General features: G+C 70.8%; 33 protein-coding genes. 16 read left to right on the top strand and 17 right to left on the bottom strand.

Annotated features, from left to right (window positions below; translation table 11 throughout):
* Positions 1-172: 172 nt before the first annotated feature.
* Both NBZ85_RS01605 and NBZ85_RS01600 read right to left on the bottom strand, forming a co-directional pair.
* Positions 173-946, bottom strand: coding sequence for an SDR family NAD(P)-dependent oxidoreductase (locus NBZ85_RS01605; RefSeq protein WP_261555279.1), 774 nt, complete (start codon positions 944-946; stop codon positions 173-175).
* A gap of 2 nt (positions 947-948) precedes the next feature.
* A complete protein-coding gene (locus NBZ85_RS01600; protein ID WP_261561401.1) occupies positions 949-3,078 on the bottom strand; it encodes a PKD domain-containing protein in 2,130 nt (709 codons plus the stop codon).
* A gap of 340 nt (positions 3,079-3,418) precedes the next feature.
* On the opposite strand from NBZ85_RS01600, the gene NBZ85_RS01595 reads away from it, so the two are divergent.
* The gene (locus NBZ85_RS01595; protein ID WP_261561400.1) at positions 3,419-5,215 is read left to right on the top strand and encodes a DUF2142 domain-containing protein; all 1,797 of its coding nucleotides are present in this window, start codon (positions 3,419-3,421) and stop codon (positions 5,213-5,215) included.
* Here NBZ85_RS01595 and NBZ85_RS01590 read toward each other — a convergent pair.
* The 5 genes from NBZ85_RS01590 to NBZ85_RS01570 form a co-directional block, all read right to left on the bottom strand.
* Positions 5,208-5,696 carry an SRPBCC family protein gene (locus NBZ85_RS01590; RefSeq protein WP_261555287.1) on the bottom strand — a complete coding sequence of 163 codons (489 nt, stop codon included), beginning with the start codon at positions 5,694-5,696 and terminating at the stop codon, positions 5,208-5,210. The genes NBZ85_RS01595 and NBZ85_RS01590 overlap by 8 nt on opposite strands.
* A gap of 233 nt (positions 5,697-5,929) precedes the next feature.
* On the bottom strand, positions 5,930-7,885 hold the full coding sequence (locus NBZ85_RS01585) for a M13 family metallopeptidase (protein ID WP_261555289.1): 1,956 nt from the start codon (positions 7,883-7,885) through the stop codon (positions 5,930-5,932).
* A 152-nt stretch (positions 7,886-8,037) separates the two neighbouring features.
* The gene (locus tag NBZ85_RS01580; RefSeq protein WP_261561399.1) at positions 8,038-8,595 is read right to left on the bottom strand and encodes a TetR/AcrR family transcriptional regulator; all 558 of its coding nucleotides are present in this window, start codon (positions 8,593-8,595) and stop codon (positions 8,038-8,040) included.
* A 39-nt stretch (positions 8,596-8,634) separates the two neighbouring features.
* Positions 8,635-10,161 (bottom strand): MFS transporter, encoded by a 1,527-nt coding sequence (locus NBZ85_RS01575; RefSeq protein ID WP_261561398.1) that lies wholly within the window; start codon positions 10,159-10,161, stop codon positions 8,635-8,637.
* A gap of 148 nt (positions 10,162-10,309) precedes the next feature.
* Positions 10,310-11,164 carry a glycosyltransferase gene (locus NBZ85_RS01570; RefSeq protein WP_261555295.1) on the bottom strand — a complete coding sequence of 285 codons (855 nt, stop codon included), beginning with the start codon at positions 11,162-11,164 and terminating at the stop codon, positions 10,310-10,312.
* Between the two features lie 198 nt (positions 11,165-11,362).
* Here NBZ85_RS01570 and NBZ85_RS01565 point away from each other — a divergent pair, with 198 nt between their 5' ends.
* The gene (locus NBZ85_RS01565) at positions 11,363-11,575 is read left to right on the top strand and encodes a hypothetical protein (RefSeq protein ID WP_372517690.1); all 213 of its coding nucleotides are present in this window, start codon (positions 11,363-11,365) and stop codon (positions 11,573-11,575) included.
* 109 nt (positions 11,576-11,684) lie between these two features.
* Here NBZ85_RS01565 and NBZ85_RS01560 read toward each other — a convergent pair whose 3' ends face one another.
* Positions 11,685-11,963, bottom strand: coding sequence for a hypothetical protein (locus NBZ85_RS01560; protein WP_261555296.1), 279 nt, complete (start codon positions 11,961-11,963; stop codon positions 11,685-11,687).
* 245 nt (positions 11,964-12,208) lie between these two features.
* The gene (locus NBZ85_RS01555) at positions 12,209-12,409 is read right to left on the bottom strand and encodes a hypothetical protein (RefSeq protein ID WP_261555297.1); all 201 of its coding nucleotides are present in this window, start codon (positions 12,407-12,409) and stop codon (positions 12,209-12,211) included.
* Between the two features lie 139 nt (positions 12,410-12,548).
* Here NBZ85_RS01555 and NBZ85_RS01550 point away from each other — a divergent pair, with 139 nt between their 5' ends.
* Both NBZ85_RS01550 and NBZ85_RS01545 read left to right on the top strand, forming a co-directional pair.
* Positions 12,549-12,737 carry a hypothetical protein gene (locus NBZ85_RS01550; RefSeq protein WP_261555298.1) on the top strand — a complete coding sequence of 63 codons (189 nt, stop codon included), beginning with the start codon at positions 12,549-12,551 and terminating at the stop codon, positions 12,735-12,737.
* A gap of 232 nt (positions 12,738-12,969) precedes the next feature.
* Positions 12,970-13,170 carry a hypothetical protein gene (locus tag NBZ85_RS01545; RefSeq protein WP_261555299.1) on the top strand — a complete coding sequence of 67 codons (201 nt, stop codon included), beginning with the start codon at positions 12,970-12,972 and terminating at the stop codon, positions 13,168-13,170.
* 98 nt (positions 13,171-13,268) lie between these two features.
* Here NBZ85_RS01545 and NBZ85_RS01540 read toward each other — a convergent pair whose 3' ends face one another.
* Positions 13,269-14,621: a phosphotransferase family protein gene (locus tag NBZ85_RS01540; RefSeq protein ID WP_261555300.1), complete on the bottom strand. Its 1,353-nt coding sequence runs from the start codon at positions 14,619-14,621 to the stop codon at positions 13,269-13,271.
* 241 nt (positions 14,622-14,862) lie between these two features.
* On the opposite strand from NBZ85_RS01540, the gene NBZ85_RS01535 reads away from it, so the two are divergent.
* Positions 14,863-17,337, top strand: a complete 2,475-nt coding sequence (locus tag NBZ85_RS01535; RefSeq protein WP_261561397.1) for a sensor domain-containing protein — start codon at positions 14,863-14,865, stop codon at positions 17,335-17,337.
* A 48-nt stretch (positions 17,338-17,385) separates the two neighbouring features.
* On the top strand, positions 17,386-19,632 hold the full coding sequence (recD2, locus tag NBZ85_RS01530) for an SF1B family DNA helicase RecD2 (RefSeq protein ID WP_261561396.1): 2,247 nt from the start codon (positions 17,386-17,388) through the stop codon (positions 19,630-19,632).
* Positions 19,633-19,644: 12 nt separating this feature from the next.
* Here the strand turns inward: recD2 and NBZ85_RS01525 are convergent, their stop codons facing one another.
* Positions 19,645-21,408, bottom strand: a complete 1,764-nt coding sequence (locus NBZ85_RS01525; RefSeq protein WP_261561395.1) for a protein kinase domain-containing protein — start codon at positions 21,406-21,408, stop codon at positions 19,645-19,647.
* A 458-nt stretch (positions 21,409-21,866) separates the two neighbouring features.
* Here NBZ85_RS01525 and NBZ85_RS01520 point away from each other — a divergent pair, with 458 nt between their 5' ends.
* The gene (locus tag NBZ85_RS01520) at positions 21,867-22,655 is read left to right on the top strand and encodes a TauD/TfdA dioxygenase family protein (RefSeq protein ID WP_261555311.1); all 789 of its coding nucleotides are present in this window, start codon (positions 21,867-21,869) and stop codon (positions 22,653-22,655) included.
* A 609-nt stretch (positions 22,656-23,264) separates the two neighbouring features.
* Here NBZ85_RS01520 and NBZ85_RS01515 read toward each other — a convergent pair.
* The gene (locus tag NBZ85_RS01515) at positions 23,265-23,924 is read right to left on the bottom strand and encodes a CGNR zinc finger domain-containing protein (RefSeq protein ID WP_261555313.1); all 660 of its coding nucleotides are present in this window, start codon (positions 23,922-23,924) and stop codon (positions 23,265-23,267) included.
* Positions 23,925-24,601: 677 nt separating this feature from the next.
* On the opposite strand from NBZ85_RS01515, the gene NBZ85_RS01510 reads away from it, so the two are divergent.
* From NBZ85_RS01510 to NBZ85_RS01475, 8 genes are all read left to right on the top strand, one after another.
* Positions 24,602-26,155 carry an ABC transporter substrate-binding protein gene (locus tag NBZ85_RS01510; RefSeq protein WP_261561394.1) on the top strand — a complete coding sequence of 518 codons (1,554 nt, stop codon included), beginning with the start codon at positions 24,602-24,604 and terminating at the stop codon, positions 26,153-26,155.
* A gap of 58 nt (positions 26,156-26,213) precedes the next feature.
* On the top strand, positions 26,214-27,236 hold the full coding sequence (locus tag NBZ85_RS01505; RefSeq protein WP_261561393.1) for an ABC transporter permease: 1,023 nt from the start codon (positions 26,214-26,216) through the stop codon (positions 27,234-27,236).
* A 2-nt stretch (positions 27,237-27,238) separates the two neighbouring features.
* Complete coding sequence (locus tag NBZ85_RS01500; RefSeq protein WP_261556351.1) at positions 27,239-28,129, top strand: ABC transporter permease; 891 nt, start codon at positions 27,239-27,241, stop codon at positions 28,127-28,129.
* Positions 28,126-29,895 carry a nickel ABC transporter ATP-binding protein NikE gene (gene nikE, locus NBZ85_RS01495; RefSeq protein ID WP_261561392.1) on the top strand — a complete coding sequence of 590 codons (1,770 nt, stop codon included), beginning with the start codon at positions 28,126-28,128 and terminating at the stop codon, positions 29,893-29,895. The genes NBZ85_RS01500 and nikE overlap by 4 nt, the downstream gene beginning before the upstream one ends.
* A 28-nt stretch (positions 29,896-29,923) precedes the next feature.
* Positions 29,924-31,294 (top strand): NtaA/DmoA family FMN-dependent monooxygenase, encoded by a 1,371-nt coding sequence (locus tag NBZ85_RS01490; protein ID WP_261556349.1) that lies wholly within the window; start codon positions 29,924-29,926, stop codon positions 31,292-31,294.
* A gap of 2 nt (positions 31,295-31,296) precedes the next feature.
* Positions 31,297-33,072: an FAD-dependent monooxygenase gene (locus NBZ85_RS01485; protein ID WP_261561391.1), complete on the top strand. Its 1,776-nt coding sequence runs from the start codon at positions 31,297-31,299 to the stop codon at positions 33,070-33,072.
* Positions 33,073-33,154: 82 nt separating this feature from the next.
* Positions 33,155-34,171 carry an LLM class flavin-dependent oxidoreductase gene (locus NBZ85_RS01480; protein WP_261556346.1) on the top strand — a complete coding sequence of 339 codons (1,017 nt, stop codon included), beginning with the start codon at positions 33,155-33,157 and terminating at the stop codon, positions 34,169-34,171.
* A 49-nt stretch (positions 34,172-34,220) separates the two neighbouring features.
* Positions 34,221-35,132: a DUF1684 domain-containing protein gene (locus tag NBZ85_RS01475; protein WP_261556345.1), complete on the top strand. Its 912-nt coding sequence runs from the start codon at positions 34,221-34,223 to the stop codon at positions 35,130-35,132.
* A gap of 69 nt (positions 35,133-35,201) precedes the next feature.
* Here the strand turns inward: NBZ85_RS01475 and NBZ85_RS01470 are convergent, their stop codons facing one another.
* The 5 genes from NBZ85_RS01470 to NBZ85_RS01450 all read right to left on the bottom strand — a co-directional run bounded on the left by NBZ85_RS01470 (position 35,202) and on the right by NBZ85_RS01450 (position 41,040).
* The gene (locus tag NBZ85_RS01470; RefSeq protein ID WP_261556344.1) at positions 35,202-36,428 is read right to left on the bottom strand and encodes a PP2C family protein-serine/threonine phosphatase; all 1,227 of its coding nucleotides are present in this window, start codon (positions 36,426-36,428) and stop codon (positions 35,202-35,204) included.
* Positions 36,428-37,207, bottom strand: coding sequence for an alpha/beta fold hydrolase (locus NBZ85_RS01465; protein WP_261561390.1), 780 nt, complete (start codon positions 37,205-37,207; stop codon positions 36,428-36,430). Before NBZ85_RS01465 ends, NBZ85_RS01470 begins: the two co-directional genes overlap by 1 nt.
* Before the next feature lie 123 nt (positions 37,208-37,330).
* On the bottom strand, positions 37,331-38,656 hold the full coding sequence (locus NBZ85_RS01460) for an NAD(P)/FAD-dependent oxidoreductase (RefSeq protein ID WP_261556342.1): 1,326 nt from the start codon (positions 38,654-38,656) through the stop codon (positions 37,331-37,333).
* A 693-nt stretch (positions 38,657-39,349) separates the two neighbouring features.
* Positions 39,350-40,621 (bottom strand): RNA polymerase sigma factor, encoded by a 1,272-nt coding sequence (locus NBZ85_RS01455; RefSeq protein WP_261561402.1) that lies wholly within the window; start codon positions 40,619-40,621, stop codon positions 39,350-39,352.
* Positions 40,621-41,040: a YciI family protein gene (locus tag NBZ85_RS01450; RefSeq protein ID WP_261556341.1), complete on the bottom strand. Its 420-nt coding sequence runs from the start codon at positions 41,038-41,040 to the stop codon at positions 40,621-40,623. The genes NBZ85_RS01455 and NBZ85_RS01450 overlap by 1 nt, the downstream gene beginning before the upstream one ends.
* A gap of 999 nt (positions 41,041-42,039) precedes the next feature.
* Between NBZ85_RS01450 and NBZ85_RS01445 the strand changes: the two genes are divergently transcribed.
* Positions 42,040-43,792: P-loop NTPase fold protein (locus tag NBZ85_RS01445; protein ID WP_261561389.1), on the top strand; the 1,753-nt coding region annotated here is incomplete at its 3' end.

The raw sequence follows: 43,792 nt of genomic DNA, 5'->3' as shown, positions 1-43,792 counted from the left end.
CTGGGACAACCGGGCGGCTGTGCATTACGCGGTTCGCAACTACGGGTCGACGCCGCGCCTGCTCGAGCGCATCCTCATCGCTGACGAGCCGCTCTACGCCGACCTGTAAACCGCTGCCCGGACCGGCGGCCGGACGGCCCTGTCCCCCGGAGGGCAAGGCAGGCCGCCGGTCTCAGCCGTGGTTGGTCAGGCCGCCGTCGACGAGCAGATCGGTACCGGTGATGAAGGAGGCGTCGTCGGAGGCGAGGAAGACCGCGGCCCGCGCGACCTCGTCGGGATCCCCGAGGCGGGGGACGAGTGAGAGGCTCAGCAGCGCTTCCCGGGCGCCGGGCAGGGCGAGCTGCTCGGCCGAGCCCGGGGTGTCCATTGCGCCCGGGCTGATGCTGACGGCGCGGATGCCGTACGGCGCCCCCTCGGCCGCGATGACGTGCGTCATCGCCAGGACGGCGGCCTTGGTCGCCGAATGCGCGATCCCGCCCGGACCACCACCGTGCCCGGCCACCGACGCCGTGTTGATCACTACCGGTTTCGCGTCCGTGCCGGCGCTCGCCTTCAGGTGCGGCCAGGCCGCCTTGGTCACGAGGAAGACGATGCTCAGCTCGTTGCGGATCGAGAAGTCCCACTGCTCGACCGTCATCGTGTCGAGGGTGGCGAACACGCACGCCGAGGCGTTGTTCCACAGCACGTCGATGCGTCCGTGGGCCCGCACGGCCTGGTCGATCCAGCTCTCGCACGCGGCGTAGTCGCCGAGGTCGACCGGCGCCGTGCCGAACATCCGACCACCGGCGGCCTTCACCAGGGCCTCGGTCTCGGCATTGCCCTCGGCGTTGAGGTCGCAGCCGACGACGGTGGCGCCGGCGGCGGCGAACCGCAGCGCCCCGGCCCGGCCCATGCCGCTCCCGGCACCCGTGATCAGGACGACCTTGCCGTCCAGCGAACCCGTCATCGTCAGATCCCCGCCCCGGCAGCGGCCCCGGAACTGGCGGCGGCCGCGGCGACGACGGTGCGGACCTGGGCGATCGTCTCGATCCGGCACAGTTCGGCCCGCACGTCGCCCGTGCGGTGGGAGGTCACGCGGGCGGTGGCGAAGTAGGTCCCCGGCCGGTCGTAGGTGTGCGTGGTCGCCACGGTCAGCTCGGCGGCGGTGCCGTCGATCTCGGCATGGCGCAGCGGGTAGGTGCCGGTGCCGTCGAAGTCCCACTCGATCGAGACGATCGTGCCGGTGCCCGGTGGGACGGCGGCGGTGACCGTCAGGGTGACCGGCTCGCCCACGCCGACGTCGGCCCGGGACCCGCCGTTCGCCGTGGCCGACGCGACCGGCTGGATGCCGCCCCGCTCGGCCGCGCTCGCCGGCAGGTGCACCCGGCCGTCGGCGAAGGTGTGGTGGGTGCCGCTCGGCTCGACACCGTTCTCCACCCAGTCGATCAGGTCGAGCATCGACTGCTCGGTGATGCCGCGAAAGTCGATGAGCCGGGTCGCGGCCACGCGGTTCGGCTCCGGCGGGACCATGCCGTACGGGCCGTGCTCGGCGTACTCGGTCCAGCGGATCCGGAAGTTCGCCCGCGCGCCCGCCTCGCCCTGGGCCTGGCGCACGGCCCGGTCGTACAGGGTGCCCCAGGCGGGCCAGACCGACGAGTCGTGGGTGTGGTGGAGCCAGAGCACCTTGCCCTCGTACTGGCCCGAGTAGCAGACCCCCATCAGCGAGGACATCCGCGGCACGGGGTGCTGCGGATGGATCGGCCGGCCGTCGACCAGCAGGTGCGCGAACGCGGGGTCGTCGGTGACGTGATGGCGGGCGAAGTAGCAGTAGGCGAGGAACCTGCGGTTGTCGACGAGCACCTCGTCGCCCGGCTCGACACCTTTGAACCGCAGGACGTTCGCGTCGCCCTGCCCGTCGCAGGCGAAGACGTCCCCGGCCGCGCCGGTGGCGTACAGTGACCGCCCGGCGGCCTTCCCGGTCAGGATCTTCACGCCGGTCCCGACGCGATAGCCGCCCTTGAGCCCCTCGATCTCGACGGCGTAGGGGAAGTCGTACGCCTCGCCGCCCGCGCCGACGATCGCCGCGAGGATCCGCATGGTCTGGAACTCGGGTCCGGCGAAGTCGGGCGACTCGTTCAGGTCGCGGGCCGACAGGGTGCGCACGACCCGTCCCGTCTGGTGGATGAGGTCGGCCTCGACCAGCTCGGGCGCGTCGTGCCCGACGTAGCCCGGCTTCGTCCAGAAGTTCGCGAAGTAGTCCGGGTCCTCGCGGTGCAGCTCGTCGGCCAGCGAGGTCCACAGCCACATCTGGCCCATCGGCTCACTGATCATGAACTCGTTGCCGCGGGGGAACCCCTGCCGGTACAGCGACGCCAGTTCCTCGCGCTCGTGCGTGCCGAGCCCCTCGAACGGGTTGCCGCTGCCGCCCGGCGCCATCCGGTCCGCCAGCGCGATGATCCGGTCGCGGCCCAGCAGCCGTTGGACGTTGAACATCTGGCCGAACGACATGATGCTGCCGGCCTTGACCCGCTCGGTGTTGCCGGGCTCGGCGATCTCGCCACCGCTGGTCGAGGGCATGCACCCGTCCCACACCCCGGGCGCGTTCTCCAGACAGAGCGGGGAGCGCCGCCCGCCGCCGCTGCCGCCCCAGACGTAGCTGTGATGGGGAGCGCTGCCATACACCTGGGCGGCGACGTACTTGGACAACCGCGCGGACTCGGCGCTGGCCCGGTGGCCGTAGAGTGTCGGGTCCTCCCCGGCCTTCGGGTCGTAGTCGTCGCCCTTGTGGCCCTGATTCGACTCGACCATGTAACCGCCCAGCCGGGCGCTCATGTCGATGCGTTGGAACATCTCGCCGAGAATGCCGCCGCCGAAGGTGACCGCGTGGCCGCCGTTGCCACCTTCCAACGGCTGGAACATGCGACCCGTGTAGTACTCGGCGGGCGGGAGGTAAAAGGCGAACTCGGTATCAGTACCCTCGAATCCGCCCTGCACAAAACGGTGCGGCGACGGACGCTCACGCTGCTCGTCCACCTCGATGAACGGCGTCCCGAAGAAGGAATCGGTGATCTCGTACCCGGATAGATCGATAGCGCTCATGAGACAGCTCCGTCTTCGTCGCCCTCGGTTCTCGCCGTGCTGTGAGAACTGCAGCGTCGCAGACCATCCGTCGACATGTCAACGCTGTTCACCCGTCCGGGTCCGACCGGGCAGGCGACCCGGTGCGGACAGGCCCACCGGCTGGCGATCTTCAGGTATGTCCCGTCGACGCACTGCACGTCCGATCCGCCGGATAGCGCCGGCGCGGCAGGCGCTACGGTAGCCGTCAGGCCGAGCGTGGCCGATGCTTCCTCGGTCGGCCGGCGTTGGGGTGTGATGGTTGAAGGGCGCAGACCGGGTCGGTTCCGGGTCGGATGATCGATCTGGGCGTCGATGGCTGGTGGTCGGAGTGGTCGCGGCCGGGATGGTCTTCTCGGCGCTCGGACTGCTGGTCGCCGTGGTCGTGCCGCCCTTTGCCAGCGCCGACGAGGCGCAGCACACCGCGTACGCGCTTGACGTGGCCGACGGATCGTTGCCCTCGCTGGACTCACCCGTGCGCTCCCGCATCCCGGGCATGCCGGGGCTGCCGGCCAGCTGTCGCGCATCGCCCCGGCAGGCCCGAGTCGCGGTGGACACGCACGCCGACCACCTGTGCGGGCGGCGGCTCCGCCGGCCGCTGACGAACTTCGATCTTGTCTACACCGCGAACCATCCGCCGTTGTTCTACGCGGTCGAGGCCGTCCCGCTGCGGTCGGGCATCGCGTTGGGTCACCCGCTGGCCGGCTTCCGTGCCGCCCGAGGGGTCAACATCGCGCTCGGGGTGACCGCCCTGATCGCGACAGCGGCCCTGGTCCGGGGGCTGCTGCCGAGACGGCCGGCCGTCGCGGTCGGGGCGGCGGCGATCACCGGGGTTGTCGGCCTGTTCGTGTTCCCGGCCGGGCAGGTCTACAACGACACGATGGCGGTGGCGACCATCACCGGTCTGCTCGCCGTGACCGTCGCGATCGCGCGCCGGGGACCGGGGCCGCGAACGCTGCTGGCGCTCGCGGTGCTCGGCCCGGCCGCCGCGGCCAGCCGGGCGAGCGGGGCGGTGGCGTTGATGCTCGTCGTTCCGGCCGTCGGTGTCACCGTCGCGGCGCGGACCGCCGGCCGCTTGGCTCGGCGAGCCGGCCGCGGCCTGGCCGTGGCCGGTGGGCTCGCCGCACTGACGTTCGCCGCGACAGGCTGGTTCTACCTGCGCAACGTGCACCGGTACGGTGACCCCACCGCCTTCGGCCGGATTGCCGCCATGCTCCCGATTCGGGGGCCGCGGCCGTCGGCGCGGCAGGTGGTGCGCGATCCCGATTTCTGGTGGAACGTCTACCGCGGTTTCTTTGGTCGTGTCTCCCTGCTGACCGGCTACGCCGAGAAGATGGCCGTCGGGTTCGCGGTCGTCACCGGTGCGGGTGTGCTCGCCGCGGTGGTACGGGTCCTGACGGCGCGGATCTCGGCGGCTCGGGCCCCGGGCTCCCCGGGCTCCCCGGGCTCCCCGGGCTCCCCGGGGCCGGAGCGGTGCCAGCCAGGTGCTCGGCTGGCCGGGAGCGTCGTGTGGATCCTGCTCGCCGCGCACTGCCTGCTCGTCGTCGCCACGCTGGTGGGCTACGCAGCCGCCGGCGGCGCGGCGTTCACCCGCTACCTGCTGCCGATGCTGCCGGTGCTCGCGTTCGTCGTCGCGGTCTCCTGCCGGGCGCTCCCGCTAGGACGGCGGGGGCTGCCGACGGTCGGGCTCGTCGCGGCACTCGCCATGCTCACCGTGGTGATGATCACCCGCGAACTGGCGTGGCGGAATCCCGCGCTCGCGCCCCTGGCGCCAGTGGACCGGCTGCGGGCCGCCTGGGCGGCCGAGGTGCCCGGGCCGACCGATCTCGCGCTGTCCGCTCTGGCGGGATTCGCCCTGCTCGGCGGTGTCCTGCTGGCCGTCGCCCTGTGGAAGCTCGGTGACCCGGCGGTAGCCGGCGGCGGTGAGGTCGGCGGCGGTGAGGTCGGCGGCGGTGAGGCCGGCGGCACGCCGCCACGTGAAGCCGTGCACGAGGGGCCGCCCGGCGGTGTCGCCGGGGTCGTACAGCAACGCCGGAATCGCCTCGACGTGACCGTCAGCGCCCGACGTCGCGGTAGGGCGGCTCAGGGATTCCGGCCGGCCCCGCGCGCTGTCAGGTGATCGTCGGACCGTCCGGCGCGTAACGGGCCTGGAGCCGGGTGAGGGTCGCCTCGATGCCAGCCGTGTTCGTCTTCGGGGCGCGGATGAGGTCGTAGTAGTGGATCGTGGCCTTGATCCGTCCCATTGTGCTGTAGTCGAAGGTCTCGGTGACGCGGGTGGATCCGGCTGACTCCGGGTCGAACTGCCAGCGCCACCGGTGCCCGACCGGATGCCGCCACTCGATGAGGCGGTTCTCCTCGAACGCCGTGACCCTGCTGGTGATGCGGTACGGCAGGCCGTAGGCCTTCATGTTCACCGAGAAGGCCGCGCCCTCGGTCAGCCGGGGTGGGCCGGAGACAGTGGCGCGGACGGTGCCGGAGCCGTCGAGCTCGCGGTGCCGGCGCGGGTCGGCCACGATGGCGAACAGTTCGCTCACCGGCGCGTTCACCAGGACCGACCGGCTGATCTGGTTCGGTCCGTTGTCGATGACGGACACGGTCATGGTTCTCGTCCTCGCCGCTCGTAGGGTCGTCGGTGGGGGTGCTTTCCGTTCCCACGGTGTCGCGGCATCCGGTGGCAGCCAAACCCGTACCCGCGAGGGTGTCTCACCCGAGTCTGGCAGGGAGGCGAACGGACCCGCCTGCCAGCAGGAGTGCCGCCGCCGCCGTCCTGGGCCACGTCGACGAAGTCGGTATGAGTGGTGTGATCGTGTCAGGCCCTCCCGGCCCCGGCCCCCTACCAGATGCGGACGCGGTCGGGCGGGTCCAGCCACAGCCCGTCGCCGGGGGTGGTGCCGAAGACCTCGTGGAACTCGTCGAGGTTGCGCACGATGTTGGCGCGCAGCTCCGGCGGGCTGTGGGGGTCGGTGGTGAGGTACTGCCGCTCGAGCTCGAGCCGCCGCTTGCTGCGCCACACGTAGGCCCAGTTCATGAACAGCCGCCGCCGGTCGTCGCGCGACGCCTCGCCGCCCTGGGAGATGACGTAGGCGTGGTGCGCGATGGTGAGGCCGCCGAGATCGCCGATGTTCTCGCCGACGGTGAGTGCGCCGTTCACCTTCTCGCCCGGCAGGTTGCGCGATTCGAACGCGTTGTACTGCTCCACGAGCGTTTTCGACTTCACCTCGAAGGCGGCCTTGTCGGCGGGGGTCCACCAGTCGTTGAGGTTGCCGGCGCCGTCGTACTGCGCGCCCTGGTCGTCGAAGCCGTGACCGACCTCGTGGCCGATGACCGCGCCGATGCCCCCGTAGTTCTCGGCCGGGTGGGCGTCGGGGCTGAAGAACGGCCTCTGCAGGATGCCGGCCGGGAAGCAGATCTCGTTGGTGCCGGGGTTGTAGTAGGCGTTGACGGTCTGCGGGAGCATGAACCACTCGTCGCGGTCGACCGGGGCGCCGATCTTGGCCAGGTCCCGGTCGGTCTCGAACGCGGCGGCGGCGCGGGCGTTGCCCATCAGGTCGTCATGGCGGACGCGCAGCTGGGAGTAGTCCCGGAACTGGTCGGGGTAGCCGATCTTCGGCCGGAACGTCGCCAGCTTGTCGTAGGCCCGGAGCTTGGTCTCCTCCGTCATCCAGTCCAGCCGGGAGATCGACTCGCGGTAGGCGGCGAGCAGGTTCGCGACGAGGTCGTCCATCTGTGCCTTGGCACGCGGCGGGAAATGGCGGGCGACGTACTCCTTGCCGACGGCCTCACCGATCGCGTCCTGGACGAACGCCACCGCGCGCTTCCACCGGGCCCGCAACTCCGGCGTGCCGCTGAGCGTGCGGCCGTAGAAGTCGAACTGGGCCTCGACGAACGCGTCGGGCAGGTACGGCGCCGCCGTTCGCAGCACGCGGCTGAGCACCCAGTCGCGCCACACCTCGATCGGCGTGTCGGTCAGCACGATCGAGAGGTGCTCGAAGTACGACGGCTGCCGCACGCACGCCTCCGCCAGCGTCGCCTGCGAGCCGGTCAGATGCCCGCCGAGAGCGGTGACGTAGGCGTCCCAGGCGAAGGACGGGCAGAGCGCCGTCAGCTCCTCGGCCGTGACCAGGTTGTAGGTCTTCTGGACGTCGCGGGTCTCGGCCCGCTCCCAGTGGCCCTTCGCGAGCAGGGTCTCCAGGGCGAGGATCCGCTGCGCGGCGCCCTCGGGGTCGGGGTGCTCTCCCAGCCCGAGTATGCGGGTCAGGTAGGCGACGTACTTCTCGCGCGTCGGGGCGAACTTGTCGTCGCGGTAGTACGACTCGTCCGGCAGGCCGAGCCCCCCCTGGCCCAGGTGGAAGAGGTAGCGGTCGGAGTTGCGGTCGTCGGTGTCGACGTAGGAGCCGAACAACCCCGGGCCGCCGGTCCGCTCAAGCTCGCCGAGGAACGCGGCGAGGTCGCGGACGTCGCCCAGGCCGGCCGCGGCGTCCAGCAGCGACCGCACCGGGCCCAGGCCGAGCGCCTGGATCGTCTCGACGTCGAGGAAGGAGTTGTAGAGGTCGGCGATCTTCCGGGCGTCCTCGCCCTGGGTGGCCGGGTCCTGCCCGGCGAGGTCGGTGATGATGTCGCGGACCTGCTGCTCGGCGGTATCGGCCAGTTGGACGAACGGGCCCCAGCTCGAGCGGTCGGATGGGATCTCCGTCTCGGTGAGCCACCGGCCGTTCACGTGGCCGAACAGGTCGTCCTGCGGTCGTACGTCGAGGTCCATGCCCGCGCGGGCGTCGTCGAGGATGCTCACAGAACGGAAGTCTCCAACCGATCGGGTGATCAGGGAAGGACCTTGCCGAGAACCCGTCGACCGACAGCACGATTCGCCGCGGTGGGATTCGCGGCGCCTGCCGGGTTCGTGGCCGGGTTCGTGGCACGCGGACGACTCCGCCGGTCCTGTGGTCAGCGCTGGTCGAGGGCCTGTTCGAGGAGCGCGATGACCGTGTCGGTGTCCGCGCCGGCGAGTGTTGCGAGGACACCGGTGTGGCGGGCGAGGACAACGCCGATGAGCGCGGCGGTGAGCAGTTCGGCCCGCAGGTGCGCGTCGGCGGCGTGCTCGCGGGCCAGCCGGGCGGTGAGGGGGGCGACGATGCGACGGTGGAGTTCGGCGGCGGCGGCCTGCTGCGCCGTCTGGTCGTCGTAGGGCTTGAGCGCGGCCTGGAAGATCGGCCCTGGACCGCTTCGGTCGGTGCGCCGGACCAGGGCTGCGAGCCGGTCGGGCTCGAGGAAGTCGGTGGGGGTCTCCCCGGCGTCCTCTGCCTGCAGCACGGCGATGTAGAGCTGGGCCTTCCCGCCGAAGTAGCGGGCGATCATGGTGGGGTCGATCCCGGCGAGCTGGCCGATGTCGCGGGCGGTGGTCTTGTCGAACCCGCGTTCGGCAAACAGGTGCGCGGCGGCGGCGAGCAGGCGTTCCTTACTGGCGGCCGCGTCGCGGCGTCGTGGCGCGGTCGTGTTCTTCACCGTGGATGTCTCATCCTTCACGGGAGGTCATGTTCCTCTTCATCGAGGTTGTCCGGGTCTGACGCCATCGGGCCGCGTGTCGGCGTCGCCGGGAACCACCGAGGCCAGGCTCTCGATATCCTGCTCCTCCTCTTCGATGATGGCCTCCGCCGTCGGGCTCAAGTCGGGCCGCCGGTCGCCGAAGCGGGGCAGAAGCACGCTGGCGGCCGCCGTCAGGACCCACATGAGACAGGCCGCGACGCCTACCGCGGTATATCCGCCGTCGGCGGGAAACGACGCGCCGGGCCGGGTGTGCGCCTGGAGCACCGCGGCGCTGGCACTGCTGCCGATGCCGTAGCCGACGTAGCGCAGCACCTGGTTGAAGCTCAGCGCACTGCCGGTCTCGTGAGCGGGCACCGACTGCACGATGAACCCGGGCATGACCGCGAAGATTGCTCCGATCCCGAGGCCGGCGATGGCCATCACCACCGCGATCTCCCAGAACGTGCCGTGGGCCAGGGCGAACATGACCATGCCGGCCAACAGCACGCTCGCGGCAAGCGGCAGCACCCGGCCCGGCGACATCCTGCGGATCAGCGCCCGGGTGAGGCTGCTGGCCGCGACCGTGCCGACCGAGAACGGCGTCAGCATCAACCCGGCGACGGCTACCGAGGCGCCCAGCCCGTAGCCCACGCTCGTGGGCGTCTGCACCAGGCGGGTCACCGTCGAGGTCAGCAGGTACATGCCGACACCGGTGAAGACGGCGCACACGTCGGCGGTCAGCACGACGACATGCCGCAACCGGCGCACATCGACCAGCGGATGATCACTGTGCAGCTCCAGCGCCACCCAGCCGGCCAGCATGACGATCGCCACCGCGACGGTTGCGAGCAGGCGCGCCGAGGCCCAGCCCCACTGCCCGCCCTCGCTGATCGCCAGCAGCAACCCGGCCAGGGCGATCCCGAGCGTGCTCGCTCCCGCAAGATCGAGCCGGGCGGCCGGCCGGTGGCGTGAGGAAGGTACGACCACCATCGCGGCCAGCGACGCCGCGACCGCGATGGCAACCCCGAACCAGAACGCCGCGCGCAGGCCGCAGGTCTCGGCGATCAGCGCGACCAGCGGGTATCCCAGGCCGATGCCCGCGACGGTCGTGATCGACAGGATCGCCAACGCCGGGCGGGCGCGCTCTGGTGGCAGCGCGTCGCGGGCCACCGCCAGGGTGAGTGGCGTGAGGCCGAGCCCCACGCCCTGCGCCGCCCGGCCGACCAGCAGCGTCGCGAAACCGAGCGGCAGGGCGGCCAGCAGGCCGCCGACCGCCACGATGGCCAGGCCGACCAGCAGCACCGGTTTGCGGTATCGGCCGTCGCCCAGGCGCCCGATCGTCGGGGTGGCGACCGCGCTGACCAGGAAGGTGATCGTCAGCGACCACTGCGCGTCATCGACTGAGACGTGGTTGACGGCGGCGACCAGTGGCACCAGCGGCGCACCCAGGCTGCCGACCACGGCGACAACCATGCCGATGAACACCAGTCCGGGCACCAACAGCCTGTGCGCGGGCGATCCGGGCCCCGTGTCGTCGCGATCCATGCAATGTCCACCTCATTCAGTGATGGACAAAGTCTACGCCTGATGTCTACAGGCGATGGCAAGACTGTCGCGCCCAGCCGTCGCGCCGGGTCGGATGGATCAGGGGTTGCCGTTCGGTGTCGAGGCCGGTGCCGCGGCGACGGCGACCTCAGCGCTTGGCGAGCAGGTGCGCAGGCGGAGGGCCGAAGCGTCCGCGGAGGAAGTCGAGGAGCCCTCGCACGCGTCCTTCGGGGTCCCAGTAGGGGCCGCGCCGGGCCGGTGCGACTGCGCCCGAGGCGAGATGCCACAGCGCGATGCAGAACCGGATGAACGCGTGGTAGCGGCCGGAGTGGTCCCGCACGAGCAGCAGGGTGTTGCGAAGTTGTAGGTAGTCGATGGCTGCGGAGGTCGAGCCGATGTGCGGGTTTTTGACCATCGCGCCGCGCACGAGCCCGGATTCCCAACCGACGGCCCTGGCCCGCAGCGCGAGGTCCGCCTCCTCGCAGTACGCGAAGTAGCGCTCGTCGAAGATGCCGACCTCGTCGAGGCACGCGCGCCGGGCGAACATCAGCGTGCCGTGCGGGTGGCCGGCGGGCTCCCACCCTTCCCCGACGCTCGCGGGCGCGAGGATCCCGCCGAAGTAGGGGTCGAGGACCGGTGTCGCCGCGTCGCCGACGTCGGCACACGCCAGCCCCGCGCGAGGCTGCTCGGCCAGGACGCTGAGCATGTGACTCAGGCACGTGGGTTCGGGCAGCGCGTCGTGCGGCGCGAGCACCACCCACTCGCCCGCGTCCGCGTCGGCGAGGAACGCTCGGTAGCCGACGTTGGCAGCCGGTCCGAACCCCAGGTTGCTTCCGGCCAGCACGACCGCGACGTCGGCGGCCTCGACCGGTGGCACGAACGCCGACCCGTTGTCGATGATCGTGATCATGACGGGAACGTCCTGCGCGCGGAACGCGTCGATCGTGTCAAGGAGTCGCTGCGGCTGGTCACGGTGCACGATGACGACCGAGAGAGGATGCACGATTCCAGTGCTACCTCAGTGCCACCGATCAGGCGGCTTCATCCGCGAAGTGGGCGGTATGGCGGCGAGCCGCGCCATGGCAGAACAACACCATCGGCGCTGGGACCGATACGGACGGTGACTCTCGCGATAGATCATCACTTGCCGTGCCCGAACGGGCCCCGGAGTTAACGCGGAGGAAGCCTGACGTAATTTCAGGTGAATCAGCGTGTGCGACTCTGTGGTATGCAGCCAGGTAGTGATCCCAAGGCCGCTATCGTCCAGATAGTCGCATCGATCGATGATGTCCCTACCCTCGAGGAAACCGACGCGATGCTGGAAGAGCTACGCAAGCTTCCTCGTACTGCAGACACGATCAAGCTGATCGACGACCTGCTGGGGATTCGCTCGCTGCTCGACGCGACGTTCTGAGAACGCGCGCCGAGTAGCGAACCCAAGCCGGGTGGCGCACCGGCTTGTCTACGGTGCGCCGAGGTCTGGCCAAACTGACCTCGGAAGGTTACTGCTGGGCATCGAACGGCTAGCCCTGCTGGCCGCCACCGAAGCGTTCGCCGGCCGATCCGATTCGGCCAGTGCCGACGCCCGCCAGCTGCCGCAGGCGATTCTCGACGTACTGCTCACTGTGGTGCGTCCTGTCCGCAATCCGCGCGACGAGGTCCTCGATGTCGGTCGCGGCATCGAGATCCGCCGAGCTGACCTGATTGAACTGGTCAAGGACCCGGTAGCGAAGCTGCTGCCAGTTCTGGCGCAGCTGCTGTTCCACCTGCTGGCGCTGCTCCTGCTGCCCCTGCTGGGCCATTTTGTAATCCCTTCTGGCCATTCCTCGAACGCGTTGTAGGTGCGAGAGGGACGGTACCCCAGCCGGTTCGGGAAGCGCCAAACCAACATCGGTTTTGAATGTATACATCCAGCTCGGGGTATCTGGCACCCGGTAACCCGCAGCGTCCCGGACGTGCATGTCTCGAGCGGTCGGCCGGGATCTCCGTCCCGGCGGGCCACCGGCCGTTCACGTGGCCGAACAGGTCGTCCTGCTTGTCGTCCTGCTTATGGTCCCGTCTCACCGAGTTCGGCGGTCCCGGTGGAAGGCGGCGGGGGCGGCGAAGACACCTTGGCGTCGATTCCCAGGCCGTCCAGCATGGCGTGGATGCCGTCGGTGTAAAGGTTTTTCCGGGTGACGTCGTCGACGTCGGTGTTCGGGTCGTCGGCGGCACCTGGTGACGGGTGGGTGAGCTGGACTCCGATCATGCCGTGCATCGCGGACCACAGGAGCTCGGCGGTCTGTTCCGGGGGGCGTCGGCGGGCGGCGGTGGCGCATCGGGTGACGGCCCTGCCTCGCCATCGGCGGCGGCGACCCGCAGGTCACCCCCGACTTTGTGACCCCCTGATGTCCTGGGTCGAGGCGGGTCAGGCGCCGGCGTCGTTGACCATGCCGACCGCCCCCGGGGTCACCCCACACCGCACGATCACCGTCGCACCGACCAACCCGCTCATCTCCCGGACAGCGACACCCCCGGGAGCCAACAACAACTACCACTGGATCGGCCGCTACCCCGTCAAACCCGCCACGTCATAACCGACGTCGCTACGACCATTTGACCCCGCCCTTTCGCGCGCCACACCGGCATGATCAAAATGGATGTCGTCTACCGGACATCTGTCGACGCTCGCGCGGCGGTCGATCACATGACTGTGGGCGGGCCGGCTCGTCCAGACCGTGCAACGGTCCGCTTCCCCTGCTCGGTTCCGTGGCCATTAGCTACTGCCCGACGCGCCGGCCGCCAGGTCCGGCGGCTCGGGTCGCCACTGTGTGTTTCGTCCTGATCGTGATCGAGCGCTACTGGCTGTGGAACATCGACCGGTTGATCAACCGCACTCTCGCCTACGGCACCCTCACCGCGCTCGCCGCCGCGACCTACGCCGGCTGCGCGGCCGGCCCCGGCGGTGCGACCCTCGACTCCGGCCGGGCTGCGGGGGCTGGCCGACCGCGTCGCCGAGGCCGCACCTGACACAGCGTCTTCACCAAGCTCGGGCTGCCCCCACCCCCGACGAACACCGCCGCGCCCGAGCCGTCGTCCCCTACCTCAACCCTCAACGGGGAGCGTCCCTAAACGCCCGTGCCGGGCTGCGGGACGTCACGGTGCTGGGTGATCCACGAGCCCGCCGGGCCGTTGAGCATGCGGGCCCGGTGGAGGCGACGATGGAACAGCACGACGAGCTCGGCGTCGTGACGGCCGTCGTCGGCGAGGACGAAGTCCTCCAGCTCCCGCTCACCGTCCGCCCACGACCGCGGGCGCCGGCCCACCAGGGCGGCCGTGTCGGCGAGGTCCGCGGCGACGACCGCCGCCCCGATCTCGTCGATGCGCTGCAGGTGCCGGGAGAGCCGCACGGACATGCGGTTGTGGTACCGCTGCGCGCCGGCGCCGAGGTCCTGGCGCTCGAGGGAACGGGTCAGGTGCTGATGCGCCGGCCCGTAGGCCGACACGACCGGCTCGGGTTCTGCCACCTCCGCCAGCTCGACCCCGACGACGGTGGCAATTCCTTCGAGCGCCATCAGGTTCGTCTCGATGCACCAGTGCAGGTTGAGCATGTAGTCCGTACCGGGCACCGGATCGGCGAGCACGGAATGGAATTCAAGCTGGTTCGACAGGGCCCACAGAATGTAGTGGTAATGGACGGCCTGGAGGTCCACCGGGGTGCCGCTGCGTTCCTCGTAGCGGCGCATGAGGGGGGCGAGGTCGCCCAGGGAGACGAACGGGCTGCGTACCCACATTCCCCCGAGATCCTGCATGGGGTCGCCGACGTGCCCGAACTCCAGGTCCAGCAGCGCGGTGATACGCCCGTCGGAGTGCAGGAGCTGGCCGGCATCCCAGACGATCGCCGACTCGCGGCCGCGCGAGTCGGGACGGTGACGTGACAGCCAACCCAGCACGAACTCCTGGAAGGGGTCGGGACGTTTCTTCAACTTTCGGTAGGCGGACTCCTCGAAGTGCCGCAGGCCCACCGAGCCGGGATCCTCGCCGGCATCGGCGCGCACGATGCCCGCCTCCACGAACGGCGCCACGTCGAGGGCGTGCAGCCGAACGAGAATGTCGATGTAGTCCTCCATCGCCCGGCGACGTTCGTCGTCCGGCACACCGCCGAAGGAGTCCCGTCCCTCGACGCGCGCCATGACATACGCCCGCGGCTCCTCCGACCAGCCGTAGACGGCCGGCACCGGAATGCCGTGCTCCTGCAGAACCGACTGGAAACGCATCTCGTGCGCAAGCGGGAACGCCGACGGCGAGTCGACCCGCTCGCCACGCACATATAAGGGCAGGAGCACGCCGTCGCGTTCGACATCGACCCACCAGGCCGGGCGCCACCGCGCCTGTCGCTCGATGCGCACGACCTTCCCGCCCACATCGCGTTCCAACCAGCCGGTGATCCACTCGACGTGCCCATCACTGTGGTCAGGCAACCTGGTCTCCCAACGTCATCGCGGCAGGTACGGAGGTCATCATGGGCGTCGCGGCATGAGATGTCACGATCCCACCGGACCTGTGGCCGTATCCGGGGATCTTCGCCCGCCGTCACCACCCGCCACCACCCGCCACCGTCGAGCTCGGAGATGTTAGATACAGATTGTATTCAGTTGCTTACCAGGAGTACCTTCGGGTGTATGGCCACCGGTGTGAGGCCGGCTGAGTGGGTGAGCAGATGTGACGCAGGGAGAACGTCCAGACCCCTTCGAGGTTCTGGACATCGCCGTCATCGAGACGGGCGCCCGGGATCATCGCGTCCGGCGCGCGAACCCGGCGGCCTGCGCCCTGCTCGGCCGCTCGGAGGCCGAGGTCATCGGCCTGACCTGGGACGATGTCGCCGTCGGGGACGACGGGGAACGCTGGAAGGCTCAGGCCCGGCTGCGCGTCGCGGCGGGCCAGTCCCGGACACGGATGATCATTCGCCTGCTGCGCCCGGACGGCACCATCGTGCACGCCCTCGCCACCATCGCCCTGCTGACCGATCCGGACGGTGAGCAGTACTTTCTCTCCCACTTCCAGGACGTGTCCGAGGAGATCGCGGCGCAGGACCGGCTGCGGCTGGTAGTGGAGAACACCCCGGTGTCGATGTTCCTGGTGGACCGGACCGGACGGGTGCTGGTGAGCGAGGGGACAGCGAACCCGCAGGCCGCCGCGGGGCTGGGGGAGGCTCGGGAGTCATCCGTCTTCGAGACCTTCGCCGATCTGCCCCAGGCGGTCTCGATCATGCGACGGGCCGTGGCCGGGGAGCGGATTCACGAGATCATGGAAGCGTTCGGTCGCTGTCTCGACGTGCATCTCGTGCCGATCCCGGGCAACGGCAGCAACGTGGGTTCCGTCGCTGCGGTGGCCACCGACATCACCGAACGACAGCAGGCGCTGGCGAGCCTGCAGGCCCGGTCGGCCGAGCAGGCGGTGGTGGCCGACCTCGGCCAGCGGGCGTTGGAGGCCCGGGACCCGGCTCCGTTGTGGGACCGGGCGGTGACGGCCCTGGCCGACCGTCTCCGGGCCGACCTCGTGCAGGCACACGAGCTGGACGAAAGCGGGGACCGGTGCCGTCTGCTCGCCCGCGCGGATCGACGCGCGGCACCGGCGACGCCTCCCCTCGGCCCGCCGGTCGAGACGGTGCCGGTCGAGACGGTGCCGGTCGAGACGGTGCCGGTCGAGACGCCCCGGCCTGTCGACCGTCTGACGGTGAATGCCGGGCGACCTGATCGGCCGCTGGCGGTCATCGAAATCCAGCGGGCAACGGACCCGTTCACCGACCAGGACTCCCGCTTCGTCCAGTCCGTCGCCGCTGTGCTCGGCTCGGCGGGCCTGCGTCTGCAGATGGAAAGCGACATCCGCCGCCAGTCCCGGCACGACGGGCTCACCGGCCTGCCGAATCGGACCGCGCTGCTGGAGCGCCTCGAACGGGCCCTGCGCCGGGCCTACCGGGACGGCCGGCGGATCGGGGTGCTCTTCCTCGACCTCGACGGGTTCAAGGCGATCAACGACACCCTGGGTCATCAGGCCGGCGACGACCTGCTCCGCGCGACCGCGACCCGGCTCGCCCGGGCCGTGCGGCCCGGTGACGTGGTGGGACGGCTCGCCGGTGACGAGTTCGCCGTCCTGTGCGAGGCCGTCGACGGCCCGGCGGATCTCGAGGCCATCGCCGAACGGATCCTCGCCACCCTGGAGACGCCGAGCCGGCTCCTCGGCCACTGTGTCGTGGTGACCGGCAGCGTCGGCCTGGCGCTGTCCGGCCCGGACCTGCAGGACAGCGAGAATCTGCTCAATGCCGCCGACATCGCCATGTACGCCGCGAAACGCGACGGGCCTGGGCGACACCGGATCTTCCAGGAGTCGATGCGCACCCGACTCATGGACCAGCTGACCCGCGCCGATGACCTGCGCCGCGCCCAGGACGCCCACGAACTGACCCTGCGCTACCAACCGATCCGGACCCCGGACGGCGCGCTGGCGGGCGCCGAAGCAATACCGCACTGGCAGCAGCCGTCGAACGGACTGCTTCGGCTCGACGAGATCCTTCCCCGGTTGCGGCAGGCCGACCTTCGGGTTTCGATCATCCGCTGGGCGCTGGACACCGCCGGCCGAGCCGCCAGCAGTGAGCCGGGCTGGCCCGACCGCCCACCGGGCGGGCCGCCCCTGCTCATGGTCGCCGCCTGGGGTCCCTGCATCACCGACGAACGGTTCGTGCCGGAGCTTGCCACCCTGCTGCACGACACCGGCGGCGGCACCCGCTATCGCCTGTGCGTCGAACTCGACGAGGACGAACTTGGGACGGGCCGCCCGGCCGTCACCGCAGCGCTCGCCGACATCAGGAGACTCGGCGTACTCGTGGGCGTCGGCGACCCCAGGGTGAGCCCCGCCCCCCGCGGCCTCCTCGGTCTCCCCTTCGACGGCCTACGCATCGCCGACGGCTACGTCCGCGGCGTCGAACGGGACCGGACGAAGCACGCCGCCGTCGCAAGCGTCATTCACTTCGCCCACCTGCTGGGCGCGCAGGTGATCGCCGGAGACGTCGAGGACCCCGCCCAGCTGCGCGTCCTCCAGGAGCTGGACTGTGATCTGGTGGAAGGCCCTCTGCTCGACCCGGACGGCCCGCAGCCGTCCCTCCCACGCGGCGGCCGACCCGGCAGACCACCGATCTGATCCGGTGCGCCGAACCCGGAGCCCTGGGGTTTCGCATAATAGGTGCCCGTGACCACTGCCCGTTCGTCTGCTGATGCCGCGCGACACGCGGTGGTGGAGGGGGTGTTGGAGCGGATCACCTTCGTCAGCGAGGAGACCGGCTACACCATCGCCCGGCTGGCCACCGAGCGGTCCGGCCCGGACCTGCTGACGGTGGTCGGTGCGCTGCTGGGCGCGCAGATCGGGGAGAGTCTGCGGCTGACCGGGCAGTGGGGCAGCCACCCCAGGTACGGCAGGCAGTTCCAGGTGCACTCCTACACCACGGTGCTGCCCGCGACGATCCAGGGCATTCGCCGTTACCTCGGCTCGGGGTTGATCAAGGGGATCGGGCCGGCGATGGCCGAGCGGATGGTCGCGCATTTCGACACCGACATCCTGCGGATCATCGAGGAGGAGCCGGCGCGGCTGATCGAGGTGCACGGGTTGGGACCCAAACGCACCAGGAAGATCGCCGATGCGTGGGAGGAACAGAAGACGATCAAGGAGGTGATGGTGTTCCTGCAGGGGGTGGGGGTGTCCACCTCCCTGGCGGTGAAGATCTACAAGAAGTACGGGGACGGGTCCATCGGGGTGGTCCGCACGCAGCCCTACCGGCTTGCCGCCGATGTGTGGGGGATCGGGTTCAAGACCGCCGACACCATCGCCCAGGCGGTCGGCATCCCCCATGACAGTCCCGAACGGATCAAGGCCGGGTTGCAGTACACCCTGTCGCAGGCCGCCGATGACGGGCACTGCTTCCTGCCCGCACCGAACCTGATCACCGACGCGGCGAAAATCCTCGAGGTCGAGCGGGAGCTGATCGGCCCGTGCCTGGACGCCCTCGCCGCCGACGAGGGCGTGATCCGTGAAGGTGTCCCGGTCGGGGGCGCCGCTGTCCCGGCGGTCTATCTGGTGCCGTTCCACCGCGCGGAGACCTCCCTCGCCGGCGGGCTGTTGCGCCTGCTCACCTGCGACGAGGAGCGGTTGGCGCCGTTCGCGGAGGTGGACTGGGGCAGGGCGCGCAGCTGGCTACGGGGCCGGACCGGTCAGGACCTGGCCGACGAACAGGCGGAAGCGGTCACGCTCGCGCTGACCCGCAAGGTGGCTGTACTCACCGGCGGCCCTGGCTGCGGCAAGAGCTTCACCGTCCGATCGGTGGTGGAGCTTGCCCGGGCCCGCAAGGCTCGGGTGGTGCTGGTCGCGCCGACCGGGCGGGCCGCCAAACGGCTCGCCGAACTCACCGGGCACGAGGCCTCCACCGTCCACCGGCTGCTGGAACTGCAACCCGGCGGCGAAGCCAGGTATGACCGTGACAACCCGCTGGACGCCGATCTGGTGGTGGTGGACGAGTCCTCGATGATGGACGTCATCCTGGCCAACAAGCTGGTGAAGGCGGTCGCGCCGGGGGCGCATCTGCTGCTGGTCGGTGACGTCGACCAGCTTCCCTCCGTCGGCGCCGGCGAAGTACTGCGCGACCTGCTCGCCGCCGACGCCATCCCCAGGGTCCGGCTGACCAGGATCTTCCGGCAGGCGCAGCAGTCCGGCATCGTGGTCAACGCCCATCGCATCAACGCCGGAACACCACCGCAGCTGAACGGTTTCGCCGATTTCTTCTGGTTCACCTGCGATCCGGCCGAGGACTCCGGTCTGCATCCGGCGGAGGAGACCGCCAGAATGGTGGTCGACATCGTCGCCCACCGCATCCCGAAACGCTTCGGGCTTGATCCCCGCCGCGACGTTCAGGTACTGGCGCCGATGCACCGCGGACCGGCCGGGGCCGGTAACCTCAACACTCTGCTGCAGGAAACCCTCACCCCCGCCCGGGAAAACGTTCCCGAGCGCCGCTACGGGGGGCGGGTGTTCCGGGTCGGTGACAAGGTCACCCAGCTTCGTAACAACTACGAGAAGGGTAAGGCCGGGGTGTTCAACGGCACCGTCGGCGTCGTCACCGGCATCAACGGCGAGGACCAGTCTCTGACCGTGCTCTCCGACGAGGACGAAAGCCTGGTCTACGATTTCTCCGAACTCGACGAACTCGCCCATGCCTACGCCGTCACCATCCACCGTTCCCAGGGCAGCGAATACCCTGCCGTCGTGCTTCCACTCACCACCTCGTCGTGGATGATGCTGCAACGCAACCTCCTTTACACCGGGGTCACCCGCGCCAAGAAACTTGTCGTCCTGGTCGGCTCCCGCAAGGCGCTGGCGGCCGCGGTCCGGACCCCGGGAGCCGGCCGTCGCCACACCGCCCTCACCCACCGCATCGCCCTTCCCTGACAGTCGAACGGCCTATGCCGAACGGCCGTGCCACCGGCGGCTCAGTGGGGCGGTCTGCCCGGCGGACGGGAGCGTGCCGTCGTTGGTGACGGCGGGTGGATTGCCCGTCAGGGTGAAGGTCACATCGGTGGATTTTCCGCTGGGGCAGCAGAACGAGTCGCCCGGGGCATACAGCGCGTACCGGAGGACTACTTGTTTGTTGACGTCGTTCGCGGCACGTACCAAGGTCACGTCACTACTCGGTTCGGTGGCGTCGTAACCGATGAAGCACTCGCCCACGAAGAAGAAGGCGCGCACGATGTTGGTCCCCGCCGGTTCCTGGAGCATACCGAGCACGACGTTGAGGCTACGCCCCTGATCGTAGCCCCTGAATTCACTGACCTGCATTCCTTCGCCCTGGACGAATGTCTCCGCATCCCACATGCTCCTGATGCCACACGTCGACCGTGCCGTTCCCGTGGCGGTCACCTGTCCTGCACCGCCCCGCTCATGGCCGGTCACCGCCGTCGTGCCCCCCTGGCCCGGCGAGGTGGCCACGCCCGCGCCCGCCGGCCCGCCCGGCCCGCCGGTCGGGGAGACATCGACCGCGCCTGTGCTCGAACCGGCTGGCGTGGTGGCCGGCGGGCCGACCGAGCCGGTGGTCGAACCGGCCGGCGCCCTGGCCGTCACTCCGGCCTGGGCCCGGGCTCCCGTGAGACCCGGCCGGCCGGTCGGGAGCACCGCCCAGGCCACCGCTGCGAGCAGCAGAAGCAGGCACGCAGCACCCACCGCCACGACCGGTACGGCCCGCCGACGGCCTCGCGGGACGGCCGAACCCGGCTGACGGCCCGCACCGCCACCGCCCGTGCCGGCGCCACCGCCCGTGCCGACATCGCCGCCTGTGTAACCATCAACCACGCTGGCACCGCCACCGTTGCCACCGCGGTCCCCGGGTGCGGGCACAGAGGTGGCCACGTCGTCCGCGCCGCCCGACGTGATGCCGCTCTCGGCGAGCCAGAAGGCGATATCCGTCGCCGTCGGACGTGCCGCCGGATCCTTCTCGAGCGCCCGTCCGACGATCTGCGCGAGATGTTCCGGGACGCCGACGAGGTCCGGCTCCGTCCGCAGAATCCGCACGGCTACCGCCTCGATGCTTTCGCTGTCGAACGGCGGCCGTCCACTCGCCGCGAAGACCACGCAGGTTCCCCAGGCGAACACGTCCGTGGCCGATCCGGCTCGTTCGCCGCGGATCTGCTCGGGTGCCATCCACAGGCCGCTGCCGAGCACCGCGCCGGTGCGGGTGTGGTTCGTGGTGTCGACGGACCGCGCGATCCCGAAGTCGATGACCTTGGGGCCGTCCCACGCGAGGATGATGTTGGCTGGCTTGATGTCGCGGTGAACGACGCCGCCGGCGTGAATGGCCACCAGCGCCTCGGCCAGCCCGGATGCCAGCGAGTCGAGCATCCGGCCCGCCAGCGGTCCATGGGTGGCGACCGCCGAGGCGAGGCTGGCACCCTCGACGTATTCGGCGGCGTACCAGGGCTGCTCGGCGTCCACGTCGGCGTCCACCACGGCGGCCACGAACCGTCCGCGCACCCGGCTCGCGGCCTCGACCTCGACGCGGAAGCGGACGCGGAAGCCGTCCTTCTGGAGCATGCGCGGCACCTTGAGGGCGACCGGCTGGCCGTCGGGACCGAACGCCAGGTAGACGATTCCCATGCCACCGGAACCGATGCGTTGGCGGACCTGATATGGACCGATCTGCCGCGGGTCCGCTGCCTGCAAAGGCGTCAACATGACCTCTCCCCGCGGCTCAGCGAGTTCCCGGTACCAGGATCCCGACACACAGTTGACGCCTACCCTCCCGCGCACGTTGCCACCCAGCCAGGATCGGTCGTGTCCGATCCGCGACAGTCCCTGTCGATGATCTTCGGTCGCTCGGACCTGCCGTGCCCCACCCGAGGGTGATGCATGGCGCGGGCAGTGGTCGTCTGAAGAAACAGTCCGGCAGTAATCACGTAGTGAATTGACCGGACGGTTGACGGTGCTTCCGTCGTGGTGCGACGCTTGTCAGGTTCCGGTGTTCGGCATACCGGCCGCGTTCGTGTGACGAAGGCCCTTCAGCGCCCACGCCGCGCGCATTCTTCCACCTGCTGGATAGCGGGTGCCGAGCTCTGTCGCCACCTCTTCCGAGGGGGCGCTGCGCTACTTCGTCTCCGATCGAGTTTTCCATCTCTCACCCAGAGGGGGTCGCGGTGACCGCCACCCGAACCGCACCTTACGAAACCCGTCCGGCCAGCCCCGTCCTCGGCGCCGAGATCGTCGGCGTCGATCTGACGGGCGCCGTCGACGACGCCACCGCAGAAGCCCTGCGCGAGGACTTCTGGAAGCACAAGGTCCTGGTCTTCCGTGGCCAGCACCTCGCACCGGACGCGCACGTGAAGGCCGTGCAGATCTTCGACAAGCCGTTCGACCACCCCCGGTGGCTGCACCGCTACGAGGGCAACCGGCTGGTGTACGTCTTCAACCTCGAAAAGGGGGGCGCAGCCGCGCAGTGGCATGTCGGCGGCACCTGGCGGAACCCGCCTTTCAACATCGAGTCACTGACCTATCAGGTGGTGCCGGAGGTCGGCGGTCGTACGCTGTGGGCCGATCTGCAGGCGGCGTACGACGGCCTGTCCGAGCCGTTCAAGCGGCTACTGGAGTCGGTCAACGCCGTGTACAGCGATTATCCGGGGGACGGGACCTACAATCGGCCGCCGGTGACCGGTACCGTCGAGCACCCGGTGGTGCGCACCCACCGTCACACGGGCCGCAAGGGGCTCTTCATCAGCTCGTCGGCAATCCGCCTGACCGGCATCAACGCGGCTGAGGGGGAGGCCCTCCTGCCGTTGCTGTTGGCGCACGCCTCCTCGCCCAACTACACCGTGAGCTTCGGCTGGAAGCCCGGGGATTTCGTGATCTGGGACAATCAAGCCACCTGGCACTATGCGGTGAACGACTACGACGGCCCACGCGAGTACCGCAAGGTCATCGGCGGCTGACCCGGCTGATCACCGCCCTTGTTTCGCCACCCTGGGTGGTCGCCAGCTGACCCTGCTAGCCACCCATCTCGGCGCGGTCCCGGCCTGTTGCCGCCCGCGTCCCCGCCAACCCGATTGCCGGCCAGATCGCGGCCAGATCGCGGCCAGATCATGCCGAGGTGCAGACACGGTCCTGGGTCGAAAAACCGTGCCTGAACCTCGGCATGACTCCGTGCGCAACTGGTCACAGAAGATGCGAGAGACGCGGCGGCCGATGGGTGCGCGGGACCCCGGGCGGCCCAGACTCCGCGGGGTATCGCCGGCCGAGCCGGGCATCACGGTGCCGCCCTCGCGTAGAGACCGAGCGGGCCGGTGACAGCGAGGCTACCGGCGAAGATCGCCAGCTCATCGAGTCCTGTCGACGACTCTCCCGAGAGCCACCTCGGCCTGTCTCCCGAGAGCCACCTCGGCCTGGGGCATCACAGACTGCCAGGCTGAGGCTCGGCCCGGGTCGCCCGGCGGATCCTGGCGCCGGCCGCGGCGATCTGGCGCAACCGGAACGCCGCGCCCATCACCCATCAGATCGCCTACGACCAGTGAACACATGGGGTCCACTCGGCCAGGCCACGGCTAGGTCGCTGTCGTCGGTTCGGCGTGGCGTCTGCGGTAGTTGGCGGAGGCTGAGCGCTCGCCGCAGCGCCTCATCGAGCACCATCGCCTGGCCCCGGAGGGCGAGCGGTCGTAGAAGGCGAGCCCGCAGCCCTCGCAGGAGCGTAGGCGGCTCGGCTCGCTGGTGGTCAACAGGTGCACTGCGTCCCGCGCGAGGACGGACAGCACGCCGGCCAGGTCGGGCTGCGGGACCTCGATCCGCGCCCAGGCATCCCCGCGGAGGAAGAACGTCGGCGTCGGCGCCGCGGCGCAGACGTTGAGGTGCCCGACGTCCTCGGGATCGGGGCCGGCGCCGGCGAGCCGGGCCCGGACGAGGCGGTCCACGGCGGCGCGCAGTACCTGGATCCGGCCCACGTCACGCGAGGTGAGCCCGGCCGCCGGGGTCGGCAGGTTGAGGGTGCCGAGCCACGCCGCCATGCCGTCTGTGGTGGCAAGCAGGTCCGGGCTGTCCGGGCTGTCCGGGCTGTCCGGGCTGTCCGGGCTGTCCGGGTCGTGCGGGCTGTTCGGGCCGTTCGGGGTGCGGGTGGCGACGAGGTCGAGACAAAGGCTGCCGGTGTCGACCCGTCTGGTGCGGGTGGTCGTGCGCATCGGGGCGGACTCGACCGCAACGGATGGGGTCACGTGACTCCTCGGACGGCTCGAACCGGATGCTCGTCAAGGGATGATGCCATGAGTCGCAGGGGCGATGTGGCTGGTTAAGCGCTAGTTACCTCGGGTGACTCGCCGGAAATCATTACAACATGGGTTGACATCGTCCCTCCGGACGGCTTTGATCAGTCGCGTGACGATCGAGGAACCGAGGGCAGGCGTGCCGGGGCTTCGCACGCTCATGCCGCTCGTCACCTGCCGTGAGGTCGACCTCATGCGCACCGGTAGCGCCATCTGTCGGTGAGTGACGGGGGCCCAGGCGGCGCCCCCGAGCGTGAATGCTCCAGTCACGAGTCACGAGTCACGCGACATCCTCGCGGGGCCGATCCGCGGTCGTCCGCGACCCGGTCCCTGACGAGCCTGAGCAGTAACCCCACAGTCCACCCGCGCTCCAGAGCCGTGGCGCCGGGTTCGAACACGTCCCCCTGATGCGCCGTCGCCGGGCACCGTGACCCGGCCGGCCGGCCGGCCGGGGCGAGGACGAGAACCCCGACCCCGACAACGACCCCGACCCCGACCCCGACCCCCACAACGACCTCGCCAACGGCGACGGGACATCGCTCCCGTCGCCCGGACCATCGCGCCTGTCATGCGACGACCGCCGGTGCAGCCGTTGCGGCGCGCGAACGATCCCATCCGATCGGAGAGAAATGATCAGAACGACGAAGAGGCGCCTCGGCGTGCTCACCGCGCTGGTGACGGCCGGTGCTCTCCTCGCCGGATGCTCGGGCGGCTCGGCCGCCAGCGGGGGGAGTGGCACGGACACGGTCCACTGGGGGACCAAGCAGATTCCCACCGCCTGGGACCCGGTCGTCACCGGATCGACCGGGGCGACGAACTACCTCACGCCCATCTACGAGTCGTTGTTCACGCTGGACGAGAAGCGTGACGTGAAACCGGCCCTCGCCGAGGGCTACGAGTACAACCCGGCTGGCGACAAGATCACCATCCGGCTCCGTCCCAAGCTGACCTTCCAGGACGGGTCGCCGGTCAACGCCGAGGCCGTCAAGTTCAACATCGACCGGATCAAGACGCAGCAGAACTCGGCGCTGAAGGGGTCGTACAACAACGTCAAGTCGGCGACCGTGATCGACGACCTCACGGTGCGGCTCGACCTCGGCCAGCAGGACTACCAGATCCCCCGCCTGCTCGCCGTGCGCGGCGGCATGCTGCCCAGCAAGGTGGCCGCGGCGGCGGACCCGGTCAAGCTCAGCCAGACGCTCCCGGTCGGCGCCGGCCCGTTCAAGGTCGTGGATCTCGTCCCGGAATCGAAGATCGTCCTGGAGAAGTGGGACGGCTACTGGGACGCGGCGAACATCCACGTCAAGCGGATCGAGATCGACTTCGGCATCGACGCGAGCACGCTCGTGCCGGGCCTGCAGTCCGGCGTGTACAACTTCGCCCAGATCGACGGGGCACAGATCCAGCAGGCGCGCAGCGCGGGCTTCGACATCCTGGCGGGGGTCGACCGCCAGTGGGGGTCGCAGTTCCTGAGCCTCAACCGCAACAAGGCGCCGTTCACCGACCCGAAGGTCATCGAGGCGATCCGCTACGCCGTCAACCCCGCCGAGTTCGCCAGCAAGCTCGGATTCGGCGAGGGCGAGCCGACCCACCAGCCCTTCCCCAAGGGGCACCCGGCCTACGTCGACGCGCTGGAAGCCGAGCACCCCTACAACCCCGCCCGCGCCCGGGAGATTCTCGCCAAGGCCGGCTACGCGGACGGTGCGATCTCCTTCGAGCTCGCCGGTATCGCCAACAACGTCGACCAGATCGCGGAAGTCCTCCAGGGACAGCTCAAGGCGGTCGGCATCAAGACGACGATCAAGCTGACCGACTTCGCCAACTGGGGCAAGGGCTACTACGGCAAGACCCTCGCCGCGTCGCTGTTCGGTTACGTCGGCCGTGACTCCCACGTCCAGGCGCTCACCGAGCACTACGACACCGGGGGCGTGCTCAACCTGAGCTCTCCCTACACGTCCGCGCCCTTCCAGGCGGCGCTCAAGGCGGTCCGGGCCACGCCCCTCGACTCGCCGGACTACGAGCCCCGACTCCAGGCCGCCGCCAAGGCCGGGTACGAGAACGGCACTACGGTGTCGCTGTTCACCGCCGCCACTGCCATCGCCAAGAAGAAGTCGCTCTCCGACCTGCCCGCGATCGACGGCTTCCTGAGCTGGAAGGGCGTCACGTTCACGCACGGCGACTGAGCTGACCCATCCGACCGGCGAGTAGCCCGCACGACGAAGATCAACGGGAGTAGATCCAGTGTCCGCACCACCGTCTGCGCTCACCGCGCCGCCTGCCGCCCGTCGTGGCGTGGTCGCTCACCGGATCGGCCGGGCGGTCGCCTCGACCGCCCGGCTGCTCGCGATCTTCGTCCCGGTGTTCCTGCTCGGCACCTTCCTCACCTACCTGCTCGGGCATCTCAGCGGGCGCAGCCCCGCCTACCTGCAGCTCGGCGACGCGGCCTCCCCGCAGGCCGTGGCGGCCATCGAGCACAAGTGGGGCCTGGACCGACCCTTCCTCGTGCAGTACGGGGACTGGCTCGGCTCGGTCCTGCACGGCGATCTGGGAACAAGCTGGTACAACGGGCTGAGCGTGGCGCACGCGCTCGGCCAGCGGGCCGCCATCACGCTCTCGGCCGCCGGGGTCGCGCTCGTCCTCGGCATCGTGTTCGGCTTTCTGCTCGGCGCGCTCGCCGCCCACTTCCACACCCGTTGGCCCGACCGGGCGATCACGACCTTCACCACGGTCATCTCCGTGCTGCCGCCGTTCATCGTGGGAATCGGGCTGGCGGCGGTGTTCGCGGTCGGCCTGCAGATCCTGCCGGCCGCCGGCTACGTGCCGATCCAGGCCGGGCTGGGCCCGTGGCTGAGCCACCTGATCCTCCCCGCGATCGCGCTCAGCTTCGACACGGCCGCCGACGTCGCCCGGCAGCTGCGCAACGGCCTGGTGTCGGCCTACCGCGGGAACTACGTCACCGGCGCGATCGTGCGCGGCCTCGGCCCGCGCCGGATCTTCTTCGTGCACGTGCTGCGCAACGGCATCGCGCCGGCGTTGGCGGTCCTCGGCCTGAAGTTCCCCAACCTGCTGGGCGGCGCGGTGATCATCGAGGCGATCTTCGGGCTCTCCGGGTACGGCGTGTACGCCAGCCAGGCCGCGGTCCGTGGCGACGTGCCGGCCGTGCAGGGTGTGCTCGTCGTCTCGGTCGTCCTTGTCGTGGTGTTCAACCTGCTCGTCAACATCGTGCTCAACCGCGTCACCCCCGACGCCGACCGGGGGGTCTGACCATGATCAGAACGCTGTTGCGGCTCACGAGCGCGCGGGTCGCCCTCGTGCTGCTCGCGATCATCGCCGTCGTGGCCGTGCTGGGCCCCGTCCTGGCACCCTACGACCCGCTCAAGGGGGGTGCCCAGACGCTCGCCGGGCCCTCGGCCAAGCACTGGCTGGGCACCGACTACATCGGCAGGGACGTGCTCAGCCGCATCCTCGCCGGTGCGCCGCTGAGCATCGTGAGCACGCTGGAGGTCGCCGGGATCGCGCTGGCGCTCGGCACGATCCCCGGCATCCTCTCGGTGTATCTCGGCTCGGTGTTCGAGTGGCTGAGCCTGCGGGTCGTCGACACGTTCATCGCCCTGCCGTTCCTCGTCTTCGCGGTCGCCATGACGGCGCTGCTCGGCAACGGGATCACCCAGGCCATGATCGTCGTCGGCATGCTCCTCGCACCGGTGTTCTACCGGGTGAGCCGGGCGGCGACGATGTCCGTCGCCCGGTCGCAGTATGTGGAGGCGGCCGCCATCGCCGGGGCGTCGACGACCTGGATCGTCCGCAGCCACGTCTGGTCCAAGGTGCTGCCGTCGATCGCCGTCACGCTGGCCAACACCCTCGGCATCGGGCTGGTGGTGATCTCGAGCCTGACCTTCCTCGGGATCGGGATCCAGCCACCCACCCCGACCTGGGGCGGGATCCTCGCCTCCGACCTGGGCTACCTCGCCCAGAAACCGTACGCACCGGTCTTCCCGACCCTGCTCATCCTCGCCGCCGTCCTGGCCTGCAACCTCCTCGCGGATGCCATCCGCGACGCCGCGGGCGAGACCGGCCGCGCCCTGACCGGCGCGAAGACCGCCCGGTCCAACAGGACCCGGCGGCTCGCCGCCTCGGCCGACCCGTCCCGGTCATGAGCAAGGAGCAGCAGGTGATGCCGAGTGCGCAGATCCCCGCCGATCGTGACGCGGTGCTCACGCTGACCGACGTGCGGATCCACAACGACGCCGCCGACGAGGAGCTGGTGCACGGGGTCAGCCTGCGGCTCAGGCGCGGCGGGGTCGTCGGCATCGTCGGGGAGTCCGGCAGCGGCAAGTCGCTGACCTGCAAGGCCGTGCTCGGCGTCCTACCGGAGCACGTCGAGGTCTCAGGCGGCTCGATCGAACTGCTCGGCCGCGACGTCGGGGGCCTGTCCCGGCAGGAGTGGACCGCCCTGCGCGGCACCTCGATCAGCGCCGTCTTCCAGGACCCGGCGTCGTACCTCAACCCGTCCATCCGGGTCGGCAAGCAGGTCCAGGAGGTGCTGCGGATCAAGCAGGGGCTCAGCCGGGCCGCGGCGAAGCAGCGGGCCATCGAGCTGCTCGAGGCCGTCCACCTGCGCGATCCCGAGTACGTCTACGAGCAGTACGTGCACGAACTCTCCGGCGGCATGCTGCAACGCGTCCTCATCGCCATCGCGATCTCCCTCGAACCCGAGGTGCTCATCGCGGACGAGGCGACGACCGCGCTCGACACCACGGTGCAGGCCGGCATCCTCGACCTGCTCGTCGAGCTGAAGGACCGGATCGGGCTGTCGCTCGTCGTCGTGTCGCACGATCTCGCCGTCGTCGCGCAGCTGTGCGACGAGGTGCTCGTCATGCGGGAGGGGCACGTCGTCGAGCAGGGCCCCACGTCCGCGATTCTGCACACCCCGCAGCACGAGTACACGCGGCTGCTCGTCGCCGAGCACGAGCAGTACGGCCTGAACGCTTCCGCCACCGGTCCGCGCCCGCCGGTGCCGACGGCGGCGTCGACAGCGGTGCCGGTGCCGGTGTTGGTGCCGGAGCCCAGAAGTTCGACCATGCCCGCGTCGACGGAGCCGGTCCTGCAGGTCGACGGGCTGGGTGTCCATTTCGGCCGTGGGCGCGGCCGCAAACAGGCGCTCGAGGGCGCCTCGCTGGTGATCCGCCCGGGAGAGACCGTCGGCGTCATCGGCGAATCCGGGGCGGGCAAGTCCACCCTCGCGCGCGCGGTGCTCGGCCTGGCGCCTGTCTCGGCCGGTTCCGTGCAGGTCGCCGGGCGGGACATCACCCACCTGTCGGGGCGTGAGCGGCGGGCGTTCGGCCGCGACGGCGTCGTCCAGTACGTGTTCCAGGATCCGCTGCGCAGCCTCGATCCGGAGCACACCGTCGCCGTGTCCGTCGCGGAACCGCTGCGCATCCGGGGCGGACTCGACCGGGCGGCGATCGACGAGGCCGTCCGGCGGCAGGTGCGCGCCGTCCGGCTCGACGAGTCGCTGCTGGACCGGTTCCCCGGCGAGCTCTCCGGCGGGCAGCGCCAGCGGGTGGCGATCGCCCGCGCGCTCATCAGCTCACCGCGCCTGCTGATTCTCGACGAGCCGGTGAGCGCGCTGGACTCGGCCAACCGCGTCGCGATCCTCGAGCTGCTGCGCGAGCTGCGCTCCACCGTCGGCGTCGCGATGCTGTTCATCTCCCACGATCTCGGGTCGGTCGCGGGGATCTCGGACCGGACGATCGTGCTCTACCGCAGCCGGATCGTCGAGGCCGGCGACACCGCGCACATCGTCAACGCTCCCGAGCACCCCTACACCCGGCTGCTCGTGGGGTCGGCGCCGACCCTCACCTCCGGACCGACCGACCGCGTGCAGCGCGAACGGTTGCGGGCCGGACTCTTCGTCTCCTGATGCCGCGACAACCACAAGGAAGGCACCCGTGACACGACAGGTGCGACTCTGCCTGAACCTGCAGGCGACCGGCCGCCACGATGCGGCCTGGAAGACCCTGCCGCCGACGTCGGACTGGATCGCCGGCATCGACTACTACACGGAGATCGCGCGGCTCGCCGAACGGGCCCGCTTCGACGCGATCTTCATCGCGGACCGCCTCGGCTCGCTCGACGCCGCCTCGTACCGCAGGCCCTGGCGGGGGACGGATCCGACCGTCCTGCTTGCCGCGCTGGCACGCGAGACCGAGCACATCGGACTCGTGTCGACCAACCCGGCGATCCACGGCAACCCGTTCCTGCTCGCCCGCTCGATCGCGACCCTCGACCACATCAGCAAGGGACGTGCCGGCTGGAACATCATCACCAGCCAGGAGGACGTCACCCGCGCCGCCCTCGGCGTCGACGAGGTCCTCGAGCCGCAGACGCGCTACCGCAAGGCCGAGGAGTTCATCTCCGCCGTCGACGCGCTGTGGGCCTCGCTTCCCGAGGAGGCGGTGGTCGCCGACGCGGCGGCCGACCTCTACATCGACGCGCGGCGCACCCGGCCGGCGGACTTCACGGGCGAGTTCTACCGGACGTCCGGGGTGCTCCCGCTGCCCGGTGGCTACCGGGGCCGCCGCCCGGTGCTCTTCCAGGCCGGGGCGTCGAAGCAGAGCAAGGAACTGGGCGCCCGCTGGGCGGACGCGCTGTTCACCTCCCAACGGCTCCCGGAGCTGTCGCGGGAGTTCTCGGCCGAGGTCAAGGGGCTCGCGGCGGCAAACGGGCGCAATCCCGACGATCTCCTCGTCCTGCCGGGCCTGTTCACCGTCCTCGGGGCGACCGAGGCCGCGGCCCGCGAGCGCAAGCGGGAGCTCGACGAGCTGCTCGCCGTGGGGCCGCTGATCGAGCTCCTCACCGCGCAGCTGGAGTTCGACGTTTCCGGGCTCGACCTCGACGCGCAGCTCCCCTACGCCGAACTGGCGACGCGTGCCGCCGCGCCGGCGGTGACCGCGCGTCGCGACCAGCTCGTCGCCGAGGCGCGCCGCCGCGGGCTCACCGTCCGCCAGCTGCTGTTCCACAACCTCACCGGCGGCCAGCGGATGATCGTGGGCACCCCGGAGCAGGTCGCCGACGACATCGTGGAATGGGTCGACACCCGGGCGTCGGACGGCTTCGTCATCAACATCGATGTCCAGCCTGCGGGGTTCGTCGAGTTCATCGACGGTGTGGTGACGGAGCTGCAGGACCGCGGCCGGTTCCGGCGCGAGTACGCCCACGACACCCTGCGGGACAACCTCGGGGTCGCCGGCGCACCACCCGGCGGCGCGACCGCGTCGGGGGAGTCCAGCGGTTCGGTCCGCGACGGGGGGCGGCGGTAACCATGCCCGCACGCAACGAGATCAGTCGGGGGAAGCGGCAGGTCGACGCCTTCGCGTTCCCGCGGACCGAGCCCGCCGAGCAGGTCGACGTCCTCGTGGTCGGTGCCGGACCCAACGGCCTCGGCGCCGCCCTCGAGCTTCACCGGCACGGGGTGCAGGCCGCGGTGGTGGATGCCGCGTCTGGCGCGACGCTGGTCCGGGCCGGCGCCGCGGGGTACACCTCCCGTGCGCTCGAGGTCATCCGCGGGTGGGGGCTGCTGCAGCGGATCCAGCACGAGTGGACCTTCCCGCCGGAGTGGAGCACCGGCAACCTCCTGCTCACCTCGCTCGCCGGGCACCAGCTCGCGGGGACCACCCTGCGGTCGTTCGGGTTCGGTGCGGCCAGCCGGTACTCGACCGAGACGATGCTGCGCCGGCCACAGACGGTGCTGCAGCGCGTCTTCCTCGACCGGCTCGCGGAGATCGGAACCACGGTCTCCGGCGGCTGGCGGGTCGAGGGGCTGGCGAGCTACCCCGACGGTGTGACGACGACGGTGGTCGAGGTCGAGACCGGCCGGCGGCGCACGATCCGTTCCCGGTACGTCGTCGGCGCCGACGGCGGGAAGAGCACGGTCCGCACGCTGGCGGGGATCGGGCGCTCGGGCAGCTACGCCGACGAGCGGTACTTCCGGTTCGTCGTGCGGACCACCTCGGACACCTCGTCGGTGCTCGGGGCGTTCCCGCCCGCCACCGCCGTGATCTACAACGACCGCTACTCCGGGTTCCTCGCGGCCCTCAACGAGACGGACTGGCGGGCCTACGCCGGGCCGTACCCGCTTGACCGTGACCCGACCACGGACGAGCTGATCGCGCAGGCCCGGGCGGCGTTCGGCTTCGACGTCGAGCTCGAGGTCGTGTCGCTCACCCCGTTCTTCAAGAGCACGCGCATCGCCGACACCTTCTACCGCGACCGGATCGCGCTGGTCGGCGACGCGGCGCATGTCCGCACGCCGGGGGGCAACCTGTGCGAGGGCTTCGGCGACGTGGTCAACCTCGGCTGGAAGCTCGCGGCGGTGCTGCGCGGCCAGGCCGGCCCGAGCCTGCTCGACTCCTACGACGAGGAGCGACGCCCGCACAACTGGCGGATCGCCGACTACGCCCTGGCGGAGGACCGCCGGCACACGGCCGCGTACGAGCGCGTCCGCGCCCTCGGGGTCCCGGCCGACGCCGACACCAGTCCGGACGCGGCCCGCCGGCGCGCCGAGATCGGCGCGATCCTCGGGGCGGGCCGCAGCCTGCCACTCGGGGTGGTCTTCGACGAGCGCTACGACACCTCGTCGGTCATCCGGTACGAGGACGGGCAGGCCGAGGCCGAGGCCGCGGCGCCCTGGGACGCCTTCGCCTATGACGACGACGCGCGGCCCGGGCACCGGGCGCCGAACGGCAACCTCGACCCCTTCGGGTTCACCCTCTACGACCGGATCGGCTCCCACATCGCGCTGCTCGTCCTCGCCGCCGACAACCCGGGCACCGTCGCCGCCTTCGAGGCGGCGGCCGACGCCCGAGGCCTCGAACTCGAGGTCATCCACCTGCCGGATCCGGCGGCGCGCGAACTGTACGGCGCGCCGTACGCACTCGTCCGACCGGACCATCACGTCGCCTGGCGCGGCGACGGCAGCGACCTCGACGCCGGCACGGTGCTGGACCTGGTCTACGGCCGCGGCCAGGCCGCGGCCCAGCCCCCGGCCCAGACCCGGAGCGCCGGCTCCCGGCAGCTCGTCGACCTGGCCGAACGTTGACGGCCCGCTGCTCGCGGTCCGTTCCCCGGGCGCCGGCCGGCGGCCCGTTCCTGACCACACTCCTAGATCGGAGGTCCCGACGGTGACGGCGGACCTGACGTCAAATCCGCAGCGCGGCCTGTCGCTGTTCCTGACGATTCCCGCGGACGGCGAGCCCGTACGCACGTACAACCAGTCGCTCGAGACCGTCCGCCTCGTGGAGGAGATCGGCTACGAGACGGTGTGGGCCGCGGAGGCGCACTTCACCCTGATCGGCCTGCCGTCCGCGCTCACCTTCCTCGCGGCGGCGTCGCAGACCACGACGACGATCAGACTGGGAACCGCGGTCGTCCCGCTCACCTTCGACAACCCGATCCGGTTGGCCGAGACGGCGGCGCTGGTCGACGCGCTCAGCGACGGGCGGCTGGAGTTCGGTGTCGGCAAGGGCAACGGCGGGGGTTTCTCCACCGTCGCCTTCGAGGCCTTCAACCTGTCCGAGGACGACCGCGAGTCGCTGTACGCCCACGCGCTCGACGATCTGCGCCGGGCCCTCGGTGGCACCGTCGCCGCCGGCGACAAGGAGGTGACCCTGTACCCGCCGCCGGCCGGGCTCCTGCCGCGGCTGTGGCAGGCGACCGGAAACCCGCGGACGGCGGCCGAGATCGGGCGTGCTGGCGACGGTCTGCTGCTGCACCGCCTGGTCCCGTCCGGGGACGCCGGCCAGATCCAGTCGGGTCTCATCGACGACTACCTCGGCGCCCACACCGGCGAGCGCAGCCCGCGGATCGGCATCTCCCGCGTCGTGCTCCCGGCGTCGTCCAAGCGCGACGCGGTCGCCCTGCTCGATTCCGAGCTGCGCCGCAACCCCGGCCAGTACGTCACCCCGGGCGGGCCGCCGGGCACGGCCGAGGAGTTCCTGACCAGGTCGAACGTCAAGTACGGCGATCCGGACGACGTCGTGGAGCAGCTCCTGCAGGACGCGGCGTTCACGCGGTCGACCGACTACCTGTTCAGCGTCCCGCTGCCGCAGTCCTCGCCCCAGTTCCGCGACGGGCTGCGGCTGATCGCGCAGGAGATCTTCCCGCGCCTCCCGGCGCACGACCGCGCACCGACGGCGTGACCGTCCAGCGAGCCACTGCCGATGGACCATCGAGAGTGAGGAACCGACCATGACCTCCGCCATCGAGACCGCGCCAGCCACCGAGTCCGCGCCAGCCACCGAGTCCGCGACCGTCGTAGCGGCCGCGCGAGCCGAGTGGGACGCGTGGCGTGAGGAGTCCGAGCACCAGCGGCGCGAGCCGTACGGGTTCCTCGCCTACAGCGCACTGCACTTCCTCGACGGCGAACCTCGCCGCGTCGAGGGTTTCCCGGGGCGGTGGGCCACGGGCGAGCAGGGGCCGGTCGTCGACCTCGACGCCGGGGAGTCCCTCACCATCGACGGCGAGACCGCGACCGGGCGCCACGTCTTCGGCCCCGTCCGCGAGCGGGAGTTCCGGCGGGCGGCGTCGTTCGGCGACGTCGTCGTCGAGCTGTCCCGCCGCGGCGGGAACGACCTGCTCCGCTCGCTCGACCCCCGGCACCAGCTGCGCGAGACCTACGTCCGGACGCCGGCGTTCGACTACAACCCCGCCTGGGTGATCAAGGCCGAGTTCGCGCCGTATCCCGCCCCGCGCCCGGTCCAGGTCGCCGCGGCGGTCGACGGCATCGTGCACACCCACGAGGCCATCGGTGAAGCCGTTGTCGCGCTCGACGGCACCGAGTGGCGGCTGCTCCTCATCCGCGCCGAGCACCTCGCGGGGGTCGGTCTCGTCCTGTTCACCGATGCGACGAGCGGACTCACGACCTACGCGGCCAGCCGCCGGCTGATCGTCTCCCTGCCCGTCCCGGGCAGCACCCAGATCGTGCTCGACTTCAACCGCGCGGGGAACCTGCAGTGCGCCTACACCCCGTACGCTCCCTGCCCGCTCGCCCCGGAGCAGAACCGCCTCACGATCCCGATCGAGGCAGGCGAGCAGATCCCGTCCTTCCGGCCCAAGCCCGAGCCTGACGACGACGGTGCCGAGGAGCGCTCCGCGCCCTGACCGCCGGGGCCGCGCGGGCGCCGCACGGCCACTGGCCTCGGCATCCTTCTGCACATATCTGATGGGGACTCAACTGTCTGCGCTGATGGCCAGGACCGCGGTGTCGTCGTCCAGTCCGTCGCCGAAGCTGTTCAACAGGCCGATCAGGGCGTCGACGGCTGCCGCCGCGGTGGTGGGGGCCAGGCCGGCGGCGAGGTCGAACAGCGCGTCGTCGCCGTAACGGCGGTGACCGGCGCCGGCGGTGCGGGCCTCGGTCAGCCCATCGGTGTAGAGCAGCAGGGTGTCGCCGGGTGCGAGGCGCCCACGGGTGGTGGAGATCCGGGCGTCGGGCAGGACGCCGATGAGCTGCCCGCCGGGGGTGGGCAGGCAGGTGACCGTGCCGTCGGCCCGCAGCAGCAGCGCCGGGGGATGGCCGCCGCTGGCCAACGCGAGGGTGAAGCCGCCGGCGTCCGCGTCCGGGACGAGCAGTCCGAAGATCACCGTGCAGAAGCGCGGCTCGTAGTCGCGGTACTCGGTGCACAGGACGGTGTTGAGGTTGGCCAGCACCGCGGCCGGGTCCGGGTCGTACACGGCGGCGGCCCGCAGCGTGTACCGGACGAGGGAGGTCACGGCCGCGGCGGCGGCACCCTTGCCGCGCACGTCACCGAGAAACAGCCCCCAGGCACCGGCGGCGAGGGGGAACAGGTCGTAGAAGTCTCCGCCGACCTCGTCGGGCGAGGCGATGTGGTAGTGCGCGGCCACCTCCAGGCCGGGCACCGGCGGCAGGACCGGGGGCAGCAGGGTTCGCTGCAGAGCGGTGGTCAGGCGCTGGAGGCGTTCGCGTTCGCGCTCGGACTCCTGCCGGGCGCGCAGCAGCTCCGTCTCGTACGCGCGCCGGTCCCTGGCGTCGAAGATCGTGGTGCGGATCAGCAGCGGCTGCCCGTCGCTGCCGGACCGCACCGTCGAGGTCACCAGGACCGGCAACCGGGTGCCGTCGGCGGCCTTGAGTTCCAGGGCGATGCCGCTGACCTCGCCCTGCATGCGCAGCAGCGGGGCGAAGTGGGTCTCGTGGTAGATCCGCCCCCCGACGGTGAGCAGGTCGGCGAAGCGGCGCCGCCCGACCAGGTCCTCAGGGCGGTAGCCCAGCCAGCCGAGCAGAGTGGCGTTGATCTTTGCGATCTGCCCGTCCAGGAGGGTGGAGAGGTAGCCGCAGGGCGCGTTCTCGTACAGATCCTCGAGGCTGTCCTCCAGCAGCGCGGCGAACGGAAACTGATCATCGGAGTCCGCGCACACCGCGTCGCCTCCGCTCTCGCCCATCAACGTCCAGTGCCCGCGAACGCGACGATCGCCGCCGCCGTGGCCTCCGGCGCGCTCAGCTGCGGGCAGTGGCCGGTCGCCGTCAACGTCACCAGCTCACTGCCCGGGATACTCGCCTGGACAAACGTCCCCACGCCCGTCGGCGCGATCGCGTCGTTCGAGCACTCCACCACCAGGGTGGGCACCCGGACCCGGGCGAGATCGGCCCGGTTGTCCGACAGGAAGGTCGCCCGGGCGAAGGACCGGGCGATGTCCGGGTCGGTGCGGCAGAAGCTGTTCGTCAGCTCCTCGCCGAGCTCGGGTCGGTCCGGATTGCCCATGATGACCGGCGCCATCGTGGCCGACCAGCCCAGGTAGTTGCTCTCCAGCGACGCCAGCAGCTCGTCGATGTCCGCGGCGCTGAAGCCGCCGTGATAGTCGCCGTCCTCGAGGTAGCAGGGGGAGGGGGTGAGCAGGACCAGCCGGTCGAACAGCTCCGGCCGCCGGGCGGCGGCCAGAACCCCGATCATGGAACTCACCGAGTGACCCACGAATGTCACCGGCCCGACGGCCAGCTCCACGCAGATCTCCACGACATCCTCGGCATAGCCGTCCAGGGTGGCGTAGCGCCGCGGGTTCCAGGCCGACAGATCGGACCGGCCGGCGCCGACATGGTCGAAGAGCACGACGGTGAACTCGCGGGCCAGCGCGGGGACCACCAGACGCCACATGTTCTGGTCGCAGCCGAACCCGTGCGCCAGCATCACGACCGGGGCACCCTCCCGGCCGGTGACCACCACGTGGTTTCTGCTCCGCACGTCCATAGCCGCACATTCTTCACCCGAAACGCCGGCGGCGGCTCGGCGAGGAGCATCCGCGTCCCGGCGGAACGGATCCGCGACGGGTGGAGCTGCGCGGGGGGTTCACCCGAGGATGCGGGCGGTGCCGAAGCCGGCGGTCAGCGAATCGCCGGCGGTGAACCGGCTGGGGCTGAACGCGGCCAGGCCGGGGGCGGGCTGTTCCCCGGCGAGCAGGCCGGCGACATGGTCGCCGAGGACCGGGGCGAGCTTGAAGCCGTGCCCGCTGGTGCCGGCATCGACCCACACCCGGTCGGTGATCTGCCCGATCACCGGCTGCCAGTCCGGGCTGACGTCGTAGAACGCGGACCACCCACCGACCCGGGTCCGGGACTGCACCCGGGGCTGGGGCTGCGCCTCGGTTGACCGTCCCGGGCGCCGGCGCAGGGCGGCTTCGGCGAGCTGGGCGAACTCGGCGTCGCGTACCGGAGCGGGCGCGGTGTCCGGGTCGACCGGTGGGGTGCTGTCGAGGCCGCCGAGCATCCAGCCGCCGTCGGGCTGCGGCGCCGTGTAGTACCCGCCCGCCACATCGATGATCACCCCGGGGTCGGCGTCGGCGTCGGCGCCGGCAGCGGGGGAGGCGGGGCCGAGGACGGCGACGACGTGGCGTTCGGCGTGCAGCGGCAGTGTGACGCCGAGCTGGGCGGCCAGGGGTGCCGTCCAGGGCCCGGCGGCGAGCAGCAGGCGCCGGGCCCGGTGCGTCGTGCCGTCGGCGGTGGTGAGCTCGACCTGCCCGGGTGTCTCGGTGATCCGGACGACGCGGGCGTTGCTGTGGACCAGCGCGCCGTGCGCCCGGGCCGCGGTGACGAAGCCCCAGGTCGTACGGTAAGGATCGGCGTAGCCGGCCTGCTCCTCCCGCACGGCGATCGCGACCTGTCCGTCTCTGCCAGCGGCACCAGGGCCGAAACCCGCGCCGTCGCCGTCACCGTCGGGGCCAGGGCCAGGGCCAGGGCCAGGGCCGATGCCCGCGCCGTCGCCGACATCGATTCCGGGAAATCGGCGTGCCACCTCGTCCGCGTCGAGGGTCTCGACGGTGATGTCCAGGCCGACCAGGGTGGCCGCGGTGCGGCGGGCGTCGGCGACGTCGGCCGGGCCGTGCAGGTACAGGCCGCCGGTGCGGACGAAGCCGGCATCGCCCCCGTCGGTGTGCTCGGCGAACTCCGCGAGGAACGCGATGCTGTCATGTGCGACCCGGGCCAGGAATGGCTGGGTGTAGTAGGCCCGGCAGATGCCGCTGGATCGCCCGGTCGGCCCGCCCGCCGGTCGTCCCCGCTCGAACACGACCACGTCGAGCCCGCGGCGAGCGAGGTGGAACGCGGCGCTCGCGCCATGCACCCCCGCCCCGATGACGGCGACCTCGGCGACCACCCCGCGGGATTGCGCGTGTGACATCGTCCGTCCTCTCGGCAGCCCCGGTCTCGGGTCTCGGAGTGAGACAAGCGTAGTGGCGGCTACTCAGGAATCCATTCACATTCAAGATAATCAACGCTGTTGACGAACTGGCGGCAGCCATGATGATCATTAGGAGACCTGGTCGGGTGGCGGGGGGCCGCGGGGTTCGACGCGTCCCACCGGACACCGCATTCTTCGTATCTTTCTATGATCAGTCGTGTGTGGAATCGTGCCGAGGCTTAGTTGCGGTTTTCGGCCGCAGAACCGTACATAAGCCTCGGCACGATCTGACCGCAATCTGGCCGGAAGCCAGGCAGGTGGGCAGGCGGTCGTCCCTGCTCGAACCCGACGACCAGGTCGAGCTCGCGGCGAGCGAGGCGGAACGCCAACTGGCGCCGTGAAACTGCTGGGAGTCGCCGGGCAGGTTCTCCCATCGCTGACAAATGAGACGTCGCGAGCAGGGTCGCCCCAAGGGCGAGGCCGCTCGCCGGCCTGGCGGCCTGGCGGCCTGGCGGCCTGGCGGTTCCGCGGCGGCGGTCGAGAATGACGCAGGTAGCTCCACCCGGCGGCGGGTTGGCCCGGGTCCGGCGCGTACAGCAGAGTCTCCGCGGCCGGTGCGTCGATTGTCAGGCAGCCGCTTACCTGGTCGTTCGCGGCGTGGACACGGTTGCGAGCTCCGGTTCACGGCCACGGTCACGCCAGCGCGGCCGCCTTGCGCAGCAGCACCGCTCGTTCGCGGGCGTTGCGGCACAGACGGGCGGCGAGTTCCAGCTCGGCTCGGGCCTCCGCCGTCCGGCCGAGCTGGCCGAGCAGTTCGCCGCGCACGCCCGGGAGCAGGTGCGACCCGGCCAGGCGGTCGGTGGCGACGAGGTCGTCGACGATGGCCAGCGCCTGCTGCGGTCCCTGCGCCATCGCGACGGCGACGGCCCGGTTCAGCTCGACGACGGGGGACGGGGCCACCCGGCCGAGCGTCTCGTAGAGGAGCACGATCTGTTCCCAGTCGGTCTCCGGGACCGACGGCGCCGCCGCGTGGCAGCCGGCGATCGCCGCCTGCAGGCCGTACGGTCCGAGGCCGGCGGCCCCGAGCGCCGCGGCCCGGTCGAGGGCGGCCAGGCCGCGGCGGATCGCCGAGCGGTCCCACCGGCGCCGGTCCTGGTCCGCCAGGAGGACGGCCTCGCCGTCGGGACCGGTGCGGGCGGGGAAGCGGGCGGCGGTGAGTTCGCACAGGGCGAGCAGCCCGTGTGCCTCCGGCTCGTCGGGCATCAGGGCGGCCAGCGTCCGGGCCAGCCGGATCGCCTCGTAGGCGAGGTCGGGGCGCAGCAGGCTGTCACCGGTTGTCGCCGTCGAGCCCTCCGTGAAGATCACGTACAGCACGCTCAGGACACCACCGAGGCGGCCGCGCCGTTCCTCGGCCGGCGGCAGGGCGAACGGTACCCTGGCCGCGCCGAGGGTCTTCTTCGCCCGGGTGATCCGCGCCTGGACCGTCGCCACGGGTACCAGGAACGCCCGGGCGATCTCCTCGCTCGTCAGCCCGCCGACCGCGCGCAGCGTCAGAGCCACGCGGGCCTCGGGGGAGAGCACCGGGTGGCAGGCGACGAACATCAGCGCGAGGACGTCGTCGTCGATCCGGTCGGGATCCCACGGCAGGTCGTCCGACGGGTCGGCCGAGGGCACCGCGAGCAGGGCGTAGCGCTCGTCGAGTGCCGACCGGCGGCGGAAGCCGTCGATGGCGCGCCGCCGGGCGGTCGTGAGCAGCCAGCCCACCGGGTTCGCCGGCACGCCGTCGCGCGACCAGGTGACGAGCGCCTGGGCCACCGCCTCCTGCGCGACCTCCTCGGCGAGGTCGACGTCGCCCGTGTACCGGGCCAGCGCGCCGACGATCCGGGCGGAGGACATCCGCCAGACGGCCTCGACGACCCGCCGCGCCGACTCGTCACGCGGCGGGCCATCGACGGCCGCGGGCATCAGAGCTGGCCGGTCCGCTCGCGCCACGCCCGCTCCCTGATGATCCACTCGTTGTCCTGCGGGAACTCGTCGATGGTCGGCACCCGGCGGATCTCGCACTTCGCGCCGGCACTCGCCGGCATCCGCCGAGCCCACTGCACCGCCTCCTCCTCCGAGGCGACATCGATCAGGTAGAAGCCGCCGAACAGTTCCTTCGTCTCGCCGTACGGGCCGTCGGTGACGACCGGAGTCTCGCCGCCGAAGTCGACCACCACACCCTGGGCCGGGTCCTCGAGGCCCTCGGCGGCGACGAGCACGCCGGCCCGGATCAGCTCCTCGTTGAAACGACCCACGGTCTCGAGCATCTCCTCGAAGGGTGTCGACATCATCTTCGCCAGGGACTCGTCCGTGGCCCGCATGATCAGCATGTACTTCGCCATCGTTGTGTCTCCTCGATCATGGGTCGCGTCCCGACCCTCTCACTCCCAGGTCGAACGGCACAGCCGCCGATCGACACGGCCCCCGGACGAAAATCCGACGCCTCCTCTGCGGCCGTCATCGCGTCTGCGGCCGGCACGATCCGGCCACCAGGGCCTACTGCGCCGCTGAGGTCTTCACCGGCGTCGTCGACGCCGTCGCACCCTTCCCCGTCAAGATCGATCTCACTCGTCTGTAGCGGCGTCCGACGACCGGCCGGGCCGTGAGGTGGATGCGCCGGTGCCCGCGGACTGCTCCACGACAGGCGCAGCGAGCGCGGGCGTCCCGAGTACGTCATGGTTGGCCGACATTCCGAAGAGCCGTATGGATTAAATGCGTTTCACGATTGGGGAGATGGGCTGGCACGGTCGTAGCGGTGGGAATAACCGACAGGTTGTGGGCAGCGCTCCCGGACCGCGTGGAAGCCGTGCGCCGGGCGCTGGAGCGAGCTGACCGCGTGCTGGCGATCAGCACCGCCGCCTACTTCGCCGGCAGCTACAGTACACGCGCGACTATGAACCCACCCGCGCAAGACCCCGGGCAGCCACCAAAGAATCCGGGAAAGCTCGTCGGGCCGGGTTACTTGGCAGGGGTCGCCTTCGTCTGGCGGATCCCGCCTCGCGCCGGTGTCGATCTTTGTTGTTCCCGTATTGACCTGAGTGCACAACTACTCGGACCCGCCCTGCACGTGATGGAGCAGGAGATCATACTGGGACCGGGGTGGTGCACACGGGTCGAACATCGTCGAGTGTGACGGGTGCGTGGTGTGCGGGCTCCGACCGGTTTCCGGGGCGCGGTGAGCGGTGTCCGGGAAACCATATCCGCGATCTTGAAAATGCGCATCACTTTCCTTACGGGGGCGGAATGAGCTGTCACGTGGTCGGTGGGCTCGCCAGGCGGGCTGCCGGTTGGCCGCGGGAACGGCCCGACCGCGGCACTTCGACAGCACACGGACACGCGAGGTGAACACGTCCCCACTCGGGTGGTCACCTGACGGCCCGTTCGCTGGTCACCCCGCCCCCGCTCACGACGGCGGGGTGCTGGCGGTGGCGGTGACCCCGGACGGCCAGCAGATCATCACCGGCAGCGGCGACGGTACGGCCCGGGTGTGGAACCTTGCCGACGGCACGCCAAGGCGGCGACTGGTTGGTCATACCGCGGCGGTGCATGGTGTGGCTGTCACCCCGGATGGTGCCGAAGTTGTCAGCGTCGGTGCTGACGGCACGATCCGGGTGTGGAATCTGGGTAGCGGCCGGCAGGTGCGGGGAACAGGCAGCGCCCGGGTCGGGGCGCCGTTGCCGCTGTCGGGACTGCGCAGCGACGCTCCGACCGATGAGGACCTGCTCCAGATCGACGGCGACGTCGACCGGCTGGCGGCGCTGGCCGCAGCGGTGAGCACCGCGCCGCCGGTGTCGGTGGCGCTGCTCGGGAACTGGGGGTCGGGCAAGTCCAGCTTCATGCTGCAGATGCAGACCCGTGTTGCCCAGTTGGCCGAACTCTCCCGCAACAACCTCGGTCGCAGTGCGTTCGCGGCCTCGGTACGGCAGGTGCGGTTCAACGCCTGGCACTACAGCGACGACCAGGTCTGGACGGGGCTGATCGAGGAGCTGCTGCGGGTCCTGGCCCAGCCCGACGACCCGGATCCGGCCGACCGCCCCGATCCGCGCATCGAGCAGGCCGACCCCGCTGCCCGGCTACGCCAGGTGCAGGAGACGATCGATGCCGGTCGGCAGGACGAGCAGCGGTTGACCCGGCAGCTGAACAGGCTCGCCGCGGCCCGGGGCGGTACCGGCTGGTTGGCCGGTCTCGGCGCCCCCGTCCGCATCCTGATGGCTCCGGTCATGGCGCTGCGGCAGCTGGCCAAGGACCTGCGGGCAAGCTGGCGAGTCGTGCTGATCTGGCTCGCCGTCGGCGCCGCTGCCGAGTTCGTCGTCTGGCGGTGGGGCGATGCATTGAAGGACCTGATGGTCATCCTCGTCGGAATCGCCAGCCCCATCGGGGCGGTTGTGACCCCCCTGGTGCTGGCACACCGGCGGGTGGGCAGCCTGAGCGGGCGGCTCGAACAGCAGTTGTCCCGCCGACGCGACCAGGTCGTCGGTGAACTCGCCGACCTCCGGGCCGAACGCATCCGCCTGGACGCCGCTGCCCGCCTCGCCGACACGCTGAGCACGCTCGCCGCGCCGGACCGCTACGAGCGGTACCGCGGACTGGTGGGCCAGGTCCACGGCGACCTCGTTCGGTTCCAGACCGATCTGCTAGACGCTCGGGCCCTATGGGACCAGCAGGCCCGCGCCGGCCTCACCACCACGGCCCCACCCCTGGAACGGATCATCCTCTACATCGACGATCTTGACCGCTGCCCGCCACGGCGTGTCATGAACGTCCTCGCCGCGGTCAACCTGCTGCTTGCCCTGCCCTTGTTCGTCGTCGTGGTGGCGGTCGACGCCCGCCGGCTCCTGCGCTCCCTGGCCCACCAGCGGCACACCATGTTCGATACCGGCAGCGACGGAGAGGCTGCGGCCGCGGCCACGGACAGTTTCGACGGGACGGTCCTCGTCGACCAGGCCGCCAGCTCCGTCGATTATCTTGACAAGATCTTCCAGGTCCCGTTCGCGTTGCGACCCCTCGGCGAGCGCGCCGCCCCCTACCTCGACGCACTGGTCCCCCCTGCTCCGACGGACATCCGGCCGCGGACCACGCCTTCCCCACCCGAAC

It is taken from the genome of Frankia tisae (assembly GCF_025403405.1).
In the GTDB taxonomy this organism is placed as follows: Bacteria; Actinomycetota; Actinomycetes; order Frankiales; family Frankiaceae; genus Frankia; species Frankia tisai.
This window is presented reverse-complemented; position numbering and strand designations above follow the sequence as displayed.

Bases quoted from the DNA above. Each gene is read 5' to 3' on its own strand.
- NBZ85_RS01605 (WP_261555279.1), bottom strand. From the start codon at position 946: ATGACGGGTTCGCTGGACGGCAAGGTCGTCCTGATCACGGGTGCCGGG.
- NBZ85_RS01600 (WP_261561401.1), bottom strand. From the start codon at position 3,078: ATGAGCGCTATCGATCTATCCGGGTACGAGATCACCGATTCCTTCTTC.
- NBZ85_RS01590 (WP_261555287.1), bottom strand. From the start codon at position 5,696: ATGACCGTGTCCGTCATCGACAACGGACCGAACCAGATCAGCCGGTCG.
- NBZ85_RS01575 (WP_261561398.1), bottom strand. From the start codon at position 10,161: ATGGATCGCGACGACACGGGGCCCGGATCGCCCGCGCACAGGCTGTTG.
- NBZ85_RS01560 (WP_261555296.1), bottom strand. From the start codon at position 11,963: ATGGCCCAGCAGGGGCAGCAGGAGCAGCGCCAGCAGGTGGAACAGCAG.
- NBZ85_RS01555 (WP_261555297.1), bottom strand. From the start codon at position 12,409: ATGATCGGAGTCCAGCTCACCCACCCGTCACCAGGTGCCGCCGACGAC.
- NBZ85_RS01550 (WP_261555298.1), top strand. From the start codon at position 12,549: ATGTCCTGGGTCGAGGCGGGTCAGGCGCCGGCGTCGTTGACCATGCCG.
- NBZ85_RS01525 (WP_261561395.1), bottom strand. From the start codon at position 21,408: ATGTTGACGCCTTTGCAGGCAGCGGACCCGCGGCAGATCGGTCCATAT.
- NBZ85_RS01510 (WP_261561394.1), top strand. From the start codon at position 24,602: ATGATCAGAACGACGAAGAGGCGCCTCGGCGTGCTCACCGCGCTGGTG.
- NBZ85_RS01500 (WP_261556351.1), top strand. From the start codon at position 27,239: ATGATCAGAACGCTGTTGCGGCTCACGAGCGCGCGGGTCGCCCTCGTG.
- nikE (WP_261561392.1), top strand. From the start codon at position 28,126: ATGAGCAAGGAGCAGCAGGTGATGCCGAGTGCGCAGATCCCCGCCGAT.
- NBZ85_RS01485 (WP_261561391.1), top strand. From the start codon at position 31,297: ATGCCCGCACGCAACGAGATCAGTCGGGGGAAGCGGCAGGTCGACGCC.
- NBZ85_RS01475 (WP_261556345.1), top strand. From the start codon at position 34,221: ATGACCTCCGCCATCGAGACCGCGCCAGCCACCGAGTCCGCGCCAGCC.
- NBZ85_RS01470 (WP_261556344.1), bottom strand. From the start codon at position 36,428: ATGGGCGAGAGCGGAGGCGACGCGGTGTGCGCGGACTCCGATGATCAG.
- NBZ85_RS01460 (WP_261556342.1), bottom strand. From the start codon at position 38,656: ATGTCACACGCGCAATCCCGCGGGGTGGTCGCCGAGGTCGCCGTCATC.
- NBZ85_RS01455 (WP_261561402.1), bottom strand. From the start codon at position 40,621: ATGCCCGCGGCCGTCGATGGCCCGCCGCGTGACGAGTCGGCGCGGCGG.
- NBZ85_RS01450 (WP_261556341.1), bottom strand. From the start codon at position 41,040: ATGGCGAAGTACATGCTGATCATGCGGGCCACGGACGAGTCCCTGGCG.